62 protein-coding genes (2 of these 62 cut by a window edge) are annotated in these 53,697 nt (G+C 63.8%); 36 read left to right on the forward strand and 26 right to left on the reverse strand.

Annotation, left to right across the window (positions count from 1 at the left end):
- Positions 1 to 422, forward strand: partial view of a TonB-dependent siderophore receptor gene (locus ACZ1JM_RS14680; protein WP_465133111.1) — the 3' portion only. It extends 1,657 nt beyond the left edge of the window; 422 of the gene's 2,079 nt are visible here — the last part of the coding sequence; its start codon lies beyond the left edge, outside the window; the stop codon is at positions 420 to 422.
- 2 nt (positions 423 to 424) lie between these two features.
- Entirely contained in the window at positions 425 to 1,609 is a 1,185-nt protein-coding gene (locus ACZ1JM_RS14685; protein ID WP_465133112.1) for a PepSY-associated TM helix domain-containing protein, read from the forward strand.
- A 60-nt stretch (positions 1,610 to 1,669) separates the two neighbouring features.
- Here ACZ1JM_RS14685 and ACZ1JM_RS14690 read toward each other — a convergent pair whose 3' ends face one another.
- Positions 1,670 to 2,272: a TetR/AcrR family transcriptional regulator gene (locus tag ACZ1JM_RS14690; protein WP_465133113.1), complete on the reverse strand. Its 603-nt coding sequence runs from the start codon at positions 2,270 to 2,272 to the stop codon at positions 1,670 to 1,672.
- Between the two features lie 84 nt (positions 2,273 to 2,356).
- Between ACZ1JM_RS14690 and ACZ1JM_RS14695 the strand changes: the two genes are divergently transcribed.
- Positions 2,357 to 3,364: an NAD(P)-dependent oxidoreductase gene (locus ACZ1JM_RS14695; protein WP_465133114.1), complete on the forward strand. Its 1,008-nt coding sequence runs from the start codon at positions 2,357 to 2,359 to the stop codon at positions 3,362 to 3,364.
- A 74-nt stretch (positions 3,365 to 3,438) separates the two neighbouring features.
- Here ACZ1JM_RS14695 and ACZ1JM_RS14700 read toward each other — a convergent pair whose 3' ends face one another.
- Both ACZ1JM_RS14700 and ACZ1JM_RS14705 read right to left on the reverse strand, forming a co-directional pair.
- On the reverse strand, positions 3,439 to 4,275 hold the full coding sequence (locus ACZ1JM_RS14700; RefSeq protein ID WP_465133115.1) for an NmrA family NAD(P)-binding protein: 837 nt from the start codon (positions 4,273 to 4,275) through the stop codon (positions 3,439 to 3,441).
- Complete coding sequence (locus ACZ1JM_RS14705; RefSeq protein WP_465133116.1) at positions 4,268 to 4,723, reverse strand: nuclear transport factor 2 family protein; 456 nt, start codon at positions 4,721 to 4,723, stop codon at positions 4,268 to 4,270. Before ACZ1JM_RS14705 ends, ACZ1JM_RS14700 begins: the two co-directional genes overlap by 8 nt.
- 57 nt (positions 4,724 to 4,780) lie before the next feature.
- Between ACZ1JM_RS14705 and ACZ1JM_RS14710 the strand changes: the two genes are divergently transcribed.
- The 4 genes from ACZ1JM_RS14710 (at position 4,781) to ACZ1JM_RS14725 (ending at position 7,565) form a co-directional block, all read left to right on the forward strand.
- Positions 4,781 to 5,401 (forward strand): TetR/AcrR family transcriptional regulator, encoded by a 621-nt coding sequence (locus ACZ1JM_RS14710; RefSeq protein ID WP_465133117.1) that lies wholly within the window; start codon positions 4,781 to 4,783, stop codon positions 5,399 to 5,401.
- Between the two features lie 194 nt (positions 5,402 to 5,595).
- Positions 5,596 to 5,778, forward strand: coding sequence for a hypothetical protein (locus ACZ1JM_RS14715; protein ID WP_465133118.1), 183 nt, complete (start codon positions 5,596 to 5,598; stop codon positions 5,776 to 5,778).
- Between the two features lie 123 nt (positions 5,779 to 5,901).
- On the forward strand, positions 5,902 to 6,165 hold the full coding sequence (locus ACZ1JM_RS14720) for a DUF6894 family protein (protein WP_465133119.1): 264 nt from the start codon (positions 5,902 to 5,904) through the stop codon (positions 6,163 to 6,165).
- A 161-nt stretch (positions 6,166 to 6,326) separates the two neighbouring features.
- Positions 6,327 to 7,565: a cytochrome P450 gene (locus ACZ1JM_RS14725; protein ID WP_465133120.1), complete on the forward strand. Its 1,239-nt coding sequence runs from the start codon at positions 6,327 to 6,329 to the stop codon at positions 7,563 to 7,565.
- Between the two features lie 111 nt (positions 7,566 to 7,676).
- On the opposite strand, the gene ACZ1JM_RS14730 is transcribed toward ACZ1JM_RS14725, so the two are convergent.
- Positions 7,677 to 9,428 carry a chloride channel protein gene (locus ACZ1JM_RS14730; protein ID WP_465133121.1) on the reverse strand — a complete coding sequence of 584 codons (1,752 nt, stop codon included), beginning with the start codon at positions 9,426 to 9,428 and terminating at the stop codon, positions 7,677 to 7,679.
- A gap of 231 nt (positions 9,429 to 9,659) precedes the next feature.
- Between ACZ1JM_RS14730 and ACZ1JM_RS14735 the strand changes: the two genes are divergently transcribed.
- Positions 9,660 to 10,574: an SDR family oxidoreductase gene (locus ACZ1JM_RS14735; protein ID WP_465133122.1), complete on the forward strand. Its 915-nt coding sequence runs from the start codon at positions 9,660 to 9,662 to the stop codon at positions 10,572 to 10,574.
- 95 nt (positions 10,575 to 10,669) lie between these two features.
- Here the strand turns inward: ACZ1JM_RS14735 and ACZ1JM_RS14740 are convergent, their stop codons facing one another.
- Together ACZ1JM_RS14740 and ACZ1JM_RS14745 are read right to left on the reverse strand one after the other, a co-directional pair.
- Positions 10,670 to 11,176 (reverse strand): hypothetical protein, encoded by a 507-nt coding sequence (locus tag ACZ1JM_RS14740; protein WP_465133123.1) that lies wholly within the window; start codon positions 11,174 to 11,176, stop codon positions 10,670 to 10,672.
- 46 nt (positions 11,177 to 11,222) lie between these two features.
- Positions 11,223 to 14,147, reverse strand: coding sequence for a TonB-dependent receptor domain-containing protein (locus tag ACZ1JM_RS14745; protein ID WP_465133124.1), 2,925 nt, complete (start codon positions 14,145 to 14,147; stop codon positions 11,223 to 11,225).
- Positions 14,148 to 14,437: 290 nt separating this feature from the next.
- Here ACZ1JM_RS14745 and ACZ1JM_RS14750 point away from each other — a divergent pair, with 290 nt between their 5' ends.
- Positions 14,438 to 14,728 (forward strand): hypothetical protein, encoded by a 291-nt coding sequence (locus ACZ1JM_RS14750; RefSeq protein WP_465133125.1) that lies wholly within the window; start codon positions 14,438 to 14,440, stop codon positions 14,726 to 14,728.
- Between the two features lie 70 nt (positions 14,729 to 14,798).
- Here the strand turns inward: ACZ1JM_RS14750 and ACZ1JM_RS14755 are convergent, their stop codons facing one another.
- Together ACZ1JM_RS14755 and ACZ1JM_RS14760 are read right to left on the reverse strand one after the other, a co-directional pair.
- Positions 14,799 to 14,921 carry a hypothetical protein gene (locus ACZ1JM_RS14755; RefSeq protein ID WP_465133126.1) on the reverse strand — a complete coding sequence of 41 codons (123 nt, stop codon included), beginning with the start codon at positions 14,919 to 14,921 and terminating at the stop codon, positions 14,799 to 14,801.
- A 63-nt stretch (positions 14,922 to 14,984) separates the two neighbouring features.
- The gene (locus ACZ1JM_RS14760) at positions 14,985 to 15,299 is read right to left on the reverse strand and encodes a DUF4337 family protein (RefSeq protein ID WP_465133127.1); all 315 of its coding nucleotides are present in this window, start codon (positions 15,297 to 15,299) and stop codon (positions 14,985 to 14,987) included.
- Between the two features lie 91 nt (positions 15,300 to 15,390).
- Between ACZ1JM_RS14760 and ACZ1JM_RS14765 the strand changes: the two genes are divergently transcribed.
- Positions 15,391 to 15,555, forward strand: a complete 165-nt coding sequence (locus tag ACZ1JM_RS14765; protein ID WP_465133128.1) for a hypothetical protein — start codon at positions 15,391 to 15,393, stop codon at positions 15,553 to 15,555.
- Positions 15,556 to 15,559: 4 nt separating this feature from the next.
- Here the strand turns inward: ACZ1JM_RS14765 and ACZ1JM_RS14770 are convergent, their stop codons facing one another.
- The 5 genes from ACZ1JM_RS14770 to ACZ1JM_RS14790 all read right to left on the reverse strand — a co-directional run bounded on the left by ACZ1JM_RS14770 (position 15,560) and on the right by ACZ1JM_RS14790 (position 21,576).
- Positions 15,560 to 16,522 (reverse strand): glycoside hydrolase family protein, encoded by a 963-nt coding sequence (locus ACZ1JM_RS14770; RefSeq protein ID WP_465133129.1) that lies wholly within the window; start codon positions 16,520 to 16,522, stop codon positions 15,560 to 15,562.
- Complete coding sequence (locus ACZ1JM_RS14775) at positions 16,519 to 17,328, reverse strand: SDR family NAD(P)-dependent oxidoreductase (RefSeq protein WP_465133130.1); 810 nt, start codon at positions 17,326 to 17,328, stop codon at positions 16,519 to 16,521. The genes ACZ1JM_RS14770 and ACZ1JM_RS14775 overlap by 4 nt, the downstream gene beginning before the upstream one ends.
- Before the next feature lie 69 nt (positions 17,329 to 17,397).
- Positions 17,398 to 18,765 carry a PepSY-associated TM helix domain-containing protein gene (locus tag ACZ1JM_RS14780; RefSeq protein ID WP_465133131.1) on the reverse strand — a complete coding sequence of 456 codons (1,368 nt, stop codon included), beginning with the start codon at positions 18,763 to 18,765 and terminating at the stop codon, positions 17,398 to 17,400.
- A gap of 11 nt (positions 18,766 to 18,776) precedes the next feature.
- Complete coding sequence (locus ACZ1JM_RS14785) at positions 18,777 to 21,068, reverse strand: TonB-dependent receptor (RefSeq protein WP_465133132.1); 2,292 nt, start codon at positions 21,066 to 21,068, stop codon at positions 18,777 to 18,779.
- Positions 21,069 to 21,171: 103 nt separating this feature from the next.
- A complete protein-coding gene (locus ACZ1JM_RS14790) occupies positions 21,172 to 21,576 on the reverse strand; it encodes a hypothetical protein (RefSeq protein ID WP_465133133.1) in 405 nt (134 codons plus the stop codon).
- 183 nt (positions 21,577 to 21,759) lie between these two features.
- Between ACZ1JM_RS14790 and ACZ1JM_RS14795 the strand changes: the two genes are divergently transcribed.
- Positions 21,760 to 23,457, forward strand: a complete 1,698-nt coding sequence (locus ACZ1JM_RS14795) for a hypothetical protein (RefSeq protein WP_465133134.1) — start codon at positions 21,760 to 21,762, stop codon at positions 23,455 to 23,457.
- A gap of 3 nt (positions 23,458 to 23,460) precedes the next feature.
- Here ACZ1JM_RS14795 and ACZ1JM_RS14800 read toward each other — a convergent pair whose 3' ends face one another.
- The gene (locus tag ACZ1JM_RS14800; protein ID WP_465133135.1) at positions 23,461 to 25,164 is read right to left on the reverse strand and encodes a cytochrome c biogenesis protein DipZ; all 1,704 of its coding nucleotides are present in this window, start codon (positions 25,162 to 25,164) and stop codon (positions 23,461 to 23,463) included.
- Between the two features lie 145 nt (positions 25,165 to 25,309).
- Here ACZ1JM_RS14800 and ACZ1JM_RS14805 point away from each other — a divergent pair, with 145 nt between their 5' ends.
- From ACZ1JM_RS14805 to ACZ1JM_RS14815, 3 genes are all read left to right on the forward strand, one after another.
- Positions 25,310 to 26,200 carry an HpcH/HpaI aldolase/citrate lyase family protein gene (locus ACZ1JM_RS14805; RefSeq protein WP_465133136.1) on the forward strand — a complete coding sequence of 297 codons (891 nt, stop codon included), beginning with the start codon at positions 25,310 to 25,312 and terminating at the stop codon, positions 26,198 to 26,200.
- A gap of 117 nt (positions 26,201 to 26,317) precedes the next feature.
- Positions 26,318 to 26,593, forward strand: a complete 276-nt coding sequence (locus ACZ1JM_RS14810; protein WP_465133137.1) for a hypothetical protein — start codon at positions 26,318 to 26,320, stop codon at positions 26,591 to 26,593.
- Between the two features lie 55 nt (positions 26,594 to 26,648).
- Positions 26,649 to 27,371, forward strand: a complete 723-nt coding sequence (locus ACZ1JM_RS14815; RefSeq protein WP_465133138.1) for an SDR family NAD(P)-dependent oxidoreductase — start codon at positions 26,649 to 26,651, stop codon at positions 27,369 to 27,371.
- A gap of 4 nt (positions 27,372 to 27,375) precedes the next feature.
- Here the strand turns inward: ACZ1JM_RS14815 and ACZ1JM_RS14820 are convergent, their stop codons facing one another.
- Together ACZ1JM_RS14820 and ACZ1JM_RS14825 are read right to left on the reverse strand one after the other, a co-directional pair.
- On the reverse strand, positions 27,376 to 28,005 hold the full coding sequence (locus tag ACZ1JM_RS14820) for a LysE family translocator (RefSeq protein WP_465133139.1): 630 nt from the start codon (positions 28,003 to 28,005) through the stop codon (positions 27,376 to 27,378).
- Positions 28,006 to 28,169: 164 nt separating this feature from the next.
- Positions 28,170 to 28,778 (reverse strand): TlpA family protein disulfide reductase, encoded by a 609-nt coding sequence (locus ACZ1JM_RS14825; protein WP_465133140.1) that lies wholly within the window; start codon positions 28,776 to 28,778, stop codon positions 28,170 to 28,172.
- A 19-nt stretch (positions 28,779 to 28,797) separates the two neighbouring features.
- Here ACZ1JM_RS14825 and argH point away from each other — a divergent pair, with 19 nt between their 5' ends.
- Genes argH through ACZ1JM_RS14845 form a run of 4 tightly spaced genes read left to right on the forward strand, consistent with a single transcriptional unit; the run spans position 28,798 to position 32,511 of the window.
- Positions 28,798 to 30,171 carry an argininosuccinate lyase gene (gene argH, locus ACZ1JM_RS14830; RefSeq protein WP_465135089.1) on the forward strand — a complete coding sequence of 458 codons (1,374 nt, stop codon included), beginning with the start codon at positions 28,798 to 28,800 and terminating at the stop codon, positions 30,169 to 30,171.
- A 6-nt stretch (positions 30,172 to 30,177) separates the two neighbouring features.
- On the forward strand, positions 30,178 to 30,432 hold the full coding sequence (locus tag ACZ1JM_RS14835; RefSeq protein WP_465133141.1) for a hypothetical protein: 255 nt from the start codon (positions 30,178 to 30,180) through the stop codon (positions 30,430 to 30,432).
- A gap of 17 nt (positions 30,433 to 30,449) precedes the next feature.
- On the forward strand, positions 30,450 to 31,709 hold the full coding sequence (lysA, locus tag ACZ1JM_RS14840; protein ID WP_465133142.1) for a diaminopimelate decarboxylase: 1,260 nt from the start codon (positions 30,450 to 30,452) through the stop codon (positions 31,707 to 31,709).
- Positions 31,710 to 31,722: 13 nt separating this feature from the next.
- Positions 31,723 to 32,511 (forward strand): precorrin-2 dehydrogenase/sirohydrochlorin ferrochelatase family protein, encoded by a 789-nt coding sequence (locus tag ACZ1JM_RS14845; protein ID WP_465133143.1) that lies wholly within the window; start codon positions 31,723 to 31,725, stop codon positions 32,509 to 32,511.
- On the opposite strand, the gene ruvX is transcribed toward ACZ1JM_RS14845, so the two are convergent.
- Genes ruvX through pyrE form a run of 7 tightly spaced genes read right to left on the reverse strand, consistent with a single transcriptional unit; the run spans position 32,508 to position 38,011 of the window.
- Positions 32,508 to 33,002, reverse strand: coding sequence for a Holliday junction resolvase RuvX (gene ruvX / locus ACZ1JM_RS14850; protein ID WP_465133144.1), 495 nt, complete (start codon positions 33,000 to 33,002; stop codon positions 32,508 to 32,510). The two genes, ACZ1JM_RS14845 and ruvX, sit on opposite strands and share 4 nt — an antisense overlap.
- The gene (locus ACZ1JM_RS14855; protein ID WP_465133145.1) at positions 32,972 to 34,102 is read right to left on the reverse strand and encodes a DUF3089 domain-containing protein; all 1,131 of its coding nucleotides are present in this window, start codon (positions 34,100 to 34,102) and stop codon (positions 32,972 to 32,974) included. Before ACZ1JM_RS14855 ends, ruvX begins: the two co-directional genes overlap by 31 nt.
- Before the next feature lie 3 nt (positions 34,103 to 34,105).
- Entirely contained in the window at positions 34,106 to 35,218 is a 1,113-nt protein-coding gene (locus tag ACZ1JM_RS14860) for an AI-2E family transporter (protein ID WP_465133146.1), read from the reverse strand.
- Complete coding sequence (lepB, locus tag ACZ1JM_RS14865) at positions 35,208 to 36,173, reverse strand: signal peptidase I (RefSeq protein WP_465133147.1); 966 nt, start codon at positions 36,171 to 36,173, stop codon at positions 35,208 to 35,210. Before lepB ends, ACZ1JM_RS14860 begins: the two co-directional genes overlap by 11 nt.
- A 21-nt stretch (positions 36,174 to 36,194) precedes the next feature.
- The gene (gene acpS / locus ACZ1JM_RS14870) at positions 36,195 to 36,605 is read right to left on the reverse strand and encodes a holo-ACP synthase (RefSeq protein ID WP_465133148.1); all 411 of its coding nucleotides are present in this window, start codon (positions 36,603 to 36,605) and stop codon (positions 36,195 to 36,197) included.
- Positions 36,606 to 36,645: 40 nt separating this feature from the next.
- Positions 36,646 to 37,386 carry a pyridoxine 5'-phosphate synthase gene (locus tag ACZ1JM_RS14875; RefSeq protein ID WP_465133149.1) on the reverse strand — a complete coding sequence of 247 codons (741 nt, stop codon included), beginning with the start codon at positions 37,384 to 37,386 and terminating at the stop codon, positions 36,646 to 36,648.
- Positions 37,387 to 37,426: 40 nt separating this feature from the next.
- Positions 37,427 to 38,011, reverse strand: coding sequence for an orotate phosphoribosyltransferase (gene pyrE, locus ACZ1JM_RS14880; protein WP_465133150.1), 585 nt, complete (start codon positions 38,009 to 38,011; stop codon positions 37,427 to 37,429).
- Between the two features lie 208 nt (positions 38,012 to 38,219).
- Here pyrE and coxB point away from each other — a divergent pair, with 208 nt between their 5' ends.
- From coxB to ACZ1JM_RS14950, 14 genes are all read left to right on the forward strand, one after another.
- Positions 38,220 to 39,293 (forward strand): cytochrome c oxidase subunit II, encoded by a 1,074-nt coding sequence (coxB, locus tag ACZ1JM_RS14885; protein ID WP_465133151.1) that lies wholly within the window; start codon positions 38,220 to 38,222, stop codon positions 39,291 to 39,293.
- 29 nt (positions 39,294 to 39,322) lie between these two features.
- The gene (gene ctaD, locus ACZ1JM_RS14890; protein ID WP_465133152.1) at positions 39,323 to 41,011 is read left to right on the forward strand and encodes a cytochrome c oxidase subunit I; all 1,689 of its coding nucleotides are present in this window, start codon (positions 39,323 to 39,325) and stop codon (positions 41,009 to 41,011) included.
- Positions 41,012 to 41,162: 151 nt separating this feature from the next.
- Positions 41,163 to 42,092 carry a heme o synthase gene (locus ACZ1JM_RS14895; RefSeq protein WP_465133153.1) on the forward strand — a complete coding sequence of 310 codons (930 nt, stop codon included), beginning with the start codon at positions 41,163 to 41,165 and terminating at the stop codon, positions 42,090 to 42,092.
- A gap of 14 nt (positions 42,093 to 42,106) precedes the next feature.
- Positions 42,107 to 42,232 carry a hypothetical protein gene (locus ACZ1JM_RS14900; RefSeq protein ID WP_465133154.1) on the forward strand — a complete coding sequence of 42 codons (126 nt, stop codon included), beginning with the start codon at positions 42,107 to 42,109 and terminating at the stop codon, positions 42,230 to 42,232.
- A 4-nt stretch (positions 42,233 to 42,236) separates the two neighbouring features.
- A complete protein-coding gene (locus ACZ1JM_RS14905) occupies positions 42,237 to 42,842 on the forward strand; it encodes a cytochrome c oxidase assembly protein (RefSeq protein WP_465133155.1) in 606 nt (201 codons plus the stop codon).
- Between the two features lie 81 nt (positions 42,843 to 42,923).
- A complete protein-coding gene (locus tag ACZ1JM_RS14910; RefSeq protein ID WP_465133156.1) occupies positions 42,924 to 43,745 on the forward strand; it encodes a cytochrome c oxidase subunit 3 in 822 nt (273 codons plus the stop codon).
- 79 nt (positions 43,746 to 43,824) lie between these two features.
- Positions 43,825 to 44,382, forward strand: a complete 558-nt coding sequence (locus tag ACZ1JM_RS14915) for an SURF1 family cytochrome oxidase biogenesis protein (protein WP_465133157.1) — start codon at positions 43,825 to 43,827, stop codon at positions 44,380 to 44,382.
- 117 nt (positions 44,383 to 44,499) lie between these two features.
- Positions 44,500 to 45,903 (forward strand): threonine synthase, encoded by a 1,404-nt coding sequence (gene thrC / locus ACZ1JM_RS14920; protein ID WP_465133158.1) that lies wholly within the window; start codon positions 44,500 to 44,502, stop codon positions 45,901 to 45,903.
- Entirely contained in the window at positions 45,903 to 46,796 is an 894-nt protein-coding gene (locus ACZ1JM_RS14925; protein WP_465133159.1) for a class I SAM-dependent rRNA methyltransferase, read from the forward strand. Before thrC ends, ACZ1JM_RS14925 begins: the two co-directional genes overlap by 1 nt.
- 9 nt (positions 46,797 to 46,805) lie before the next feature.
- Positions 46,806 to 47,177 carry a dihydroneopterin aldolase gene (locus tag ACZ1JM_RS14930; protein ID WP_465133160.1) on the forward strand — a complete coding sequence of 124 codons (372 nt, stop codon included), beginning with the start codon at positions 46,806 to 46,808 and terminating at the stop codon, positions 47,175 to 47,177.
- 4 nt (positions 47,178 to 47,181) lie between these two features.
- Positions 47,182 to 47,529, forward strand: a complete 348-nt coding sequence (locus tag ACZ1JM_RS14935; protein WP_465133161.1) for a Rossmann fold domain-containing protein — start codon at positions 47,182 to 47,184, stop codon at positions 47,527 to 47,529.
- On the forward strand, positions 47,526 to 48,545 hold the full coding sequence (gene moaA, locus ACZ1JM_RS14940; RefSeq protein ID WP_465133162.1) for a GTP 3',8-cyclase MoaA: 1,020 nt from the start codon (positions 47,526 to 47,528) through the stop codon (positions 48,543 to 48,545). The genes ACZ1JM_RS14935 and moaA overlap by 4 nt, the downstream gene beginning before the upstream one ends.
- Before the next feature lie 2 nt (positions 48,546 to 48,547).
- Positions 48,548 to 48,808: a MoaD/ThiS family protein gene (locus ACZ1JM_RS14945; RefSeq protein ID WP_465133163.1), complete on the forward strand. Its 261-nt coding sequence runs from the start codon at positions 48,548 to 48,550 to the stop codon at positions 48,806 to 48,808.
- A gap of 1 nt (position 48,809) precedes the next feature.
- Positions 48,810 to 49,253 (forward strand): molybdenum cofactor biosynthesis protein MoaE, encoded by a 444-nt coding sequence (locus ACZ1JM_RS14950; RefSeq protein WP_465135090.1) that lies wholly within the window; start codon positions 48,810 to 48,812, stop codon positions 49,251 to 49,253.
- Between the two features lie 3 nt (positions 49,254 to 49,256).
- On the opposite strand, the gene ACZ1JM_RS14955 is transcribed toward ACZ1JM_RS14950, so the two are convergent.
- Positions 49,257 to 49,784 (reverse strand): hypothetical protein, encoded by a 528-nt coding sequence (locus tag ACZ1JM_RS14955; protein ID WP_465133164.1) that lies wholly within the window; start codon positions 49,782 to 49,784, stop codon positions 49,257 to 49,259.
- Positions 49,785 to 50,042: 258 nt separating this feature from the next.
- On the opposite strand from ACZ1JM_RS14955, the gene rplU reads away from it, so the two are divergent.
- From rplU to ACZ1JM_RS14975, 4 genes are all read left to right on the forward strand, one after another.
- Complete coding sequence (rplU, locus tag ACZ1JM_RS14960) at positions 50,043 to 50,339, forward strand: 50S ribosomal protein L21 (RefSeq protein ID WP_465133165.1); 297 nt, start codon at positions 50,043 to 50,045, stop codon at positions 50,337 to 50,339.
- A 24-nt stretch (positions 50,340 to 50,363) separates the two neighbouring features.
- On the forward strand, positions 50,364 to 50,636 hold the full coding sequence (rpmA, locus tag ACZ1JM_RS14965; protein ID WP_465133166.1) for a 50S ribosomal protein L27: 273 nt from the start codon (positions 50,364 to 50,366) through the stop codon (positions 50,634 to 50,636).
- Between the two features lie 252 nt (positions 50,637 to 50,888).
- A complete protein-coding gene (locus ACZ1JM_RS14970; RefSeq protein WP_465133167.1) occupies positions 50,889 to 51,296 on the forward strand; it encodes a GNAT family N-acetyltransferase in 408 nt (135 codons plus the stop codon).
- Positions 51,297 to 51,474: 178 nt separating this feature from the next.
- The gene (locus ACZ1JM_RS14975; protein ID WP_465133168.1) at positions 51,475 to 52,038 is read left to right on the forward strand and encodes a GNAT family N-acetyltransferase; all 564 of its coding nucleotides are present in this window, start codon (positions 51,475 to 51,477) and stop codon (positions 52,036 to 52,038) included.
- Here ACZ1JM_RS14975 and ygfZ read toward each other — a convergent pair.
- On the reverse strand, positions 52,035 to 52,796 hold the full coding sequence (ygfZ, locus tag ACZ1JM_RS14980; protein WP_465133169.1) for a CAF17-like 4Fe-4S cluster assembly/insertion protein YgfZ: 762 nt from the start codon (positions 52,794 to 52,796) through the stop codon (positions 52,035 to 52,037). The two genes, ACZ1JM_RS14975 and ygfZ, sit on opposite strands and share 4 nt — an antisense overlap.
- A 31-nt stretch (positions 52,797 to 52,827) precedes the next feature.
- Positions 52,828 to 53,697: the 3' portion of a LysR family transcriptional regulator gene (locus ACZ1JM_RS14985; protein ID WP_465133170.1), read on the reverse strand. It continues 45 nt past the right edge of the window; the window shows 870 of its 915 coding nt (coding positions 46-915); the start codon falls outside the window, past its right edge; it ends in the stop codon at positions 52,828 to 52,830.

Here is a 53,697-nt window from a genome sequence, read left to right on the forward strand (position 1 = left end):
TCGACCTGACCACTGACATCACGCCGGACTGGGTGCTGCTGGTGAACTACGGCTACAACGATACAAAGATCACCGGGACTGCGGTGGGGCAGGCGATCACCAATGCCGTTGGCAACCGCTTCGCCAATGCGCCCAAGCACAAGGTGGGCTTCTGGACTCGTTACCAGGTTCCGGCGATCGACACGGCGTTCGCTTTCGGCGGCGAGCATGTTTCGCGCCGTATCAGCCTTTCGGGCCAGACGGTGAAGCCATACACGATTTTCGATGCCTCGATCACCAAGGGCCTTGGCTTTGCCGAATTGCTCCTTCGGGTCGATAACATCTTCGACAAGGTCTACGCCGCATCGGGTTTCTCCGCGCAAAGCGGGCACTTTCCGGGTGAGCCACGCACGTTTCTGGCCGAATTGCGCTTCAAGTTCTGACCGTGGCGAAGACGCGTGAAAAGGGTCGCTCGCTCTGGTGGCGGGTCCATAGCTGGGCTGGGCTGAAACTGGCGATCTTCATGACGTTCGTGCTGGCGACAGGCACGCTTGCCGTCTTCGCTCACGAGATTGACTGGCTGGTGACACCGGCGATGCGCGCCTCGCCGCAGGACGGCCCGCGTGCGAGTTGGGGAACGCTTGCGGCGGCTGCCGCAAAAGCCGAGCCGAATGGCCGATTGCAGACGCTCTACGCACCGATCGACCCATGGTTCGCCGCCGAAGCATGGATCGAGAAGGGCAAGGGCGCACCCCTTCGCGTCTACATCGATCCCTGGAGCGGAGAGGTGACCGGGACACATGGCTGGGCGAACGTCCATCGTTTCCTGCGGCAGGTGCATCGCCATCTGATGCTGCCGACGAAAATAGGCATCCCGCTGGTGAGTTCGCTGGCCCTGCTGTTGCTCGCCTCGCTCGTTACCGGGATCGTCACGTACAAAAAATGGTGGCGCGGCTTCTTCCGACTACCCCGGGGCGGCGATTCGCGCCGTTTGATGGGTGACCTGCACAGGCTCGGTGGCTTATGGAGCCTCTGGTTCGTCACACTTATCGCACTCACCGGCCTTTGGTATCTGGTCGAGACCTTGGGCGGCAATGCGCCGGTTCCGAAGCTTGCGAAAACGGAGAAGGCTGTTCCCGCTCCAACGGGCCCTGCGCTCGACCGGATCGTTACGACTGCGCGGCGTTTGCGCCCAGAGCTGGACATTCGCGAGATCCGCTTCACGGAACACAACGGCGTAGTGCTGTTGGGGCAGGAACGGGCATGGCTGGTTCGCGACCGCGCCAACGGTATCGCGATCGATCCCGTCAACGGCCATGTGCTCAGCGCACTGGACGGTGTGAACTTGAACGTTCACCAGCGGATTTCCGAGATGGCCGATCCGCTGCATTTCGGTACGTTCGGCGGACTAGCCACCAAGGTCATCTGGTTTCTGTTCGGCACGGTGCTCACAGGAATGTCGGTGACCGGCGTGATCATCTACGCAAAACGCCTTGAAAAAGCCGGGCGATACGAGCGGACTGCAAGCCGGATCGCCTGGGCAGGCATGGGTGCTTGGGCCTACGTCTGCACCGCGCTGGTTATCCTGGCTCTCGTGCTAACGCCCGGCGCCATCGGCGGGGCGAGCTGACCTCAGCCGCCCGGCACTCTACCGTCGATCTGGAATGCCGGGGAAGTGTTAGCGGGACGGCTACGGCACGGCGTTGCTGATAATTTCCGTGAACGTCGCGATGGCATCCACTTCGGTCATCTTGCCGCGGACGATGGCCGCCGACAAGGCTTCTCCCGCGCCCACAAGCCCGACACATAACCGTATAGCGGCCGGTTCCGTCAGCCGATTGAAAGGGCGTAACACGGACGCGAACATGGCGACGGACTGGTCGAGCAGTTCAGCAAAAACTTTCGCCATCTCCGCGCTGCCAGCCAGGGCCTTACCGACAACGTGAAACTCGCCGGTCAGATCGGAGGCACACCGAATATAGGCATCAGCCAGCGATGCGATCGTCTCGTCCCGGTTCTTGTTGGCGGACGCCATCGTCAGAGAAAACGCTTCGATCCGTTCGGTATCAATCCAGCGATAAAGGTCGATCAGCAGCCCGGATCGAGTGCCGAAGTGATCGTACACAACCGGCTTGGACACGCCTGCGCGAACCGCAAGGTGACCCAGGGTCAGACTATCGGCGCCTTCCTTGCGGATCACGTCCAGCGCCGTCGCGAGTAACTGCTGGTGCCGATCGGCCTTTGCAAGTCGGACGCCTCGCGGTGCGGGAGCCACGTTCGAAACTGGTGCCATAAAAACCTGCTTGCCAAACCTACTAAAGGTAACTTAGGTACAACCTACGTTTAGTAGATTCGCTATTTGCACGGAAAGGCTATCATGTCCATCTCACCCATTCTTCTTCTGGGCGGCACCGGCCAGATCGGCCACTTCACCGCGAAGTCGCTGCGCAAGCAATATCCCGACCTGCCCCTGCTGATCGGCAGCCGAAACCGACAGAAGGCGGAGCAAGTCGCGAGTGCATTGGGCCATGCCGAGGCAGTCGTCATCGATCCGCTGGCGGATGACCTGGGTATTGGCGATCGCTCGATTGGCGCGATGGTCGTTTTGTATTCCGACGAACGACTGGCCAGCCTGCGCTACGCCAATGCCCGGGGTATTCCCCACCTCGGCATCTCGACAGGTCTCTATGAAGTCGCGCCGGAAATCGCGATCCATATGCAGCGCCCGGATGCAGCCGCAATCGTGCTTGGCTATGAGTGGCTCGTCGGCGCCACAACGATCGCGGCGCTGACGTCTGCGAAGGGCTATGCCCGTGTCGATAGCATCCGGATCGGCGCGCTGGTGGATGAGGAGGATTGGGGCGGTCCCGCTGTCGCCGAGGATTTCGAGCGTTTCGCGTCGGTCATCTCCTCGACGCTTGCCAGAAAAGAAGGTGCGTTCGTGTGGCGTAAGGGAGACGATGCAAAAACCGTGTTTCGAGCAATCGATGGCACGGAAATTCCGGCTTCCGGCTTTTCGACGATCGATATTGCCGGTCTGGCCGCTGTGACGGGCGCCAACGATATTGAGTTTGCCATCGGAACGGGCGTCAGCTCGAGCAGACGCGCGGGCGGCGCAAAGTCGACCGAGATCATCATTGAGCTGTCCGGGATGGATGCGACCGGGACCGCGCAGCGTAGCCGCCATGCCGTTTTCCACCCAGGCGGTGCGGCACCGTTGACGGGGCTGGGCATCAGCATGGTTTTGGAACGCCTTGCCGGGCTGGACGGCGAACCGGTGACGCCGGCCGGGCTGTTTTTCCCCTACCAGATCGTCGATCATGACGATTATCTGGACCGTCTCACCCAGGAGGGCGGGCAATTGATGACCCTTCCGCTGGCGTGACCTGAAGGGTGACGCCGCGCGACCAGCACGCTGGGGCGGGCCTTCAACCGCCCCAGTGTCGAGCGCATCAGAACCTACGCCCCTACCAAAGTAGCGCGCTGCGAGGTCAGAAAGTCCGTAAGAGTTCGTGCCGGTCGACCGGTTATCTGCTGGACTTCCGTGGTTGTTCCATCGCCGGCACCGTTTGCGATAGCCGCGTCCATGCTGGCGAGCATCGACGCGTAATCGCGTGGAAGACCAAGGCCGACATGGCGGGCAATCAGTTCCTCCGTCGTGAGACGGCAATGACGAACAGGACGACCAATCGTTTTGGTGATCGCATGAGCCACCTCGTCATAGGTCAGTGCTTCGGGTCCGGTCAGCACATGGTCGGAGGAAGCCATCTCCGGTGTGGACAGCGCCTTTACGGCCACGGCGGCAATATCGGCGGCGTCAATGAAGGGGACGCGCCCATCTTCCGTAGCCGAATAGATGCATCCGTCATCAAGGATCGACGGCAGGTGCTGGGTCGTGATGTTCTGCATGAACCAGCTTGGGCGCAGCACTGTCCAACGCGGCGCGTGAGCATGGAGCCAGGCGTGAACCGCGCCCATCATGGGATCGCCCTCCTGCAGAGATGATGCGCTTAGCAGCACGAGGCGCCCGGGAACCCGTGCCACTGCCTGTTCGAGGAAAGTCTGCATGACCGGCAGGTGTTCGATCCTATCCGTTGGCGCGACAAGGTATATGGAAGTCACACCATCAAGCGCCGGTCCGTGAGTCGTCGCATCATTCCAATCGAACCGCACCTGATTGGCTGAGGAAGGTTGCCGGGTCGCGATGCGCGCTTCGATCGCGCCATCGGCAAGCTGTTCTGCAACCAACTGACCTGTCTTGCCAGTGCCGCCCGTTACCAAAACTCGCTCACGCATGATCGGCTTCCCCGATTGCGAGCTTGTCGACGATCGCGGCGCCTTTGGTCGCCCGCAGCACGACAAGCGGGTTCCAGTAATCCCGGTACAGGGCAATGCGCCCCCCCGCTGTGTGTATCACCGATATATAGCGCTGGTCGTAAGGCTCCCCCGTCTCCACGCCGCGTCCGAAGCCTTCAAACTCGATGATTACCACGTCTGGATCAGCGGATGGATGCACGGTCGGCTCCCCCATGCGATCGAATGCGATCATCTCGCCCACCGATTCCAGATGTTCGGCTATGGCGACCCGGCCATTAAGGCGGGTAGGCATACCGGGGGCCGCATATGGAAACTCCATTACCCCGTCTTGCGCCATCATCTCCGGGAAAGTGCTGGCATCCGCATCGATGCGATTACCAAGCGCCTTGCGAAGCATGGAAGAGAAACTTTGAATATTCTCGCTCATTGACTATCTCCGATCTAATGGAACGGTAGCGTTCCGTTTAGATATAGGAGGCGAACGATGGAACGCAACCGTTCCGTTAAAAAGGCTGGGCCGGGACGATCTCCTGGCGGTGCGGCAATCATGCGCGTCGGCGTGACAGAGGCACTGACCCGGTCATTTTTTCAGGAATGGGCGCGTGTTGGATATTCAGGCTTGAGCCTGGAGCGCGTCGCGCGATCGGCGGGTGTCGGCAAAGCGGCCCTTTATCGGCGGTGGCCCGAAAAGGCGGCGATGGCCAGCGATCTGCTCTCTCGCGAGGGGCTGACGATCACCGACGTGAAAGACCAAGGATCGCTAGAAGCCGACCTGATCGCCGTGCTGTTTGCGGTTCGCCGCGTGCTTCGCCATCCTCTGGTAAAACGCATCATTATGGACCTTCATGCCGAGATCGAACGAACCCCCGCGCTGGAACGAGCGGTAAGGCCATTCCAGCATGCCCGGCGCGAAAGGATCAATGCGCTGATCGACCGCGCGATCAACCGGGGCGAATTACCGGCCTCGGTTGACCGTGAAACGGCAGCGGACCTAATCGCGGCGCCACTCTACTGGCGAATGGCGGTACTAGGCGGCCGATCAGATACGAAGCACATCGAGCGTCTTGGTCGAATGACCTCCGCCGCTCTTCAGGCAGACCGGTAAGCGGCCGTTCCATTGATGAAACTCCGACCGGCAAGCTGGACAGTTTCGCCCTTCCGATGCTGCGTCTTCAATGCCGCTGCTCTTTCGTCAGGGAGCCGCGCACCTGTCAGTTCTGCGGCAGTCCGATACGTTATGCGTTGAGCGGAAAAGCCGAGTGCCCTGCGGTGCGTTGTTCTGATTGAAGGAGATTGATCATGATCAGCCCACCCGAGAATGACGAACCCGGCTATGAAGAAGATACGGATGACCTTTCTGAAGATCAGGAAGACCAATCTGACGATGCGATCGATGATGAACAGCCCGATGACGAGGAAGCTGACATGATTGAGGCGCAGGAGGATGCTGCTGAAGACCGCAAGGAAGGCGGTTATCAATAACGCTCCCCGAGAAGCCTGAAAATCTGACCGTGCCAGCCGCCGTGCTGGCACGGTCAATCGTATGAGCGGACGCACGCACCAAGAGTAATCGCCGTAATTCTCGTGGAATGACTGGGTCGCAAAATGCCAAGATACTATTTTCATGTGCAGGATGGGGCCGACTTCCCGGATCTGCAAGGCACTGTGCTGGACAATATCGAAGCGGCCAAATTGGAGGCCATCCGCTTTAGCGGAGACTTGTTGAGCAATGCAGATGATTTCTGGAAGGGCGCCGAGTGGTCGATGCGGGTCGTGGATGCACAAGACAATACCGTCCTGACGCTCAGCTTTAGCGCCAACGCCCATGCAGATAGCAACGCGGAAATGAGGCAGGACGATAGCTTGTAAGGAGCAGGGGGGCGTCACCACCGCATTGCCATTTTTGGCCTCGATCGACCTGATCAAAGTGGCAGCTTATTCAATGGTGATCAGGGCTATAACCATGGTCTGAGTAAGGTCGCCGGTGTCAGAGCGATCCCTGTGCAAGCAGTTGTTCGGAGAGGTAGTCGATGGAGACCCAGTCTCGTGATGGGCCATCCGCGCCCGTTGGGCTTGCCCCTGAACGAATCGTCGACATCGATATCTATTCGCCGCCCGGGCGAGAGGACGATTTTTACGCCGCATGGAAGGCGCTGCAGGACAGCAGCCCGCCTATCGTCTGGACGCCCCAGAACGAAGGACATTGGATCGCGTTGTCGGGCAAAGTCAGTGCAGAGGTCCAGGGCGATCCAGAGCGTTTCTCAAACCGGATAATCGTCATTCCCCGCTCCGTCGGGGAAAAACACGCGTTGATCCCGACGACCATCGACCCGCCGGAGCATCGTCCTTATCGAAAGCTGCTCAACGAAGGGCTTGCGCTCTCCAAGATACGCCACCTGAACGAAGCGATCGCCACGGTCGCCGACGAGTTGATCGCCCACTTCGTAGATCGCGGCCACTGCGATTTCACCGCCGAGTTCGCCCGCCTTTTCCCGATCCGCATCTTCATGTCGCTTGTCGGCCTGCCGATGGCCGATGCGGAACACCTTTGCTTCCTGGCCGAATGCATGACCCGGCCGAACCCGCCGCTGCCATTCGAAGATGCCAAGCAGGCATTCTACGATTTTCTGACCCCGGTCGTCGCTGAAAGACGCGTTCAATCCGGAAACGACATCATCAGCGCCATCGTCAACGCGGACATAGACGGGCGGCGGTTGAACGATGAAGAGGCCCTGTCGCTGTGCACGCAGCTGCTGATCGCAGGCGTCGATACGGTGGTGAACGTGTTGGCATTCATCATGCTCAACCTTGCGCGCGACCCTGCGCTTCAAGAGCAAATGGCCGGCTTGAATCGTACCGGATTGCTGACCGCGACAAACGAGCTGTTCCGTCGCTTCGGCTTTGTGACGATCGCGCGAACGGTTCGCGCGGACATGGAGTTTCATGGCGTCCACCTGAAGGCTGGCGATCTGGTTTGCGTCCCGACGCAGGTCCACGGTCTTGATGAGCGTATCAACGCCTGTCCAATGTCGATCGATCTCGACCGGCGCGGCGCGCGTCATTCCGCTTTCGGTAGCGGGCCGCACATGTGCCCAGGTCAGGAACTGGCCCGTGCCGAGGTAGCGATCATGCTCGAACGCTGGTTTGCGGCCATCCCCAGCTTCCGGGTCGGACCGGATGCGGACCTTCGTAACCTGCCAGGCATCGTTCCACAGGTCGCCCGGCTTACACTTGCATGGGACGCTGCACGTGTGCCGACCAACAGGTAAGGCTAGTAAGGGAAAGGCCCAGGCCGCACAGGACAGTTAGCGCCTGCAAACCGCCCATCGGCACGTCGATCGCTTTTCTCGGTAGTGGCGTCCCTCCCAGAAGAATTGACGTCATGCCCGCGCTCGCTTCGTTTCAAGGCCGTGGTGCAGTTGGCGGACCTTCAGCAGATCGTGTCTGGTCAGGATGCCGACGACCTGTTTTGTCGCCGGGTCGACGATCGGAATGCGGCCGATGCCCGTCTCCACCATCAGGTCGGCGATCCGGCTGATAGGATCTTGCGGGTTGCCGCAGGGTTGCGATGCGTCGGAAAGGGTCTCTGCGAGCGTGGCATCCGCCGGAACGCTGTCCACTTGCCAGCGTAGTGCATCGGTCCGGGAAACGAGCCCTACCAGCGCGCCGTCGTTTGTTGTCACGGGATAGCTGCGGTGTTGCGCTTCGGTGCGGAAAAAGTCGAGTGCGTCAGCCACGGTCATGCTGCTGGAGAGCGTCGCCGGTTGAGGCGTCATTACCTGCGCGGACTGGAGGAAGTCGAACTGATCGACGGTGTATTCCTGCAGGATATGCCGACCGCGCCGGGCGATCTTTTCAGTCAGGATCGAACGACGCATAACCAGCACGCTGATCGCGTATGCCCCTGCCGACGCGGCCAGCGTAAGCGGGAGCATGGCGAAGTCGCCGGTCAACTCGACGGTGAACAACGTCGCGGTCAACGGTGCGCGCATCGCGCCGCTGAGGATGCCCGCCATCCCGGCCAGCGCCCACAGAGCGCCCCCGCCGGGCAGGTGCTGGCCAAGAACGAAGCCGAGCGCACCGCCCAGTAGGAGCAGCGGGGCGAGCACGCCGCCTGACGTGCCCGAACCCAGGGCGACCAGCCATACGACGGCTTTGACCACCAGTAGCGCCAGGACCACTTGCATGGCCAGCGAACCGTCCAGAAGGCCCCGGATGCTTTCGTAGCCCGCGCCCAGAACATGCGCGTCGATCAAGCCTCCCAGACCCACTGCCACGCCGCCGATGGCAGGCCACCACATCCAGTGAACCGGCAGTCGGGCGAACATATCCTCAATTTTATAGAGCGCATTGGACAGCAGCGATGCCTGCGCTCCGGCAATAGCGCCGACTGCCACGGCCAGGCCGATGTCCCCCACCGCGAGGGTGATTGCATGGTGTACGGGGAAGAGCGGCCCGGCCTCTATCAACAGCGGCCGCCAGATCCACGAGACAAGAACGGCGATGACCACGGGCACGAAGCTGCGCGGCTTCCATTCAAAGAGCAGCACCTCGATGGCCAGAAGGATCGAGGCCATTGGCGTTCCGAAGATCGCGGTCATGCCAGCCGCTGCGCCCGCCACAAGCAGGGTCTTGCGCTCGGCAGCGCTGAGGCGAAACGCCTGAGCGAACAATGATCCGATGGCCCCGCCGGTCATGATGATCGGCCCTTCCGCGCCGAAAGGACCGCCGCTTCCAATCGAGATCGCCGACGACAGTGGCTTCAGCAGGGCAACCTTGGGCGACATGCGGCTCTCGCCATAGAGGATCGCTTCGATCGCTTCGGGTATGCCATGCCCGCGAATCTTGTCGGACCCGTAGCGTGCCAGCAAGCCTACCAAGAGGCTTCCGATCACGGGCACGGCGATCAGCCAAAGGCCCAGGGTATTGTCGACGATCTGCGCGGGCGCGCCGGACAGGCGGCCAAACCAGAACAGGTTGGTGGCGATGGCGATCGCCTTGAGCAGAATCCATGCCCCCATCGCTCCGCCGCTCCCAATCACAAGAGACGCAGCCGCGAGTAGCAGCATGCGGCGATCAGCGCTGTGATCGGCAAGAGGGCGATGGGATGAGGACGACGCTGCAGGAATCATGGAATGGCTCGGCTGACGGGAAGGGTGTAATCAGCAATATATCGTAACACGATATATATCAACGAGTGACATAGCGTGGTACGGCTGGACTCGGCAAACAGGCACGACAAGAACGACTCAACATCATATGTGCCCCAGCCGAATTGCGTCTTCCGCTGAGGTGCTTTTGCGTGTTCAACGACGGCGTGCGACAGCATGCTGCGCGCTGCCACTTGCGGAGGACAACGCCGGATGAAAGTCATCGTATTCGGAGGCACGGGCGATCAGGGTGCCGCGCAAGTCCGCGCGCTCGCATCGACGCATCACGAGCTTGTGTGCATCAGCCGCTCGGCCCGCCCGTTGACGGTGGCGGGGCGGCAGGTGGAGACACGCGCCGCCGAATTGTCAGACCGTGCTTCTCTTCGAGTCGCGATGACGGGAGCCGATGCGATATTCCTCAACCTGCCGTCCACGTCTTTTCAGCAGGCGCAGCCTCTGGTTCAGGCGACGGCCTGGATCGCCGAGGAGGCCACGGCTGCCGGGATCGGCACCATCGTGTTCAACACCAGCTTGCCGGTCCCGACCGAGATACGCGGGTTTGCGGCGCAGGACGCCCGGCACGAGATGCGTCGGCTGCTGTTCGCATCAGGCGTGCCGACGGTCAGCATCCAGCCGGTGGTGTTTCTCGACAATCTGCTCAAGGGGTGGGCTTGGCCGCCGATCGCCGAGCGCGCCACCATCGTCTATCCGCATCGCCCCGACCTCGACGTTTCGTGGATATGCCACGACGATCTTGCCGCGCTGATGATGGCCGCACTGGAACGCCCCGGTTTGTCGGGACGCAGTTTCCCGGTGGGCGGGGCGGAAACGGTTCGCCTGCCTCAACTGGCGCAAAAGCTTTCCAATGCGTGGGAGCGCCCGTTGGGATGGGAGAGCCAGCCGATTGACGAGTTTTGCGAGCGTATGCGCCACGTCTTCGATGGTCGCGCGTCGCTTGAAGAGGATCGGCTGATCAGCGAACTGCGGCGCATCTACACCTGGTACAACACCTCGCCCGAGCACCCCTTTTGCGTCAATATGGCCGATGTTCTGAAGGAGCTTCCCGTCGCCCTCACCCCCATCGAGACCTGGGCGCGCCGACAGGTCCTGCCGGAGACTGTAGGATGATCAAACCGGTCGACATCTAGCCCACGGGTGATTTGATCAGGCGCCCGGCTGCATGAGACCGGGCGCCTGAACGATACCCTGCAGAGCCGCCCCGCTTACTTCGGCAGGATCGGATAGTAGACGCCCGGATGCTGGGCGGTCAGGTCCAGTTCCACGACATCCTGATCCCAGTGCGATTCCGTCAGCGCCCAGCGCGCGGTTTCACCGGCGGTATAGGCGTCGAGATCGGGGAACAGCTTCTGGATGACCTGGCCACGCGTCAGGTTCAGTTTTTTCGCTTTTGCGGGTGGCGGCGAGATATTGATGATCATGAAGTCCCACTGCGGGGCCAGCGAGTGGCCCGCATTGGCGTATACGGTCGAACTGGTCGTGACGCCCTGCTGGATCTGATAGTCCATGATCGGGCGATGCCACTTGAGGTAAAGCGCCAGCCATTCGTCCTGCTTGCCCGGGGGCGTCTTGTAGTAGCTTACCGACAGGCGCGGACGGTCTTCCAGAGTGCGACCGGCCATGGCTTGCGCGATTGCCGGCGAGGCACCGGCAGCGAGGGACGAAACGGCAAGGACGGCGCCGACGATACCGGCGCGCAGGGACTTTCGCATGTCTTCCATTCCTTTTGTGGTGGTGGGTTTGGGGCTTTTAGAAGGATCAGAACTTCGCGCCGACACCCACGAAGAAGGTGCGACCAAGAACGTCGTAGGTGCTGGCTTCGGTAGTGCCTATGCGGCCGTTGAGAACCGGCGGCTGCTTGTCGAACAGGTTGTTGATCCCGAAGCGCATCGTGTACCCCTCGTTCACCACGATCGATCCGAATAGATCGAACAGGTTGTAGCTTGGCACGCCGGGAGTGGTGGTTGCCGGGTTGGTCGCCTTGGCCGATGGGTCCATTTTGCTCAGGAAGCGCCAGCGCAGCCCCAGATTGAACGCCTCGCTGTTGTAGGCCACGCTGGAGACCGCTTTCCATTTTGGCAGCGATCCCGGCGCAAAACCCGAAGGGCTGCCGACGGTGCCGGCGTAGTGGTAGAACTGTTCGCCCGGCAGGGTCTGTACGTCGAACCTGTCCAGCCACCCCACCGCCGATGTGATGTCGAGCGAGCCCGAGTTCAGGCCCACCGCCGCAAGGTCGATCGACCAGTCCAGCTGAACATCGATCCCTGCCGTCTTGTACGCGCCAAGGTTGGTGGTTGGCTGGCGCATGTCGGCCAGCAGGCCGTCGGCATCGCGTGTAATGGTCTGGCAGAAGAAGTTGTCGTTGGAGTAGGTCGGGTTGGTGCCGTCGATATTGAAGCACTTCGCCAGGCTTGTCTGCACGCCGACGACGCCGATCGCGTCTTTCACCGTAATGTTATAATAATCGACGGTGATGTTGAAGCGCGACAGCCAGGGCGTGGCGAACTTCGGGCTGAACACCGCGCCGATGGTGAACGTATCGGCGGTTTCCGGCTTAAGGGCGGTGTTGCCCGAATTTGTGGCATTCGTATCATTCTGTAGGTTGATGAAATTGTCCACCACACCTGCCGGAACGCCCTGCGCCACGCACAAATCCCGGACAGAGGCACCGTTCGCGCCTCTGCGGGGGGCGCTGCGAATATCGCAGTAGTCGCCAAGCCCGTTATAGACTTCGCCGATGCCGGGTACCGCGCCGTTGTTGGGTACGAACAGTTCGCCCACGCTGGGCGCTCGCACCGCGCGTGCGTAACCGCCCCGGAAGGTGAGCGTATCGGTTGGTGCCCAGATCAGGTTTGCCTTGTAGGTATGCACCCCGCCTGACAGGTTGTAATCGGAGTAGCGGTATCCGGCGTCGGCCTCCAGCTTGTGGATGAAAGGCATGTCGCCCAGAAGCGGCAGCAGCAGCTCGACATAGGCCTCCTTCACGTTCGACGCGCCTTCGCTGTCGCTGGTGAAGGCCACGCCCACCACGTCCGCGTCCTTGAGGACCTGGTCGACTTGCGTCGAATAGGAATTGCGACGGTAGGCAAGGCCAGCCGCAAAGCGGGCTCCGCCGCCGGGCAGTTTGAACAGGCCGCCTTGTACGTTGGCTTCGACCACGTCCTGGGTAAGCTTGGTATCGCGCCAGGGCGAGGCCACGAGATAATTGTAGCAATCGCTGGAAAGCGTGGTGACGCCGAACGGGTTATAGCCGCCCGCGCAAATGCTCTGCCCGCCATCGGCGGCGTTCAACAACGTATTGAGCGCGGACGTCTTGACCGATCCGGGCTGTTCTTCGCGGATGAGGGTGGCTCCGTGTGAACCATAGACTTCCCAGGTGCCGTCGATTGCGGCGAAAGCACCGCGCAATCCGCCCAGGAACTGCGATATCTTGAACTCGCGATCGGTCACGCGCGGGCCTGCTTCGTAGAACCGTTTCTGTACGGTCACGTTACCCGTGGGATTGCGACGACTGCCAAGAATGCTGGCCAACGCATCGGGGATGAAGGGGTTGGTGATCGGAACGGAAAGTGCGGTATTGCCCGCTTCGACCAGGATTTGCGCGTCATACTTGACATATTGACCCTGCGCAAAAGCGGTGATGTCGTCCGTCAGGTCGTACTTGAACTTGCCGAAGGCGGAGTACCTCTCGATCGGCGCCTGGAGAGTCAGGAACACGTTGAGGTTGTTGACCGTGCTACCGCTATTGTAGAGCAGGCCACCCTGATCGCCACGATAGTTTGTAACGCCGTTGCTGGCGCTGAACACCGTTCCGTCGGCATTGAAGCTGAGGCCCGAGTTGGCCGCCACGGTGCCCGGAGCATAGCCGTACTGGGCGAACAGCGCATCGACCGATGCCTGCGTCGGCGCGTTGCCACTGGTGGTGACGGTGCCGGTCGGCAGACGCAGGTCGGTGCCGCCCTGGTTCTTGCGGAAGAACGCGCGTGACTGGTAATCGATCGTGTCTCGGCTCGTGTAGCCCAGCGAGACGACCGCGTTGCCGCGCCCGCCCGCAAAGTTGGTGCCGAACGTCGCGGCGAGATCCTTTACCGCGCCATCACCCTGCTCGGTGATGTTGTATTGGGCGTCGAGCGCCACGCCCTCGAAATCGTCCTTGAGGCGGAAGTTTACGACACCGGCGATGGCGTCCGATCCATAGACTGCCGATGCGCCGCCCGTGATCACCTCAACGCTTTCGACGAGCGCCCGGGGAACCGAGTTGACGTCTACCGACTGCTGCACGTTCGATGGCTGCATGCGCCGCCCGTCGAGCAGGACGAGGTTGCGATACGAACCAAGTCCGCGAAGGTTCAGCGTCGCCTGTCCGGTCGATCCATAGCCTGTCGAAGTCGCGTTTTCTCCGATGCCGAATTGCGGATTGATGGAGAGCGCCTTTTCCAGCGTCACGTCGCCCGTCGCCTCGATCGCGGCAGCGTTCAGCGTGGCGATGGGTGATGGAGAGCCATAATCGCGACGGGCGATGCGCGATCCGGTGACGACGATGTCATTGGCCTGGCTGTCTGCCTGTCCAGACGCGTCCTGCGCGTTTGCCATCAACGGAACGAACAAGCCGGAAGCGGCACAGCCAACGAGCAAGCCGGACCGCAAACGGTTCCACGCGGCAGACACAAGCAAATTTCTCATCGGGCCCCCAATTCGGCGGCCAACATCGCGCCGCCAACCGCGCGGACGCCTAGATGCACGTTGTCTACTAAGTCAATAGAGATTGGGTCGGCCTGAAGCGGAATAGGGCGCTCGTCGTGCTGGAGGCGGCAAACAGCCGACGGTTTCTCCGCCTGCCGGATCAAAATGGCGGCCGTTGCGTTGGCTCTCTTCAACCGAGGAGACATTGATGCGATTTTTGAGAATTGCGGCAACGCTCGCGCTGATCGCCAACAGCCTTGGGCTGTCGACGGCGGCTACGGCGCAGCCACATGGTGACCGGCATCACCGAGCTGAGCGGTCCGAGCATCGCGGCGATTATCGCCATCAATTGGCAAGGCGTGATGACCGCCGCGATCGTTATCGTGCCGACCGCCGTGGGCATTATCGTCGCGACGATCGTCGCGGCTACTATCGCGGGGATCGTTATCGTCGCGATGATCGCCGCAACTGGCGCCGCCATGACAACCGGCGGTACAACTCCTATCGCAACAATCGCCGCTGCCACACCGAATGGCGCCGTGATCGCCGCATCCGGGTTTGCCGCTAAGCTTACCCGGTAACCGGTCAGTACATAATCGCAAAAAGCCTGTCGCGGAGGTCGCGGCAGGCTTTTTGTCGTTGTCCGAAGCTTCAGCCGAACGTGCTGGGATCGAACAGAAGATGCAAAGGAAGCGGCCACATGCCCACTGTCAGCACTGCGATGGCCATCGCCGCAAACATCAACCAGGAGCGGAGCCGTTCAGTCAAAGTCATGTGCCTATGCCTTCCTCAATGCCGATCTGTGATCACTAGGCTCCACAATCTAGGGTCGGGTAGTTAACAACCCGTTTGATTCGACTGGTACTTGGCGATCTCGCCGTCGAGCCGGTGTTCGAACGCTTCCGCCTTCGCGCCGGTGGCGATCACCATCATCTGGTCCCGCGCGGTGTTGGCGATGTGCAGCTTGGTCTTGGTGGCCTGATACTCGTTCCAGCTATCGACCGAATCGGACTGCGCCTGCTGCATCGATTGCACCAGGTTGCCGTCCTTGATGTCGCACACCCCGGTGAACACAGACAGCATGACGACGGTGACCGCCACCATCCGGTTGAGGCGCTTGTCCTTGGCTTCGGCACTGACCTCGACTTCCATGAGGGCCTACCCTTGCCATTCGAATTTGCCGTCTAACCCCACCGGGGTAAACGCGGTATGAGAGAGTTGTCGCTGAGGAAGGGGAAGATCGGTGTTTCCAGTCTGGGTCTATATCGTCGCCGCGCTCTCGATCGCGCTGACCGCGTTCGGGCTGGGGCAGATCGTACCGGGATTGGGCATGGGGTTCGCCGCTCTCGCCTCGATGCTATGGACCATCTTCTCCGTCAGCCGCCAGCGCCGCCGTCGGGATACGTGACGGTCTAGCTGCGGCGGATCAGCGCGCGGGCCAGAAAGCGGTCCTCCAGCGAATAATACAGCCAGATCGCCGGTCCATCGATGACGACGGAAGCGGCGAAGGCAATGTCGGTGGCGGTGCGATCATCGACCGGCGGCGGGGTGATCAGCGGCTCGATGCCCCGCGCGAGCACTTGCGCATAATCGGCGTCGAACGCGATCCAGCCGATGCGCCAGCGCGCATCGCGGGTGGCGCCGTTGTAGAACATCACCGGCATGGCGGGATCGTCCGTCAGCAACGGCCCTGTGGACAGGTGCCAATCGTCCCAGCTGTAGTCGCGCGGCATGAAGGGGGTGGGCTGTTCGTCCCAAGGCCCCGCCACGTCCGCGCCCATCGCCAGCCCGACGCGCGATGCTTCGTCTGCGGCGTATTCGTAGAACAGCCGCCAGCGCCCGTCCGCCGTGCGATCGACCGTGGCTTCCTTGGTGTTGCCTTCCGACTTCGACGAGGCGAGGGCGACGCCGCTCTTGGTCAGCCGGTCCAGCGAGGGGCCTTGTGCATAGGACAGCTCCCCATGCGCGTGATCGGCCAGCACGCCGGAGTAATAGACGGTATAGCCTTCGTCGGTGCGAACGACGGTCGGATCCTCCACGCCGCCGGCATCGTGATCACCGGGCCCGGGGACGATGGAGGGCGCTTCCAGCATGGTGAAGTGGCGGCCGTCCTCGCTCCAGCCTGCCCAAATCACGCCGGTATCGGTCATCTCCTCTCCGGGGCGGACGACGGCGCGGACCATGATGCCCCACCGTCCTTCCCCCTCGCGCCAAATGTAGGGGCTCATCAGGTCGCGGACCATCAGGGCGGGCGGTCCGTCCAGCGTCACCCGCTCGATCCGCTTGACGTTGAAGTCGAGAGGGATGGCGTTTTCGGCGACCGGGTCCTTGCGATGCGGATCGGCCACCGCGACGGCGACGTCGTCCCGTGTCATGCGCCCAGCGCCTGCATCAGCGACAGGCCGCCGTCGATGACGATCCGCGCGCCGGTGATGTACCGCGCCTTGTCAGACGCGAGGAATACCGCAAGGTCCGCCACTTCCGCCGGATCGCCCGCGCGGCCCAGCGGGATGTTGTTTTCCAGCGTCTTGCGATAGGCTTCGTCGGCCTGGGCACGGGCGTTCATCGGGGTCAGGATCATGCCGGGTTCGATCGCGTTGACGCGGATGCCGCGTGGCGCTTCCTCGATCGCCAGCGTCTCCACCAGATTGGATAGGCCGCCTTTCGCCGCGCAATAGTCGGCGCCGCCGGCGCGCACGGCATAGGCGTGGATGGAGGAGATGTGGATGATCGCCGCGTCCGCGCGCTCGGTCGACGGCCTGGCAGTAAGGAAGCGGCGCGAAGTGAGGAACGCGCCGGTCAGGTCAGTGTCAATCAGGCGGTTCCATTGGGCCAGCGTCATGTCGCGCACGGTGACGCCGGACATGTTGAGACCGGCGGAATTGACCAGCACATCGGCAGGGGTGCCCCATCGCGCCTGCACTCTGGCAAAGGCGGCATCCACCGATGCTTCCTCATCGACGTCGGCCTGCACGGTGATGGCCTCTCCCCCGGCGGCGCGGATCGCGCTGGCAGACGCATCGGCGCCCACGGTATCGGAATGGAACAGCACCGCAATCCGCGCCCCGGTTGCGCCGAAAGCCCGGGCGCAGGCCGCCCCGATCCCGGATTCGCCACCGGTGACAATCACCACCCGTTCCGTCATGCGCGTGTCTCCGAAAGGCCGCTGCGGCGCCTTCATTCACACGCTTGAACGCGCGTTCGTCGCGGGCGCTCCACGACAAATTTGTAACGTGGCGGCAACATTGAATCAGGTCGAGGGGGCGGGACTCCTCCAGCCCATCCACTGGCGCAGGTGCGGGCTGGTGTACCGGACGATCCTTTCGACCAGCACCGCGAGGGCCAGCGAAATTCCGAACAGCGGCATCGCCAGTGCCAGCGCGATCACCAGCGTCACCAGCAGCCATGAATGGCGCAGCGGGGCGAGCGAGACCGGCGCGCCCAGCGTCTTTTCGGGGCGACGACGCCACCACAGCACCACGCTCGACACGCACAGCAGGACAAGGCCAAGCAGCACCAGCAGGTTCACCAGCTGGTTCAGCAGGCCCAGCCACGCACCTTCGTGAATGGCGACGCCGTAACCCACCGCCCGGTCGATCCAGTGACGCTGGACGAACCGCTGGACCCCGATCAGCGAGCCGTTGGAGGCGATCTCCGCGCTGTCGCGCAAAGGGCGGTTCTCCGCCTGGCTGCGCACTTGCCACGGGCCGTCGCGAGCGGTCGGCGGGCTGATCTCCACCGGCCCGGCAAAGCCCAGCGTGGCGGCGCGGGCCACCACGGCGTCGAGAGCGGCGGGGGGCGGGGCGGTGTGGACCATCGTCATGCCGTGATGCTCGGCATGTTCGGACATCATCGCCCGCATCCCGGCATCGGCGCGGCCGCGTTGCGCGGCGTCGGCCCCGGACCCGGCAGACCAGTCCTGCCGCCCCGCCGCCGTGCCGGTCACCGCCCGGATCTGCTTGAAATAGTCTCCCCAAGCATTCGCCCAGGGCAGGCCGGATATGATCAGGAACAGCGCACCGATGGAGATCCATAGCCCCGTCACGGCGTGGATGTCCCGCCAGAACATCGCCCTGCCCCGGCGCAGGCGAGGGTAGAGCACGCCGCCCAACCCGTTCGTGCTGCGCGGCCACCACAGGAACAGGCCGGTCAGCAGCATGACGATCGTCCAGCACGCCGCCGCCTCCACCAGCGCGGAGCCGCGCGCTCCCGCCAGCAGTTCGCCGTGCAGGCGGAAGACCACCCGCATCAGCCGGTCTTCTTCCGGCACCTGATGCAGCGCCACGCCGGTCTGCGGGTGAATCCAGAGGCGCACGTCCTTGGCGCCCTTGCCGACCAGCACCTGCACTGCGTCGCTCGGGCTTTGGGGCAGGACGTATTTGTGCAGCATTGATCCCGGCACCGTCGCCACTGCCTGCACGGCGATGGCCCCGGGAGTGAGCATCGGCGCTTCCCCGCTGACGACGCCGCGATAGGGTGCATAGAGCGCACTCTCGATCTGCGGCTTGAACAGATAGATCCCACCGGTGATCGACAGCCACAGCACGAAGGGCACGCAGAACAGCCCGGCGTAGAAATGCCAGCGCCACACTGCGCGATACCAGCGTTCGGTGCGCATCGTTGCCCCGCTCACAGCTTCCACCCCGCTTCCAGCAGGAAGCTGCGCTGCGGGTAGGGGTGATAGACCCAGGCGCGATCGTTGGTGATGTTGTCCACCCCGACGCTGACCCGCAACTGCGGGGTCACGTCCCAGCTCACACGGGCATCGAGCGCGAACAGTTCGGACGTGTAGCCATACGTATCCCCCCGCTGCGTGCCGAACAGGTCGGTGTTGGGGCGGCTGGCATAGCGCACCCCGATCGACACCAGCACCGGCTCCGCCACGCGATAGCGCAAGTTGCCGTTCAGCCGCCAGCGCGGGATGCGCGGGAACTGCACGCCTTCCGCAAGGGGAGCGGCATCGTTGCGCACGGTGATCGAATCGATCCACGCGGCGTTAGCGTCCAGATCGAGGCCCGGCACCAGCACGTCGCGCATTTCCGCGATGAGTTCGAGGCCGACCTGGCGCGTGACGTCGATATTCTTGAAGCTGGAGATCGATACCCCGTTCTGGTTGAAGCCATAGAACGAGAAGATCGTGTTGCGCACCCGCTGCCAGAACGCCGACCCGGTCAGCTTGAACGCACCGAAATCATGGGCGACGACTAGATTGGCGTCAGTCGAACGCTCAGGCTTCAGGTTCGGGTCGAAGCTGTCCTGGTTGAAGGTGCCATCGCCATTGAGGCTGCCCTGGAACAGCTCTCCCACGGTGGGAAAGCGTGTGGCTTTCGCCAAACTCAGCTGCACGCGTGTGTCGGGATCGAGCGCCCATTCCACCGAAGCCTTGGGCTGAAAACCGCTTGCGTGGCGGCTGGCGTAAAGCCCCGTCACCTGCTGTCCGGCGAGCGTGCCGCTGCCCAGCCGGGTCAGTCCGCCATCGAACGCGCGCCAATCCTCGTACCGAGCGCCCAGCGTGATCGTCACCGGATCCAGCGACACGCGCAGTTCAGCCCAGGCGGCAAGGTTGCGGGTCTTGCCGAAGGTGCGGGTGGAGAAGCCCTTGCCCGCGTCGCTGCGCCAGTTCGCCAGCGTGTAATTGGTCACATCGGTGCGATAGAGGTTGGCGCTGCCGCCTGCGGAAAGCTGCGCCTCGCCAAGCTGGGCCGTCAGCGAGAGATCGCCGGTCCACCACCCGGTCGGCCCCTGCCGCGCCAGCCGCCCGGCGCCATCGGTTGCGCCGGCATTGTAACCGCTGGACGTGAACCCGTCCGACCGCAGGATCTGATAGGTCGATACTTGCGCCTGCGCGGTCAGCGTGTCGGACAAGGGCGACGATACCTTCAGGCCCGCCAGCAACTCATCGCGCACGGTGCGGGACCAGTTGGCCCCGCTGGCGGTGTATTTCTGCCCGCCGATCGAAACGAGCCCGTCGCACACCGTGCCCCCCGCAGCGTTGCGCAGATAGCAGTCGGGCGCGGTCTGGCTGTCCAGATTGTGCCAATAGGCTACCAGCAGTTCGCCGCTGGTGCCCGACGCGCCATCATAGCCGATGCGCAGCTTGGCCTGATCCTGGGTGATGCGCGCCGGGCTTTGCGCGGCGAAGATCGGGCTGTCCGCCGTCCCAGGCGAGTTGGGTATGGCCTGCTGCGGATCGACCACCGCGCCTGTCACCGGGGTCGCGGCGCCGGGGCTGGTGGATTTGACGAGGCCGAAGAACATCTGGGGATGGCCGGTATTGCGAAAGTGGCGGCCAGAGATGCGCAGCGACCATGGTCCGTCCTTCTGTCGAAAACCGAACCCTGCCTCGCCGGAATAGCCCCGGTAGGTATTGTGGGTGGCGTACTGATCGTAAGGCTGGCCCATCGCCTGCACCGTGGCGAACGCTTCGGTCCGCTCGGGCGAGCGCGTGGTGATGTTGACCACGCCGCCCATGGAATTGCCCGCATAGCGCGCCGAATAGGGGCCATAGACGACGTCGAACTGCGCCACTTCGCCCGGGCCAACTACGCCCCACTTGGGCGCGAAGGCGAACGAGTTGCCGAGGAAGTTGGAGACGGTGAACCCGTCCACCATCACCAGCGCCCGCGCGCTTTGCGTGGAATGCGTGCCACGAAAGCCGGGGACTCCGTTCGAATCGCCCGCAAAGCGCGTGCGCACGAAAAAGTCCGGCGCGTATTTCATGAGGTCCTCGACGTTACGGGCGTTCACCCCGGCGAACTGTTCGTCCCCAAGACTGACGGCAAGGCCGCGCGCGTCGAGGCTGATGTCGCGGTCACGCTGGCCGACGACGAGGATGGGATCGGCCGGTGCCTCTTCGGCGGAGGCGAGGAAAGGACACAGGGCAAGCGGGGCCGCCCCGAGCGAGAGCAGAGTACGAAGCATGGAATACGTCACCTGAACCACCCGATCGGCGCGGCAAGGGCGCCCGATCAGGTATCAATCCGATCCGCCGGGACGCAGGTGCGCGGGCGGGATGGCAGAGGGGTCAGGCGGGAAGGGGCGGCGCGTGGCTGGGCGGGCGGATCCGTTCGGCGAGCGCGCGCAAGGTCAGTGGGCGACGGACGATGGCAGCAACGAAGACGAATGCCAGCGCCGCCAGCACCATGGGCACCAGATCGCCGCCGGTCATGGCCGCGCACAGCGGCGCGAAGGCGCAAGGATGATCCGCCATACTGGCCGAATGATCCTGATGCGTGCCCTTCCTGGGGATCGTGATCGTCACGGTGCTGCCAGCCGGAGCCGTACCCGAACACAGGGCGACGACGATCCCGTTATCGGCAGCGGTGGGCATGTACCCGGTGGGCACCAGCGCTTTCAGACACAGGGCGGCGGCCAGCAGCATTGCCGCCAGTGCCGGTCTATCCCGGAAAAAATGCCTGATTGTGCCCACGGCCGCGGGCTGTAGCGCGCAATGCCGCGCCTGTCATCAGCGAAGAGGGGGGACCGTGAGCCGGGCCGTGCGTTATGGTGATATACCCGCCCCGCCCGTTTCGTCCGAGAACTGCTGCTTGCCTGCCATCTCCGCCGCCCTCTCTGACTGTCGCGCCTTTGCGGTGACGCGGGTGTGTGCGCCATGAAGGCGGTCCTCGGCTGGCTGATGCGGCGTGGAGTCTTGTATCTGGCGCTGGTGCTGGCGATCGGGGTGGGGCCGATCATCCTGGCGCATCTACGCGAGTCAGCGCAGGAACGCTGGGATCAGGCCCAGCGCGACGAGGCGGACTATCGCGGCTATGACGCCGCTCTGGGCGAACTGAAAGCCGAGCCCGCCCGCCTGCAGCGCGCGTTCGAAGAGGAACGGCGCTCGCTTTCGGGCAAAAGCGTCGCCGAGCTGGACCGCCTCATCCTGGAGGCCCGACGCGATCGGGACGCCTTGGACCACGAACTGGGCCGTCAGGGCGCGGTTGGCCTCACGGCTTTGGTGCGGCGCGATCCGGGCCTGATCGTGGCGCGCAAACGCGATGAGATGCAGCTCCTGCTGCTGGACCAGCGCGTGTCGTTGCTGCGAAGCGTCAGGACCCTGGCGGATGCGCGCTCGCTGGAGGGGGCCGCATCCGCTGCGCAGGCACGACTGCCGCAGGCGCAAGCGGCCTGCCGGGCGGCGGGCACGCGATTGAAAGCGCTTGAAACCCGCTGGAGCTATCGCCTGCGCAGCTGGCTGGAAAGCACCGAGCATCGCCAGCTGCAGGCAAACCGCAAGGTCACCTGCGAGGAAGCCGTCCGCCTTGGCCAGGAAGCGGCACGGCTGCGGGAAGCGCAGGCCGGGGTCGCCACGGCGGAGGGTGCGCTTGGGCAGGTCGGCGATGATCTGGGCCGCCAGCTGGATGCCACGCTCTCCGATTTGTCGAGCGAGCGAAACCGCGCCTGGCGCGCACTCGACCGCTCGCTGCTGCAGAAATTCCGCCATGGCGCATTGGCGGCCACGCTGTGGAAGGCATTGGCGGCGCTGCTGCTGATCGTGGCCATGCCCTACCTGATCCGGCTGCTGTTCTGGTTCGTGCTGGCCCCGATTGCCGAGCGGCGGCCGTCGATCCGGCTGGCGGTACCGGGCGGCGCGGGTCAGGCGATCCCACCGGTCCCGCGCAGCACCACTTCGGTCGCGATCCGCCTCGACGCGCGCGAGGAGTTGCTCGTACGGCAGGACTATCTGCAGACGACATCGCACACCGGGGCCAAGGGCACGCGCTGGCTGCTCGACTGGAGCCATCCGATCGCCAGTATCGTAACCGGGATGACGTTCCTGACCGGAATTCGCGGCGAGGGGGAAGTGACCACCGTCTCGGCGGTGCGCGATCCGTTCGCGGAAGTGGCGGTGCTGGCCCTGCCGGACGGGGCTTCGTGCGTGCTGCAGCCGCGTGCGCTGGCGGCGGTCGCACAGCCACTGGCGCAGCCGCTGCGCATTACCTCGCACTGGCGGCTGTTCTCGCTCAACGCCTGGCTGACGATGCAGCTGCGCTACATGGTGTTCCACGGCCCCTGCCGCCTCGTCATCAAGGGCGGGCGCGGGGTGCGGGTCGAAAGGGCGGAGCGCGGCCGCGTGTTCGGGCAGGCGCAGTTGGTGGGCTTTTCCGCCGACCTTGCCTATTCGGTCACCCGCACCGAAACCTTCTGGCCCTATTTCCTGGGGCGCGAACAGTTGTTCAAGGACAAGGTGCAGGCCGGCGACGGCGTTTTGGTGATCGAGGAAGCGCCGATGGCCGGGCGGGGACGAGGGGAAGTCCGCCACGGACTGGAAGGCGTTTTCGATGTGATGACCAAAGCGCTGGGCATCTGATCCTCAGCCAAAGGTGAAGGCATAGGCCTGCGCGCCGGGATCGAGGAACTCGATCACGAAATCACGCTCCCTGACGGTTTTCTGGCGGACCAGCTGGTACATCCGGTTGTCACGCACCACGCCCTCGCCCCGGGCGTTGACGTCTACCCCATGGGCATCCCCGGGCGGTGCACCATCCAGCGTGACGCGGAACCGTACCGGCTTGTCGGCCGCGCCCAGCACCAGGTTCACGTCGCGGGCGCGGAAGCGATAGGTGATCCGGCTGCCGACTTTGCCGCCCACTGCCTGCTTTGGCTGCACCGTCCACTCACCACCCAGGCTCCATGCGTTGAGGGCCGAGGGGCCGGGCGCGTAGTCATGCGCCGTGTCGCGAACGAAACCGCCGGGGGAGGCAAAACCTTTCGCCTTGGTGTAGCCGACATAGGTCTCGCGCGAGGCGACGCCCTTGACCCCCGCCACTTGCGCACCGTCTGGCGTGATGGAGACGACGCCTTCGACCACCGTCTTGCCATGCGCTTCGGCCAGCAGGCGCTGGATGATACGCTCGGATTCGGCATAGTCGCCTTCCCCGAAATGGTGAGCGCGGATGCGGCCCTGCGCATCAATGAAGTAGTGCGCGGGCCAGTAGTTGTTCTTCAGCGCCCGCCAGATCGCGAAGTTGTTGTCCATGGCGACGGGATACGTGATGCCAAGGTCCTTCACCGCCTTGCGCACGTTCGCCGGGTCTTTCTCGAACGCGAATTCCGGCGAATGGACGCCGATCACCACCAGCCCCTGATCGCGGTATTTCTCCGCCCAGGCGCGCACGTAGGGCAGGGTGCGCAGGCAGTTGACGCAGCTGTACGTCCAGATGTCGATCAGGACGACTTTGCCTTTCAAGCCTTCACGCGTGAGCGGCGGGGAGTTGATCCATTGCGTCGCGCCGTCCAGCGGCGGCATGGTTCCTTCGACCGCCAGCGTTGCCGGGCCCTGCGCCTTTTCCGGCTGGCCCAGGCCGACGATCGAAAGCAGCCGCTGTTCGACGCGATTGGTGCTCGATTGCGAGAGGCGGCTGAGGAAGCCGGTGTCAGCGCCCAGTGCGATCGCGGCCACCGCGATCAGCACGAGAGCGCCCAGCGCCTGCCGGATGCGCTGCCCGACGCCGAGCGATCGCTTCATCGCCGCGAACACGCGCCCGCCAGCCAGCAGCGCCAGCGCCAGCGATGTCGCCGCGCCTGCCGCATAGGCAAGCAGCAGCAGGCTGGTCTGCAGGCTGGCGCCCTGCAACGCCGCGCCGGTCAGCACCAGGCCCAGGATAGGCCCGGCGCACGGAGCCCACAGCAGGCCGGTGGCGACACCGACCAGCAGCGAGGAGCCGACTTCGGAACTAACCGCCCCCGAACGTTGCGAAAGCCGCGCTCCCCAGTCCACCAGCGGACGGGTCAGCCGGTCCGATAGCGAGGGCAACAGCAGCGTCAGCCCGAACAGCGCCAGCAAGGCCAGCGCCAGCGCGCGGCCCACCTGGTTCGCCTGCACGGCCCAGCCGCCACCAACGGCGGCGAGCGTTGCCACCGCCATGAACATCGCCGCCATCCCGATCAGCAGCGGCAGGCCGTTGGTCAGGAAACGCCCTCCCGCCCGCGCGAAGACGAACGGCAGGACCGGCAGGATGCACGGGCTGATGATGGTCAGCGCGCCGCCGAGATAGCTGAGGAAATAGAGGAGCATGACCCGCTATAGTCCTTCCTGCTCGATGAGTCTGGAATGAATATCTCGCGATTTATTGCCATGACGGCCATTGCGCGGCAAACCGGCCGGCGCTCGCTCGGTTGCGGCGAGCGCATACGATGTAACGTTGAGGATGCCGCCGCCGATGCCGTTCGATCACCAGCCCATCGCCGCCCGATCCTGGCTGTTCGCGCCCGGTGACAGCGAGAAGAAGATGGCCAAGGCGATGGACGGCGATGCCGACATCGTGCTGATTGATCTGGAAGACGCCGTCGCCCCCGATGCCAAGGCCGCCGCGCGCCCGCTGGTGCATGATTTCATCAAGGCCAACCCGCAGCAACAACCGCGCCTGTGGGTTCGCATCAATCCGTTCGATGGGCCGCACACCCTTCTGGATCTGGCCGCCGTGATGCCCGCCCGGCCCGGCGGGATCATGCTGCCCAAGGTCTATGGCCGCGCCGATGTGGACAAGCTGGATCATTGCCTGTCCGCGCTGGAAGTGGCGAACGGGATCGAGGAAGGGTCCACCCCCGTCATCGTCCTGATCACCGAAACGGCGGAGGCGATGTTCCACACCGGCAGCTACAAGGGCGCGCCGCGCGTCGTCGCGCTGACCTGGGGCGCGGAGGATCTGGCCGATTCGATCGGTGCGTCGTCCAATCGGAATGAGGATGGATCGTACTCGTTCACGTACGAACTGGCGCGCAGCCTGACCGTGATCGGTGCGGCGACGGCTGGCGTCACCGCGATCGAGACGATCAGTGCCGACTACAAGGATCTCGATGCCCTGCGGGAACGCGCGGAGAAAGTTCGCCGTGACGGGTTTCGCGGGATGATGGCGATCCACCCTGCCCAAGTCCCGGTCATCAACGCGGCCTTCACGCCGACGGAGGCGGAAATCGCCGAAGCGCGCGAAATCGTGGAGGTGTTCGCCGCCAATCCCGGCGTCGGCGCGATCGGCTGGAAGGGCGGGATGCTGGACCGGCCATATCTCGCCCGCGCCGAGCGCCTGCTGCGTCAGGCCGGGGGGCTTTGAAACGGGGGTTTGCTTCGTCACGCTGAACGTGTTCCAGCATCCCTCGGGCTGTCTTGCCTGATACCCGCGTGAGGGTCCCTGATGGACGGGGCATCTCCTACCGAAAGCCACCGCCTGATGCCGCAAGATTCGATGGTCCAGCTTGCCCTGTTCACGCAGGCTGTCGAGGCGTTAGGCGGCCAGCGCGTCACGGCGCGGGTTCTGGGGTTGGAGGAGCGCGACTTGCGCAGTCGCCTGTCAGGGGAGGCAGCGCTGGACCCGGCGATGCTGCGCGATATTTCCCGCGCGCTGATCGAGCATGCGGACCGCTGCCGCAAGTTGGAGCGCAAGCTGTCCCCCGCGTTCTCGGAAAACCTTACCGAACATCAGGCCGAGCAATTCGGCGGTTCATGATGGCGGCGAACCAGCGCCGATCCCTGGCGTTCATCTTCATCAAGGAGCATGGACGATGGACGCAAGGCGAGCGGTGATCTGGGGGGCGTCCGGCGGGATCGGCGGCGCTCTGGTCGACGGGCTGAAAGCGCAGGGCTGGAGCCATATCCATGCCGGATCGCGGCGGGAGACAGCGCGCGCGGGCGATAGCGTGGTGCCCTTTCGCTTCGATCTGGAGGACGAGGATTCGATCGCCCGCGCCGCGCAGGACATCGCGGCAGAGGGGCCGGTCGACCTGGTGATCGTCGCCACCGGCACCCTGCACCATGAAAGCGCTTACCAGCCGGAAAAGAGCTTCGCCGCTGTTTCCGCCGATGCCATGGCGGCGCTTTATCGGCTCAATACCATCGGGCCGACGCTGATCGCCAAACACTCGATCGCGTTGCTGCCGCGCGATCGGCGCAGCGTGTTCGCGGCGCTGTCGGCACGGGTGGGGTCGATCGGGGACAACCGGCTTGGCGGGTGGCACAGCTATCGCGCATCCAAGGCGGCGCTGAACATGATCATCGCCAATCTCGCGATCGAGCTTAACCGCACGCGCCCTTCCGCGATCGCCGTGGGGCTGCATCCCGGCACCGTGGATACCGGGCTTTCGGCGCCGTTCCAGAAAGGCGTCCCCCCAGACAAGCTGTTCGCGCCCGCCGTCAGCGCCGATCACCTGCTGGGGGTGATCGCCGGACTGGAGCAGGGAGATTCGGGCAAAGTGCTGGCGTGGGACGGCCAGCGCATCGCGCCCTGACCGGTCAGGACTGCTTGATCTTCAGCAGCGCCAGCCCGAACCCGACGAAGACCACGCCGGTCATCCGGTTGAACGCCTGCTTGATCGTCGGGCGCGCCAGATAGCGCGAGAGCGAGCGCCCACCGGCGGCGTACACGCCGTACCAGAACGTCTCGATCACCGCGAACGTCGCCACCAGCGTGGCGAACTGCGGAGCCTGCGGCTGCGCGGGATTGACGAACTGCGGGAAGAAGGCGGCAGCGAACAGGATCAGCTTGGGATTGCTGATGCCGATGGCGAAACCGCCGCGAAACAGGGCCCTGGCGGAAACGGTGCGCGGCAGTGGTGCGTCGCCTACGTCGAGCGGTGACGCCTTGGTGCGCCATGCCTTGACGCCGAGGAACAGCAAGTACGCGACACCGGCGTAGCGCAGCACTTCGAACGCGCCGGGCAGGGCGAGCAGCAGCGTGGTCAGCCCCGCCGCCGATGCCGCCAGCACCAGCAGGATCGCGGCCAGGCAGCCCGCCATGGCGATGACGGTGCGGCGCATCCCCATCTCGACACTGCGCGACAGGATGTGGAGCATGTTCGGCCCCGGCGTTCCCGATAGCAGGAACACCGCGATCACGAACAGCCACCAGCTATGCAATGTCATGCGCGGGCCTCCTTTTTCAGGCGCGGCGATTTTCCTACAGCGGCGCGGGCTGCTATCATGCGGACGGCTCTTTCCATCGTCGATCCACCCTGGCCCCGCCCGTCCTTGCAAGGACGGCCACGCACATGTGTTTCATCAACTAAACCTGGTTCAAGTCCGGGTTCTCAGCTGGCCTTGCCCTCGGCGATCAGTTTCAGCGCTTCCGGGCTGGTCCAGTCGTTGCCGCCGGTATAGCGCCACACTTCCTTGCCCTTGGCGTCGAACAGCACCGTCACCGGCAGGTTGCCGCCATACTGGAAGCCAAGGTCGCCCTGTTCGTCCACCCACGGCTGGATCTGCTCCAGTTCGCGGCGGCGCAGGATTTCGACCACTTTGTCGGTCTGGCCCATGTCCTGCGAAATCGGCAGGACCGTAACGCCCAGTTCCGGCTCCCGCGCGATCAGCTTGGCCAGTGTCGGCATTTCCGCGATGCACGGTGCACACCAGGTGGCCCACAGATTGATTAGCAGCGGCTTGCCCTTGAACGACGACAGGTCAAGGCTTTCGCCGGTATTGTCGACCAGGCTGACGGTCGGCATCGGCTCGCCCTTGTGTGATCGGTCAAGCTTGGCGGACTTGTCGGCAGGCGGAGCACCGGCGGTCTGTTTGCCGGCCTGGGAAGCCTGCGGTTGCGCGTCCTTCCCACCTTTACTATCGCAGCCGGCAATCATCAGGGCACAGGCCCCGGCCAGCGAATACAGGACAATCGACTTGAGCGAACGGGAAGACAGCAAGGGGGCAGGCTCCAACCAGATGTGGGGCGGACGGTTCGCGCAGGGACCATCGGCAATCATGCGCGAGATAAACGCCTCGATTCCCTTCGACAAGGCATTGTGGCGCCAGGACATCGCCGCAAGCAAGGCGCACGTCGCGATGCTGGGCACCTGCGGCATCGTTTCGGGGGAGGACGCCGTGACCATCCGCAACGGTCTGGATGCCGTCGCCGCCGAGTACGAAGCCAGCGGAGTCCCCGAAGACTGGGACCTTGAAGACATTCACATGACCACCGAATCGCGGCTGGCACAGCTGATCGGGCCAGTGGCGGGGCGCCTGCACACCGCCCGTTCGCGCAACGATCAGGTGGCGACCGATTTCCGCCTCTGGGTGCGCGATGCGATGGATCAGGCCGATGCCGGCCTGGAAGCGCTGCAGGTGGCGCTGGTTACCCGCGCCGGGGAGCATTCCGGCTCGATCATGCCGGGGTTCACGCACCTTCAGACCGCGCAGCCGGTGACGTTGGGCCACCACCTGATGGCCTATTACGAGATGATCGGGCGTGACCGTTCCCGCTTCGCCGATGCACGGGTGCGCATGAACCGCAGCCCCCTTGGCGCCGCCGCGCTGGCCGGAACCGGGTTCCCGATCGACCGGGAAATGACCGCGCAGGCGCTTAGCTTCGATGCGCCGACGGCCAACAGCCTCGATTCGGTGTCCGACCGCGATTTCGCGCTGGATTATTTGATGGCCGCCAGTCAGTGCGCGCTGCATCTGTCGCGGCTGGCGGAAGAGTTCATCATCTGGGCCAGCCAGCCATTCGGGTTTGTCACCCTGCCCGATGCGCTGTCCACCGGCAGCTCGATCATGCCGCAGAAGAAGAACCCGGACGCGGCGGAACTGGTGCGTGGCCATGCCGGGCGCATCTCCGGCTGCCTGATGGCGCTGATGATGACGATGAAGGGCTTGCCGCTCGCCTATTCGAAGGACATGCAGGACGATAAGCCGCCGGTTTTCGAAGCCGCCAGCCTGCTCGCCCTTTCCATCGCGGCGATGACCGGCATGGTCGCGGAAACGAAATTCCGCACCGATCGCATGCGCGCCGCCGCCGAACTGGGCTTTGCCACCGCCACCGATCTGGCCGACTGGCTGGTGCGCGAAGGCGATATTCCGTTTCGCGAGGCGCACCATATCACCGGCGCTGCGGTCAAGTTGGCGGAAGGGCGCGGTGTCGCTCTTGATCAATTGCCGCTCGATGACCTGAAAGCCATCGACAGCCGCATCGACGAGCGCGTATTCAAGGCGCTCTCGGTCGAGGCTTCGGTCGCCGCGCGCAAGTCGCACGGCGGCACCGCGCCCGAACAGGTGCGCCTGCGCGTGGCGGAAGCCCGCTCTGCGCTGGGTCTGGAGTAAGTGTCGATGCGCCCACGATTGAAACACGGCGTTGCTGCCCTGGCCTTGATGGCGGTGCTTTCCGGCTGCGGTCAGCGCTCGGCATTGGCGCTAAAACCGGGTCAGCAGCTGCCGCCTGCGCCGTATGGCAGGGCCGACAAACCGGCAGCGCCCGAACTGCTTCAGACGCCGACCCAGGCCATTCCCGAGCGCAGTGTCGAACTGCGCACCCGATCCGAACAGCGGGACGACGATCCTTTCGATCTTCCCCCGCCGGAATAAGACGTAAACAGGACCCCATGGATCACTTCGCACATATCGACGGCGCGCTGCACGCCGAACAAGTGCCGCTGCGCGCGATCGCAGCGGAAGTCGGCACGCCGGTCTACGTCTATTCCCGCGCCACGCTGTCGCGCCATGCCCGCGTCTTCCGTGAAGCACTGTCGGCGCTGCCCAGAGTGCACATCGCGTTCGCGGTAAAATCCAACCCCAACCTTGCCGTCCTGCGTTTGCTGGCGCGGGAGGGGTATGGAGCAGACGTCGTCTCGGAAGGCGAGATGAACCGTGCGCTGGCCGCCGGAATGAAGCCAGAGGACGTGGTATTCTCGGGCGTGGGCAAGACGCGCGCCGAATTGACCGCTGCCGTGCGGGCAGGGATCGGCCAGTTCAATCTGGAGAGCGAGGAAGAGGGCATCGAACTGTCCGCCATCGCGGCGGAGCTCGGCACCACGGCCACCTGCACTCTGCGCGTCAACCCCGATGTCGACGCGCGAACCCATGCCAAGATTTCCACGGGCAAGGCAGAGAACAAGTTCGGCGTCGCTTACGATCGCGCTGCCGACATCTATCGCCGCCTTGCCGCGCTCCCGGGCCTGACCATGCGTGGGCTGGCGGTGCATATCGGCAGCCAGATCAGCGATCTTGAGCCATCGCGTCAGGCGTTCGTGAAGATGGGCGCGCTGATGCAGGTGCTGCGTGAAAGCGGCGAAACAGTCACGCACATGGATCTCGGCGGAGGCCTTGGCGTGCCGTACAAGGCGGGCGACGCACTGCCCACGCCAGACGACTATGGCCGCATGATCGCCGATGTGGCGAAGGACTGGGATGTTACGCTCATGTTCGAGCCGGGCCGCGTCATCACCGGAAACTCCGGCGTCCTCGTCACCGAAGTGGTGCGGGTGAAGCAGGGCACCACCAACCCATGGATCGTTGTCGACGCCGCAATGAACGATCTGGCGCGCCCGGCGATGTACGACGCGTGGCATGATTTCGCCGCCGTGGAGCCTTCGGGACAGACCATCGTCGCCAACATCGTTGGCCCGATCTGCGAAAGCTCGGACACGTTTGCCATGGCGCGCACGATCGACGCGGTGGAGGCAGGCGACCTTGCCATCTTCCGCACCGCCGGAGCTTATGGCGCGACAATGGCCAACACCTACAACAGCCGTCCGCTGGTGCCCGAAGTCATGGTCGATGGCGACAAGTGGGCGATCGTCGCCAACCGCATAGAGCCTGCCGCCATTCTTGCCGCCGAGCAGGTGCCGGCATGGCTGGATTGAAGGCGCGGCGCCGGTGATCGATGTGCTGCCTCTGTTTCACCGGGTGGACGGTCGTGCGATCGTCGTGCTGGGTGAAGGAGAGGCGGCGGAGGCCAAGCGGCGACTGGTGGAACGTGCCGGTGGACGAGTAGTAGCCGACCTCGACACAGGGGTAGCTCAAGGCGCACGCTTTGCCTTTATCGCTCATGAGGATGAGGCAGACGCCCAGGCCGACACAGCTCGGGCCAGGGCGGCCGGGCTGTTGGTGAACGCGGCAGATCGGCCTGCCTTGTGCGATTTCACGGTACCGTCGATCCTCGACCGGTCGCCGGTACTGGTCGCGATCGGAACGGGAGGAGCATCGGCGGGGCTTGCCAAGCAATTGCGGCTTCGCTTGGAAGCTTTGCTACCGCAATCGCTGGGCGCGCTTGCCTCGGCGCTCTTTGACGCCCGCGCCGCGTTGCGAAGCCGGTTTCCGAACGCCGGGGAACGCCGCCGCGCGCTCGATGCCGCGCTTGGCGCTGGCGGGCCGCTCGACCCTTTCGTCGAAGGAGGCGCAACGCACGTCGCCCCGTGGCTTGCCGGTGACATCAAGAGGGTAGGCGGGACAGTGGAAATCACGCTGCGAAGCGACGATCCCGAAGACCTCACTCTGCGCGAGGCGCGCCTGCTGGGCACCGCCGATCTGATCCTGCACGATGCGCATGTGCCCGGAGCGATACTTGACCGCGCGAGGGCGGATGCGGTGCGCCGGGTGATGGACGGTGCGGGCGGGAATGGTGCGGATGACGGGCTGACTGTTGTCCTGAGAATACTAGCCTAGAACACGCTTCCGGCCAGGGCATCCATCGCGCCCTGAAGGATCACGGCGGCCGCCGCCGAATCAATCCGCTCGGCGCGCTTGGCCCGGCTCATGTCCTGATCGATCAACCCGCGCTCCGCCCCGGTGGTGGACCATCGCTCGTCCCACAGCAGGATCGGGAGGCCGATTATTGACAGGTTGCGGGCATAGGCACGGCTGGATTGAGCGCGGGGGCCTTCCGATCCGTCCATGTTGAGGGGGAGGCCGATGACGATTCCCTTGATCGCCCGTTCGCGAATCAGCTCTTCCATCACGGCTTTGTCGAGGCCGAACTTTCCGCGTCGAATCGTTTTTCCCGGCGACGCGATGCGCCAGCCCGGATCGCCGAATGCCGTGCCGATGGTCTGCGTTCCGAGATCAAGCCCGAGCAATCCGCCGCGAACGGGCAGGGCATCACGGAATGAAAGCGCACTGGTGGTAATCAGCGCGCCGTCTGCTGTCTTGCCTGCCACGCCGCGGCCCGCCTTTCGAAATCTGCCCGGAGGTTGGCCCAGAACAGCGTCATGTCATAGAGGTGGTAGTTGTTTCCGGGAAGCACGTACGGTCCCAGATCCAGGCTTGGGGGCGGGCCGATGTGCAGGAAGTGGTCGGCGTCGCACGTAGCGGGAACCGCCTTCGCCACCAGCGTACCGCTGTTTGCGGCAAGGTCCGGCACCAGCGTTCCCAAATTGGCCTCCGCCTCGGCGCTGGCATTTTGCGTGCCGGTCAGCGGGTTGGTGCAAAGGAACGGGCTGCCCGCCACGGACGCGCCGTCCAGACCGGTGCGACGGCCATAAGCCTCGACCAGCATTTTCGTGTCGGCAGGATCGGCGACCGAAAGCCAGCTGACCACGCAGCCCGCCTGATCAGTTCGATCGCAGGCGGGCACGCCCATTCGCGGCAGATCATGTTGCAGCGATACTGGCCAACCGATGATCCACGCCCCGACAAGCCGTGAAACTAGATCGGTCCCCGCGATACGATCGCGCATCAGACGCCGAAGCAGGAAAGCGCCCTGGCTGTGCCCGGCAAGGGCGATCGGCTGTCCGGGTTTTAGGTTCTTCTCGAATACCTCGAACGCCGCCAGCACGTCCGCATAAGCCGCATCAATCGCCCGCGCCGCTTCCGGTTTCGACGTCAGGAAAGACCCGACTGCTGCCTGTCGGTAACGCGGCGCCCAGATCGCCTCGGCGGCGTTGAAGGGACTGGCCATGCCTTGCACGAAAAGGGCGGCGCGGCTGCGGCTAGTGGGATCCTCGATCGACCCGTTCCATGCATCGCGCGCGATGTAGCTGGTCGGGTGGAGGAAGAAGACGGCGACTGGCAGCTTGTTCGCAGGCTTCGCCACGCCCGGCGGCAACCACTGGGCGGGGTCATTTTCCAGCCGAGGATGGGCGATCCACATCGCCGGGTTATCCCATGCGTTGGATGGTAGCGGCTGCTGGGATGCAAACGACACGGTCGGGACGAACGCCAGTTCGGTCAGGTCCTCGAACCATACCCGAAGCGCCAGAAGACCAAGCAATAGCAGAACGATGACCGCAGCGATCAGATACAGGAACTTGCGCACCATGCGTCAGGCGCTCTCTAGCCGCTCGACATCGGAAGCCGTATCGCCACCGTTACGCGCGGCTTCCCGTTCAAGCCAGATCTTGATCATGGCGACCAAAGGATCGGCAAGCGCGAGACCAAGCAGCCCGAATAGGACGCCCATGATCAACTGTGCTGCCAGAACCAGCGCCGGGGGCAGATCAACCGTCTTGCGGGCGATGTAGGGGACGATCAGGTATCCGTCGATCAAGTGGATCAGGACGTAGACGAAGATCGTGTACAGCCCCATCTGACCGCTGACGGAAAAGCCGACCATGACCATGATCGCGCCGGAAATCGGCGCACCGATGTTCGGCAGGAAAGCCAGGATGCCAGTGATCAGACCGAGCAGTACGGCCATGGGGACCCCGTAGAACTGCAGCATGAACCAGGTAAACAGCCCTTCGACCGTCATGCCGATGACCCGTCCGAACAATAGGCGGCGCAGCGCGCGGCCCATTACTTCGGCGGTCGTCTCGAAATGGTCGCGCCGTTCCAGCGGCAGCATCCAGCCCACGCCGCGCCGGTAGAGGCGGGGTTCGAGCGCCATGTAGATGCCCAGCACCAGGATCAGGAACAGCGTGGTCAACGCGCCAAACAGCCCGCCGAGCGCTGCCGTTACCTGGCCGATCCCGCCCATTGCTTCCTGCGCGATCGACTTCACGTCGCCTACGCGGATGTCCATGCCGTGACGTTGCAGCCAGGCCATCGCCCGGTGGAACTGGCTTTCGATCGTCGTGGGCAGCTCAGCGGCCTGTTGGGTGATCTGGCTGCCGGCGAATTTCCCCAGCCAGAGCACGAACGCGATCGCCGCAAACAGGACGAGGGCGACCCGCCAACTGCGACCGATCGGCAGAACGCGACCGATCATGCGGGCACCACCGTCGATCAGCGCCGCGAACACGACCCCGCCGAAGATGACGAGCAGAGATTGCGACAGGAACACACCCAGCGCGAACAGTGCGGCCATCCCGATCCAGACGAAGGCCTTGCGGGCCTCATGCCGCACGAGAGGATCGGAGATATCGGTCGGCCCGGCACGACGCGTCAGGGCGGATTCTTCGGGTTCTTCGCCTTCGCTTCCGGCGTCACTGGCCATTGGGGGTGCTCCCCGTCGCTGCGAGCTGGGTGACGATTGGCGGGCGCAGGCTGGTAAAGGCCCGGCCTTTTCGCATCGATGTCCACCACGTCAGGGGATTCCAGCTTTGCGTCCCGTCGAGAGAAAACGTAATGAATTCTGCGCGTCCGCCAATGTCGGAAAGCGGAACGGGGCCACCAAGTCCCCCGTCGGGTTCGCCTCGGCTATTGGTATAGAAGGGGGCGCGACTGTCGGCCGATCGATCGCGATCGTCACCCATCAGGAAGACATGGCCTTCAGGCACGGTAATCTCCCCGTAGTTGTCGAGATCCTGATCGACGTAGTCGATGATCTGATAACTCGCGCCGTTGGGCAGGGTTTCACGGTAGGTCGGCAGCTCGTAAACTTCCTTTCCGCTCGGCAGGCGCACCCTGTACTGGCCGAAGCCGTCGTAACAATGGCCTGGCTCCTGCCCTTCACACGTCAGCGAATCGTCGGCGGCAATCTGCACCGGCGGTTCGATTTCGCGGGGGATGAACTTGCCGTTCAAACGGATTCGCCCATCGATAACCGCGATCCGGTCCCCCGGGCGGGCGACAACGCGCTTGATGAGATCGGCTTTGCGATTTCCGGGGACGACGATGACGATATCGCCGTATTCAGGCACCCCGCCCAATACCCGATGCGTCGACCGAGGCAGGACATGGAAACTGAGCGACGACCAGTTCCAGCCATACGGGTATTTGGACACGACCAGCCTGTCGCCCACCAGCAGCCCCGGCATCATCGAGATCGAAGGTATGTAGAACGGCTTGGCCACAAAGGAATGGAACGCCAGTACGCCCAAAAGCATGACCGCCAGCCCCCGCAGTTCATGCGCCCAGTTGGTCGTCCGCCGCCGGGTGCCCTCGGCCTCCGACGGAGAGACTGGGTCGTTGCCACCGGTAAGGGCGGACGGAGCCGGGCGTTCGATCATGATGGGAAATGATACTCTGGATCAGGGGGCAGAAATCGGGCGAGCTTCGATGATGACGAATGCCTGCGCCCAGGGATGATCGTCAGTCAGTGTCAGGTGAACAACGGCTTGGTGCCCGTCCGGGATCATCGTGTCGAGCCGCGCCTTTGCGCCTCCCGTCAATGCCAGGGTCGGAGCGCCGGACGGAGCGTTGACGACGCCGATGTCCTTCATGAACACACCGGCCTTGAATCCGGTGCCGACCGCTTTCGAAAAAGCCTCTTTCGCGGCGAATCGCTTTGCCAGCGTCCCGGCGATGGTGTGCGGGCGGCGAGCAGCCTTTGCCTTTTCGACATCGGTAAATACGCGATTGAGAAAGCGGTCGCCAAAGCGGTCCAGAGACTGCTGGATCCGCTCTATATTGCACAAGTCCGATCCGAGGCCGATGATCATCGGCGGGTTCTCGGCCCGGAAACGGTGGGCAACAGGTCCATCAGCGTACCTCGTCCATCAGCAGGCGCATCCGCTTCACGCTGGTTTCCAGCCCGCAGAAGATCGCTTCGCCGATGAGGTAGTGTCCGATGTTCAGTTCCGCCAGTTGCGGAATCGCGGCAATCGGCTGCACGTTCTCATACGTCAGCCCATGGCCAGCGTGCGGCTCGATGCCGTTTTTGGCCGCAAGCGCCGCCATATCGACGATTCGCCGCAGTTCGATGGCCACCTGCTCTCCATGAGCGTGCGCGTATTCGCCGGTATGGAATTCGACGACCGGCGCGCCCAGCTTCATCGCCGCTTCGATCTGACGCGGCTCCGGCGCGATGAACAGGCTGACCCTGATGCCCGCATCCGAGAGCCGGGCAACGATCGGAGCCAGGCGGTTGTGCTGTCCCGCCGCGTCCAGCCCACCTTCCGTCGTGCGTTCTTCCCGTCGTTCCGGGACGATGCACGCGGCATGCGGGAGGTGGCGCAGGGCGATCTCCAGCATTTCATCGGTGGCCGCCATCTCAAGATTGATTGGCAATCCAGTCGCATCCGCCACGCGCTGAAGATCTTCGTCGCGGATATGGCGGCGGTCTTCGCGCAAGTGCACCGTAATGCCGTCACCCCCCGCTTGCGCCACGATCTGCGCCGCGCGTGCCGGGTCCGGGTGCTCGCCCCCCCTCGCGTTGCGGATCGTCGCAACGTGGTCGATGTTGACGCCAAGGCGAAGGCGCGCGGGGCTGTGGACGTTCATCGGGCCATCCTGATCAGTGGCGTGTCATCAGTGCGAGAGTTCAAGCCTGAGCCCGGCTGCCGGGCTTCACGGCGGGGCTGGCGGCGAGATCGGGGGGCACGTCGTCCGGCGCATAGGTCGGGAAATTAAGCGCCAGCAGCGGGAAGAACGGCACGCCCAGATCGACCGATCCGGCTGAGCGATCGACAAGCGAGGCCGCCGCGATCACCTGGCCGCCCGCTTCCTCGATCGCGCGGATGGCTTCCCGGCTCGACAGGCCGGTCGTCACCACGTCCTCGACCATAAGCACCTTATCTCCGCGTTCGAGCGCGAATCCGCGCCGCAGTTCGAACGTACCGGTCGGCCGCTCTACGAACATTGCATCGACCTGCAGGGCGCGGCCCATTTCCTGACCAATGATGACGCCGCCCATCGCGGGGGATACAACCTTGGTGATCTGGCGACGGACGTCGTGCGGCAACCGGGCGGCCAGGGCCACTGCCAGTCGCGCGGCGCGGTCCGGGTTCATGAGCACGCGGGCGCATTGCAGGTAGTGGGCGCTGTGCCGTCCGGATGACAACAGAAAGTGCCCTTCCAGCAAAGCCTTGCTTGCACGGAACTCGGCCAGGACCTCTTCTTCGAGCATTACGGACGTACCTTCTGGTGTGAATTTTCAAGCCTTCCGCAGGGCTATGCCAGGCCTTGCGTCAAAAATTCCCCTAGAGGCGCTTGAGACACGCGGCAAGCGCGCGTATACGCCCCCGCAAAGGGGGGCAGATGCCTCCATAACAGGGGTGCGCGCGAGACGGACTTAACCGGCTGCGCGTTCGAAGGAAGTGGAAGCGCAAAGAACCATGACATTCGGCAAAACCATTCATGGCCTGGGGCGTATGGCAGGGGGCCTTGGGCTTTCCGCCGTTGCGGCCCTGGCCGCCGCTGTTCCGGCTTTTGCGCAAGACGCACCTGCCGCCCCGTCGCCGATCGCCACCGGCGCGGCGGAAGGAGCCGCCATGGCTTCCGGCGCGGGCAGCTACACCCCGATGAAGCCTGTGGAAGGCATCGGGATGCCGATTGACGGCGCCTATGGCCTCCAACAGCAATTCTCCAAGCTCGGCGAATACGGTGCATGGATCCATGACGGCATTCTGATGCCGATCATCACCCTGATCTGTATCCTGGTGCTGGTGCTGCTGGTGATTATCGCTGTCCGCTTCAATCGCCGCCGCAACCCGGTCGCGTCGAAGACCAGCCACAACACCCTGCTCGAAGTGGTGTGGACACTGGTGCCGGTGCTGATCCTGATCGGCATCGCGGTCCCGTCGATCGATCTCATCGCCAAGCAGTACAAGCCGGCTCCGGAAGGCGCGTTGACCATCAAGGTCACCGGCAACCAGTGGTTCTGGACTTACGGCTACCCGGACAACGGCGATTTCGAAGTCATTTCGAACATGCTGAACATCCCCGGCTCGCCGACGATCAACAACGGCGTGCGTGAAGTCGGCTCGCGCCCTTGGGATGGTCCTTCGCACCTTGAAGTGGATAACCGCATGGTGGTCCCGGTGGGAGAACCGATCCGCCTGCAGATCACGGCGGCTGACGTCATCCACTCGTTCGCCATTCCGTCGCTCTGGTTCAAGCTCGACGCCGTTCCCGGCCGCATCAACGAGAAGGTTCTCGTGATCGAAAAGCCGGGCGTTTACTACGGCCAGTGTTCGGAACTGTGCGGCGCCAAGCATGGCTACATGCCGATTGCGGTCGAAGCGCTGCCCCGCGCTCAATACAATGCCTGGGTCCTGACCCACGCCGGTGGCGAAATCGATACCGGCAAGAAGAAACCGGCGGCGGCTGCCGCAGAGCCTGCTGCTCCCGCAGCGGATGCTTCATCGGTGCCCGGCCCAGAGGCCGAAGCCACCGCCGAAGCTGAATAACAGAAAAATTCCAGGACAGGGTCCAGACCATGGCAACCACTGCTGATCACTTCCAGGCTCACGGCGATGGGCACGGACACGACCACGATCATGACCACAAGCCGGCTTTCTTTGCCCGCTGGTTCATGTCCACCAACCACAAGGACATCGGCACGATGTACCTGATCTTCGCGATCATCGCGGGGATTGTGGGTGGCGCGTTCTCGGGCATGATGCGTATCGAACTCAACGAGCCGGGCATCCAGTATCTGGACACGTTCGCTCGCTGGTTCGGCGCGGTGAATCCCGATTTCAACTCGACGCTCCACACCTGGAACGTCCTGATCACCGCCCATGGCCTGATCATGGTATTCTTCATGGTCATGCCCGCCATCATCGGTGGCTTCGGCAACTGGTTCGTGCCGCTCATGATCGGGGCGCCCGACATGGCGTTCCCGCGCATGAACAACATCTCGTTCTGGCTGACCGTGTTCGGCTTCATCTCGCTGCTCTGCTCGGCCTTCGTGCCAGGCGGCACGGGCAACGGTGCGGGTACGGGCTGGACCGTCTACGCCCCGCTCTCGACCAGCGGATCGCCTGGACCGGCTGTCGACTTCGGCATTTTCTCGCTTCACCTTGCGGGCGCCGGCTCGATCATGGGTGCGATCAACTTCATCACCACCATCCTGAACATGCGCGCGCCGGGCATGACCCTGCACAAGATGCCGCTGTTCGTCTGGTCGGTGCTGGTCACGGCATTCCTGCTGCTGCTGGCGCTGCCGGTTCTGGCCGCTGCGATCACCATGCTGCTGACCGACCGTAACTTCGGCACGACGTTCTTCGATGCGTCGGGCGGCGGCGATCCGATCCTGTACCAGCACTTGTTCTGGTTCTTCGGCCACCCCGAAGTGTACATCATGATTCTGCCGGGCTTCGGCATCATTTCGCAGATCGTGTCGACCTTCTCGCGCAAGCCCGTGTTCGGTTACCTCGGCATGGCCTACGCCATGGTCGCGATCGGCGTGGTCGGATTCATCGTGTGGGCTCACCACATGTATGCGACCGGCCTGTCGGTGAACACCAAGATGTACTTCACCGCCGCAACGATGGTGATCGCGGTGCCGACCGGCATCAAGATCTTCTCGTGGATCGCCACGATGTGGGGCGGTTCGGTCGAGTTCAAGTCGCCGATGGTATGGGCGCTCGGCTTCATCTTCCTGTTCACCGTGGGCGGCGTAACCGGTGTGGTTCTGGCCAACGGCGGCGTCGATGACGTGATGCACGACACCTACTACGTCGTGGCTCACTTCCACTACGTTCTGTCGCTGGGTGCGGTCACCGCGCTGTTTGCCGGGTTCTATTACTGGTTCCCCAAGATGAGCGGCAAGATGCATTCGGAACTGCTGGCGCATGTCCACTTCTGGGTGTTCTTCATCGGCGTGAACATGATCTTCTTCCCGATGCACTTCCTCGGCCTGCAGGGCATGCCGCGTCGTTATCCCGACTATGCGGAAGCCTATGCACACTGGAACCACGTCGCCACGATTGGCTACATGGTGATGGCCGCAAGCATGGTCGTGTGGTTCATCAACATCATCTACGCCTACGCTGCCGGCAAGAAGGCCGTAGACAACTACTGGGGCGAAGGCGCCACGACGCTGGAGTGGACGCTGTCCAGCCCGCCGCCGTTCCACCAGTTCGAGACGCTTCCGGTTATCGAGGAAACGGCTCACCACTGATCTGCTTCGGCCTTCGGGCCAGGCATCAAGCACCGATCCAGGGCCACTCCCTAAAGAGCAGCCCTGGATCGTTTGCATTCAGGGCCTTCGCCTGGACGTTTGCCCAAGCCCCTCGCTTTGAGGGCGCAGGCAGGTATATGATCGAATGACAATGACGATTCCCAACCCGGTGTCCGCAGGCACCGCCGCCCCGCTTCCGGCCGACTGGCGCGACTTGTTCGCCCTGACGAAGCCGCGCGTGATGAGCCTGGTCATCTTCACCGGGCTGTGCGGACTGCTGGCCGCGCCGGTGAGCATCCATCCCGTGCTCGGCTTCACTGCGATCCTGTGCATCGCCATGGGTGCGGGAGGGGCGGCCGCCCTGAACCAGTGGTGGGAAGCGGATCTGGACGCGGGAATGAAGCGCACCGCGCAGCGTCCGATCCCGCAAGGTCGTCTGGATCGAACCACGGCGCGCGATTTCGCCGGCGTCCTGTGCGCCGCGTCGGTATTCCTGATGGGGTTCGCCATAAGCTGGCTCGCCGCCGCGATCCTGGCGGTGTCGATCGTCTATTACGCGGTCGTCTATACGATGTGGCTGAAACCCCGGACGCCTCAGAACATCGTGATCGGCGGGGGAGCCGGGGCCTTTCCGCCGTTGATCGGCTGGGTCGCGGCCACGGGCGAGGTCTCGCTCATGCCGGTGGTCCTGTTCGCTATCATCTTCTTCTGGACCCCCCCTCATTTCTGGGCGCTCGCGCTGTTCGTGAAGACCGACTACGCGAAAGTCGGCATTCCGATGATGCCGGTGGTGGCTGGCGAACGCTCCACTCGCCGCCAGATCCTGGCCTACTCGGTGCTGCTGCTGCCGTTGAGCGCGCTGCCGTGGTGGCTGCCCGAACAGCACACCGGTGCGATTTACGGCGTATCCGCCCTGGTTCTTTCGTCGGCATTTCTCGCGCTCGCGGTGCGGGTCGGCTTGCGGGAGCGCAGCGGCCCCGATGATGCGATGAAGCCGGAAAAACAGCTGTTTGCGTATTCGGTAATTTATCTTTTCGCACTCTTCGCGGCGCTTGTTGCCGACCGTTTCATCGCCGTCTGATCGGAAACATGCAGATGACACAGCCTCGAGACCAGCAGACCGCCGCTCAGATTCGCCGCAGCCGCAATCGCGTGCTGGGGCTTGGTCTGGCAGCGTTCGTGATTCTGCTTTTCTTCATCTCGATCGCCAAGATGAGCTGAATTGATGGCAGGGACAGCTTCGGAACATCGGCCTGCACGGCTTAAGCGCAATCGCAAGACGGCGTTGATCGCGTCCGGTGCAGCGCTCGGCATGTTGGCGCTGGGCTTTGCATCTGTGCCGCTCTACCGCATCTTTTGTGCCGCCACCGGCTTCGGTGGAACGACAATGCGGGTGGACGAGGCGCAGGCAGCCACCGTTAAGGATAGTGGACGGACGATCTCCATCCGCTTCGATGCCAACCTCGAGCGCGGCATGCCGTGGCAGTTCAAGCCCCTGCAACGGACCGACACAGTCTCAATCGGTGCGCGAGACATGGCTGTGTTCTGGGCGAAAAATACGTCTGACAAGACAGTGGTCGGCACTGCAAGCTTTAACGTGGAGCCTGAGCAGGCCGCTCGGTATTTCAACAAGATCCAGTGTTTCTGTTTCACAGAGCAGACGTTGAAGCCGGGTGAGGAAGTGCGCATGCCAGTGCTTTACTACGTCGATCCGGAGATCCTGAACGATCCGGACAACAAGGACGTGGAACAGATCACTCTCAGCTACACTTTCCACGTGACCGCCACCAGCGACGCAAAGACACTGGACCGAACCCGAACTGGCGGTTAAGGCCGGCTCGGGAACCGTCCGCGGCAAAGGCATGCTGGTCGTGGGCGACAGACAAATTCGATAAACGGGGACGAAGGCACCATGGCCGGTACCAAGCACCATGACTACCACATCCTTCCGCCGGACATCGCGCCTCTCGCGACGACCGTCGGTGCCTTTACCTTCACCTCGGGCATGGTCCTGTTCATGCACGATATGCCGGGCGGCAAGTTCGTTCCATGGCTGGGCATGGCGCTGCTGCTCGCATCGATGTTCATGTGGTTCTCGAAGATCGTGAACGAAGCGCACGCGGGTGATCATACGCCGGTGGTGCAGCTGCATCAGCGTTACGGCATGATCCTGTTCATCGCTTCGGAAGTGATGTTCTTCGTCGGCTGGTTCTGGGCATTCTTCGACTTTTCGCTGTTCCCGTCCGAACTTGCGGAAACGGTCGGCGGACAATGGCCGCCCAAGGCGATCGAAGCGGTCATGGATCCGTTCGCGCTGCCGCTGCTGAACACGCTTATCCTGCTGTGTTCGGGCACGACGGTAACCTGGGCGCACCATGCGCTGATCCACGGCGACCGTGATGGGCTGAAGAAGGGTCTTTGGGCGACGATCGCGCTGGGTGTCCTCTTCTCGTTCATTCAGGCTTATGAGTACATCCACGCGCCGTTCGGCTTTGGTGGAAACACCTATGGCTCTGCGTTCTACATGGCGACCGGGTTCCACGGCTTCCACGTGATCGTCGGCACGATCATGCTGATCGTGTGTCAGGTCCGCGCCTACAAGGGTGACTTTACCCCTCGCCAGCACTTCGGTTTCGAAGCAGCTGCCTGGTACTGGCACTTCGTGGACGTCGTGTGGCTGTTCCTGTTCGTGGCCGTCTACATCTGGGGTGGCTGGGGCTATCCCACCCACTGATCCGGTTCATAGCTGATTTCAAAGGGGCAGTCGGCGCGTGTCGGCTGCCCCTTTGCATTCCACCCGCCAAGGATGATCGATGCGCCGCCTTCCTGTCTTTGCCACGATCGTTGTCCTCGCGGCGGTGGCCCTCATGATCGCGCTCGGGCTTTGGCAATTGGGCCGCCTTCACGAGAAAGAAGCGCTGATCGCGCATTATACCGCGGCCAAGGGAAACGGTGAGGTCATCCAGTGGACGTCGAAAGGTGTGGGAGAGGACATGCTGTACCGCCGCGCCGTGCTCGATTGCCAATCCGTCTCGAACCGTAGCGGCATGGCCGGGCGCAACGCGGCGGACCAGGCGGGAGTGGCGCAGACCGTCCAGTGCGGATTGGCAGGCGGTGGTTCTGCGCGTGTCGTGCTGGGCTGGTCACTGCAACCGCTGGTGAAGCCGGACTGGAATGGCGGGCTCGTCACAGGCGTGATTGCTCCCGGCCCTCGTCTGGTCGCCGATCCGCCGCTGGAAGGGTTGCAGGCCAACGCTCTGCCCGACCCGCAGGACCTCCCGAACAACCATCTGTCCTATGCGATTCAGTGGTTTCTGTTCGCATTGACTGCGCTCGTCATTTATCTTCTGGCGCTCCGGCGGCGGACTTAGGCGCTTAGCATTGGCCCCCGGAAGGCCATGATCACCCCGCCCCACACACCTGCCGCAGGCGGTGATTGCAACGACAGGCTTTTCATTTCGGCGTGCGGTCGCTAACCGCGCTTTCCCATGGACTATATCAGCACCCGTGGCAGCGCTCCGGCGCTCGATTTCGAAGGCGCAACGCTTGCCGGCCTGGCATCGGACGGCGGGCTGTACGTTCCGCGCGAATGGCCGCGCTTCTCAGAGGCCGAAATTGCGGAAATGGCGGGCCTGCCATACGCAGAATTGGCCGCTAGGATCATGGCCCCGTTCGTCGCCGGCAGCCTGACCGAAGAACGGCTGCTGGAACTGACGACGCAGGCCTATGGCCGCTTTGCGCATAGCGCGGTAACGCCGCTGAAGCAGCTGGACGGGCAGCAGTGGGTGCTGGAGCTTTTTCATGGTCCGACGCTGGCGTTCAAGGACGTGGCGCTGCAGCTTCTGGGCCTGCTGTTCGAGGAGTTCCTCGGCCGCTCCGATCGGAACCTGACCATTGTCGGCGCTACCTCGGGCGATACCGGATCGGCGGCGATCGATGCCGTGGCAGGCCGCGCCAAGGTCGACATCTTCATGCTGCATCCCAAGGGCCGGGTTTCGGACGTGCAGCGCCGCCAGATGACCACCGTACTGGCGCCCAACGTCCACAACATCGCGCTGGAAAACGCCAATTTCGACGACGCACAGGCCATCGTGAAGCGGGTGTTCAACGATCAGGGGATGACCGACCGCTTCGCCATCGGGGCGGTCAATTCGATCAACTGGGCGCGGTTGATGGCGCAGGTGGTCTATTACTTCGCCGCCGCGCTGCAACTGGGCGCTCCGCATCGCAAGGTCGCGTTCTCCGTGCCGACAGGCAATTTCGGCGACGTGTTCGCTGGCTATGTCGCGGCGCAGATGGGCTTGCCGATTGAGAAGCTGATCGTCGCCACCAACGTCAACGATATCCTGCATCGCGCACTGGCCGATGGCGACTATTCTCAGGGCGCGGTGACGCCAACCGCTGCGCCGTCGATGGACATTCAGGTATCGTCGAATTTCGAGCGCCTGCTGTTCGATCTGGGCGGACGCGATGGGGTCGCGCTGGCGCAGCAGATGGCCGGGTTCGAAGCGACCAGGGCGATGCAGCTGACCAATGCCCAGCGCGAAGGCGCCGCCGCTCTGTTTTCGTCGGCCCGCGCCGATGCCGACGCGATGGCATCGACCATCCGCTGGGCGTGGGAGCATACGGGTGAACTGGTCGATCCGCACACGGCATGCGGGCTGTATGCAGCGCGCACGGCGGGCATCGCCGCATCGGTTCCGGTCGTGACGCTGGCCACTGCCCATCCTGCCAAGTTCCCGGAAGCGGTCGAACGCGCAACCGGGCAGCGCCCCGTCCTGCCCAGCCGCGTGGGCGATCTGTTCGAGCGTGAGGAAAAGTGTGAGACGCTGCCCGGCACGTTCGAGGCAGTGACCCAGTTCGTGGCGCAACACGCCAGCCCGAAAGTCTGATGGCGACGCTGACCACTCAACCGCAGCTTCTCGTCGGCGACGGGTGGGCGGACTATGGCCTCGTCGATTCGGGGCACGGTCGCAAGCTGGAGCGATACGGCGATTATCGCTTCGTGCGCCCGGAACCGCAGGCGATGTGGAACCCGCGCCAGAACGACGGCGAGTGGGACGCCCATGGCGAGTTCGTCCCCGGTTCGGATGAGGACGGCGGCGGTCGCTGGCAGTTCGACAAGGCCGTACCGCGCGATGGCTGGCCGCTGGCGTGGAACGAGGTAAGCTTCACCGCGCAGTGCACGCCGTTTCGCCACCTCGGCTTTTTCCCCGACATGGCCCCCGTGTGGGACTGGATGCGCGGGATGCTCGATGGGCGGGACGATGCCAGCACGCTCAACCTGTTCGGATATACCGGGGTCGGCACGCTGGCGCTGTCCGCGCACGGTCCGGTCACGCATGTGGACGCATCCAAGAAGTCGGTTGCTCAGGCGCGGGAAAATGCCGCGCTCGCCGGCCTCGAATCGCGCCCGGTGCGCTGGATGATCGACGACGCCGCCAAATTCGCCGCGCGCGAGGTGCGCCGGGAAAAGCGCTATGACGGGATCATCCTCGATCCTCCCAAATTCGGGCGCGGTCCCAATGGCGAAACCTGGCGTTTGGAGGAGCATCTTCCGGCGCTTCTGGCCGATTGCCGGCGCTTGCTGGATGACCAGAGCCGGTTCCTGTTTCTGACGGTCTATGCGGTGCGCATGTCGTCGCTGGCGCTGGCCGGGCTGATGGATGGCCTGTTCGCCGACTTGCCGGGGGCGATCGAGCACGGTGACCTTGCCGTGCGCGAAGACGGGGAGGGCAGGCTGCTGCCCACCGCGATATTCGCGCGTTGGTCGAATCCCGGCTAAGGGCGCGCCATGGCCGATTCGCTCATCCTTGAAGTCGCCGATTTCGAACAGGACGTCCTGACGGGCATCTATTCGGAAGAGACCGGCAAACCCCAGCCTTTGCGGTTCACCATTATCGTGAGGCTGAAGCCTGCGGATCATTATTCGCCCGACACGCCATTGTCGGAGAGCAAGAACTACATGGACCTCAAGTTCGCCGCTTCCGATGGATTGCCGCGCGATGTTCATTTCAAGCTGATCGAAGCGGTGGCCGACCATGTCTGCGAAACGCTGTTCTTGCAGGACGATCGGGTGGAAGCGGTGTCCGTCAAGATCGTCAAGCTGGCCCTGACCGAAGTGAACGAGCGGATCGGCATGACGCTCACCCGCGAACGCCGCTGATGGCATGAGCGAACTCCTGCACATCGGCCCGTTGAGCGACGATGCGCTGGAAGCCGCCGCCGATTTCCACGCCCGAGTGCTGCCGTCCGTCGAAGCGACGCTGCTGGCGGGGGCGGACCCGTTGACGCTGGTGTTCCTGCCCGCAGACCATGCCCATCGGGGATGGCGCCTTGCCGCCGTACAGGCACTGGCGCGCCGTTTCGTCCCATCGCGAATCAACGCGGTCGAGAGCGACGACCCGCAGGCGACCAGCGCAACGGCGCGCTACCTTGCCCGGGCGGGGGGCGTGACCGGACAATTGCTGCCGCTGGATGGAACCGGCGCGGCGGAGATGCTATATCCCTCTGAATGACCGCTCCCGCGCCTCTCGTAGATAGTTTCCAGCGCAGGATTACATACCTGCGCCTGTCGGTGACGGATCGCTGCGATTTGCGCTGCGCCTATTGCATGCCGGAGCGGATGACTTTCCTGCCGCGCAAGGAAGTGCTCACGCTGGACGAGATGCATGACCTTGCATTGGGCTTCATCGCACGGGGCATCACGCGTATCCGGCTGACGGGGGGTGAACCGCTGGTTCGCCGCGACATGATTGATCTGGTCCGCGCCCTCGGGCGGCGGATCGGCGCGGACGATGGGCATGGGCGACTCGAGGAACTCACCCTCACCACCAATGGTACGCGCCTTGCGGAGTTTGCGCAGGACCTGCGCGACGCCGGGGTGCGGCGCATCAATGTCTCGCTCGACACCCTCGACAGGGAAAAGTTCGCCGCGCTGACACGCCGCGACTCGTTGCCACAGGTCATGGCAGGTCTGGCGGCGGCCAAGGCGGCGGGTCTGAAGGTAAAGCTCAACACCGTTGCGCTGAAGGGCATCAACGAGGGCGAAATCGGCGATCTGGTGGCCTGGGCGCACGGGCAGGGCTTTGACGCCACGTTGATCGAAGTAATGCCGTTGGGGGAGGTCGAAGGTGATCGGCTGGATCATTACCTTCCACTCAGCGCCGTTCAGGATGCTCTGGCGGCGCGGTGGACGCTGTCAGCCAGCGGCCATCGCACCGGCGGCCCGGCCCGATACTGGGACGTCGCGGAAACCGGCGGACGGCTTGGCCTCATCACCCCGCTCACCAACAACTTCTGCGAAGGGTGCAACCGCATCCGGGTGACCGCCACCGGACAGTTGTTCGCGTGCCTGGGCGGCACTGAAAACGTCGATCTGCGGGCGGCCATCCGTTCCGACGATCCCGCCACAGCGCTCCACGAGGCGCTGGACGTGGCCATGAAGATCAAGCCCGCCCGGCACCATTTCGCCATCGATACGCGAGGGGCCGCGCCCGCCTTGCCTCGTCATATGTCGATGACCGGGGGCTGAGGATGGCGGTCAAGCTGGTGTTTCTGGGCCGGCTCGCCGAGCTGGCGGGAACGAGCGAGTCTTCGATCACTGCTGCCGGACCGCTGGGCTGGAAAGCTTTGATGTCGCAACTGGCGAGAGGTGGATCGCCGGAACTCGCTCACGCCGTCGCGGAAGATCGCGTGCGAGTGGCAGTGAACGGTGCGCTCGTTACGGACAAAACCACCCTGACCGCGAACGAAGGCGATGAAGTCGCGTTCCTGCCGCCTGTGTCTGGTGGCTGACATGGCGGACGTGCGCCTCCTCACCGCCGCTTTCGATCCAGCGGCGGAACTGCGCGATTTCGTGGCTGTCCATCAGGCGGCAGGGGGGATTGTCAGCTTCCTCGGGCAGGTGCGCGATGGTGATGGCGTGGAGGCGCTGGAACTCACCCACTACGAACCGTTGACGTTGCCCGCCATGAAAGACCTCGCCACCAAGGTTGAGGCGCGCTGGAATCTGGAAGGATTGCTGATCATCCACCGGTCGGGCGTGATGCGGCCGGGCGAGCCGATCGTGTTCGTCGCGGCGGCATCGCGACACCGGCGCGATGCGTTCGCCGCCGCCGACTTCGCGATGGATCACCTCAAAAGCGAATCGTGGTTTTGGAAACGCGAGCAGGTGGGCGGTGAGTGGCGCTGGATCGAACCGCGCGAGCAGGACTTTCAGGATATCGGCCGCTGGGCCTGATCGTCAGTTCCGCAAGCGTGAGGACAGCTCGGTCAGAACCTTGTCCTGCGCATCCGTCATAGCCGATACCTTGGTTCGCGCGTCGGCAATGGCGTTGGCGCTCGGCGATTCCTGACCGGGCGCCGCATCGCGCGCATCGGCATACAGCACATCCAGTTCGGCCAGGGCGCCCATCCCGCTCGATCGCGCGGATTCCAGTCGTGCCAGTTCGACGGTGGCCGTGCTCCACGAATCGGAAGAGCGATCGCCCGCTGCGGAGACCGATCGGCGCGCGGTGGGAAGGATCGACTGGAACTGCCGGTCGGCCGCCTGCGCCACATCGACAATCCCGGCGAGCCTGGTCACCAGACTTGCGCTGGCGGGCGGCAGGGCGGGAATGACGGGTCCGGTATCGCCTGCCGTTGGCGCAGCCGATCCGCTGACCCTTTCCACATCGCGCAGGGCGAGCGAGGGATACGCGCCGGACGTGGAGCAGGCGGCGATGCCCAAGGGCAGGGCGATGGCGAGGAAACGGACTTTCGCGCGGGTCATGAGGCTGCCATAGCATGGTCGCGCCGCAGCGGGAGGGACTTTCGTCGCTTCCCGCCCGGTATCGAACCGTGGCCCGGCCAGTCATGGTTGACACGAATCGGTGCATACACTAACGGCACCCTCTCTTTCCGGCACCCCGCGCCAAGCGGGTCGGTCGGCGCGTCGCCCGAAAGGCTCACGATCCCCTCAGGATCAGGGCAGCCGGGACAAGTTCAGTTTCGGCTCGTTTCGGGCACATTGATATTAGGTAAGGGCACCATGTTCGCAGTTGTGCGCACGGGCGGCAAGCAATACCGGGTTGCCGCCGGAGACAAGATCGCGGTCGAGAAGCTGGCTGGTGAAGCCGGTGACAAGATCAACCTGGGTGACATTCTCCTTGCCGGCAAGGACGGCGAAGTCGCCGACGTCGCGAACGTGACGGTCGCTGCCGAGATCATCGCGCAGGCCAAGAGCGAGAAGGTCGTGGTGTTCAAGAAGCGCCGCCGTCACAACTATCGTCGCAAGAACGGCCACCGCCAGCAGATGACCCTGCTGCGCATCGTGTCCGTCGGCTGACCCAGATTTTCGGAGTAACCAGCAATGGCACATAAGAAAGCAGGCGGTTCGTCGCGTAACGGTCGCGACTCCGCTGGCCGCCGTCTCGGCGTAAAGAAGTTCGGCGGTCAGGAAGTGATCGGCGGCAACATCATTATCCGCCAGCGCGGCACCCGCGTATATCCCGGCGTGAACGTCGGTATCGGCAAGGATCACACCCTGTTCGCGCTGGCCGAAGGCCGTGTGCGTTTCCATGACGGCAAACAGGGCCGCAAGTACGTGTCGGTGGACGCGGCTCTCGCGGAAGCAGCCGAGTAATCGGATGACCGATACATGGGTCATCCTGACGGGATGGCCCCCGCCACGCCTCCAGAAGGCGCGGTAGAAAGAGGGAGAGGGCCATCAGCCCGTCTCCCTTTTTTCGTTTCTCCCTCGAAGCGCCCTGCCTGCCATGGTTCATGGTTTCGGCTGCATTGCGTCGCGCGATGCGAACCCGATCCTTCTTCCACGCAGGCGTAATTGCATTGTCACGCCCGCCGGTTACGCGGCGGCGGTGCTGGAGAGACGAAGATGTTCATTCGCAGCGAACGGCTGTTTCTGCGCCCGGCCTGGGCAGAAGATTGGCACGACCTTGTCGAGGCCATCGCCGAAGGAGCGATCCCGGGCGACGGCGGCAATTCGCCGCTGCTTCTCGCCGCCGAACACGCACGGCACTATCTGGCGCCCGAGCAGACGCCATTCCTGCCCCGCCTGTTGATCACGCTTCCCGGTCCGTCGGGAGCCCTAATCATTGGCGGCTGTGAACTGGTGCTTATCGACGGGGAGGCACACGCGTTCTGCTGCATCCGGCCAAGCTACCGGGGGCAGGGATTTGCGCGCGAGGCTGCGTACGCGATCAAGCAGATCGCCCGCTCCCTTGGCCATCCCCATGTCGGCGATTTTGGCGATGGCGAACCGGCTCTCCCACGCGCCGCGTGAGCACCGATTCGCGGCGTACCAGGGCCTAAGTATGGTTACCTTACGGCCGTTTACCGTTGGCTAACCCTAATCCTGCCAGAAACTTGACCGGTTAACGCCACCACACCATTTCAAAACGCGTGCATTTCTTCATCTCGGCGTGCATGCTTCCCCAAGATAATCGACGGAGAACCGCGCCATGTTCGTCCGCACGGAGAGATTGTTTCTGAGGCCCGCCTGGCCCGAAGACATTGACGACCTCGTCAGTGTGCTTCGTGATGGAGAGCGTCATGGGGAAAGCACGACCCCGCTCCTGCCCACGGCTGCTGAGGTCAGCGCCTGTTTGAGAAAGCCCCGCAATCCGCGTCTTCCCTATTTCTTCACGTATCTCAGGACACCGGGCGGCCCGCAACTGGTGGGCAGCATCGGGCTGACGGAACGTGATGGTGAGGTCGAAGTGGACTATTGGACTGCGGTTCGTCATCGCGGCAGGGGGTTTGCTGCCGAAGCGCTGAAGGCGGTTCTCGCCCAGGCCAGGATAATCGGCCATCGTCGGGTGATCGCCAACGATCCTGCGGACGGGACGCCTTCCCAGCACGCGCTGCAAGAGGCCGGCTTTCGCGACACGGGCGAGGTCCGGTCCCGCTACAGCGTAGCGCGGGCCATGGAGTACGCGGTCCGCGTTTATGTGGCTGAGTTCGAGCGTCGGACGGGGGTTCCCTCACGCTCGGATCGGGGATCGGCAGGAATGGCGACGAGCTAGGACTGGGTCGCCATTCGCGCGGTCAGCCAGGACGGGATAGCCTCGGGCGCTATGTCTTCCACGCGAAGATGGTCCACCGCGAAGCCGAGCTCCGGGTAGGCGATCCGCTGGCGCTGCGGGTTGGATTGTTCGAGCGGGCCGACGATCAGCCGCCGGTTGACTTTGGCTCGCCAGTTCATCCGCGCGGTGTTTTCTTGACCGACGTAGCAGCCCTTGTTGAAGCTTACGCCGTTTAACTCCGCGGCGTTCGCTTCGAGCCACAGGGTTTCGCCATCGCCCAACTCCGCGCGGCCCTCGGTCACGCCCAGCGACAGGCGGTGCTTGAGCCATGCGGCGTCCGCGCCCCGTTCGTCTTCGTCTGGATCGGTGGGATCGATGCTGGCGATCCAGCGCTCGCCCAGCGCCGGCAGGCGCGGGTCCGGCGCAGCGCCGTCACCCAGATGGGGCCGCCAATGAACCGCCATGTGTTCTTCGCGAACAATGTCGATCGCCTTGCGCAGGCGATACATCGACAGGCGTTTGATGAGCGCGTCGGCTGCCGACTCCTCGCAGTCCAGCAGCAATCCGTTGCCGGCGGGCCACACGATGAAATCGAACAGCGCCTTGCCTTGCGGCGTCAACAATCCGGCCCAGACCGGAAGCGTTCGGGCGACGTCGTTCGTCACCAGACCCTGCAGGAAATCAACGACGTTCTCGCCTGAATCGGCGCGGGGGGAAAGCCGGATAAGGGCGCGGTCGAACAGGCGGGTGGCGGTCATTCAACGTAGATGGCAGTTGACCGGCACCGGCTCAAGAGCCTGCCGGGCAATTCGCCAGTCGCTCGCGCATTTCATCAAGAACCCAGACGGCTGCGGGGCCGGGCGGGGTATCACGGCGCCACAGTGCGACGAGCGAATAGTCGATCACCGGACGCTCGGGCAGATGCAGTTCGACGAGCGCGCCAGACTGGAGGTCGGCGATCACGGCATGGCGCGGCATGGACCCCCAGCCGATCCCTTCCCGCAGCAAATCGTGCTTTGCGCCCAGATCGGCGAGGCGCCAGGAACGGGGGCTGAAGACGGAAAAGTCACGCCCCTCCGTCAACGGAGAGCGGTCGGTCAGCACCAGCTGCAGGTGTCGGCGGGCCTCACCGGGGGCGATTCGTTCGGCGCGTGCCAACGGGTGATCCGGCGCGGCGACGGCGACCAGCTTGACCGAGCCGATGATCTCCCGCTCGATCTCGGGCAGATCCATGATGTCGGGCCCGGCGATGGCAAGCGTCGCCCGGCCATCGAGCACCAGCGCTGCTACGGCGCCCAGCGCTTCGACATGGAGGCGGAGGGAAACGGTCGGAAACCGGCTCTGGAAATCGCGCAGGAGCGGGGCCAGTACGTTTCCCGGCACCATCACATCGACGGCAAACGACAGTTCGGCTTCGAGGCCCTGACGCAGGCTGCGCACTTTGGCAAGGAGCGCATCCACATCGTCCGAAATCGCATGAGCTTCCGACAGGAGCGCCCTGCCGGCTTCGGTCAATTGCGGGCGGCGCGATCCTTCCCGGTCGAACAGGCGCATGTCCAGCTGGCTTTCCAGCTGGGCGATCGCATAGCTGACCACCGAAATGGCGCGCCCCATCTTGCGCGCGGCGCCATTGAAGCTGCCTTCCTCCACGACGGCGAG

The sequence above is a fragment of the Novosphingobium sp. BL-S-24 genome, assembly GCF_055521575.1.

Coding starts and splice junctions, on each gene's coding strand:
- ACZ1JM_RS14690 (WP_465133113.1), bottom strand. CDS start 2,272: ATGGCACCAGTTTCGAACGTGGCTCCCGCACCGCGAGGCGTCCGACTT.
- ACZ1JM_RS14695 (WP_465133114.1), top strand. CDS start 2,357: ATGTCCATCTCACCCATTCTTCTTCTGGGCGGCACCGGCCAGATCGGC.
- ACZ1JM_RS14700 (WP_465133115.1), bottom strand. CDS start 4,275: ATGCGTGAGCGAGTTTTGGTAACGGGCGGCACTGGCAAGACAGGTCAG.
- ACZ1JM_RS14705 (WP_465133116.1), bottom strand. CDS start 4,723: ATGAGCGAGAATATTCAAAGTTTCTCTTCCATGCTTCGCAAGGCGCTT.
- ACZ1JM_RS14710 (WP_465133117.1), top strand. CDS start 4,781: ATGGAACGCAACCGTTCCGTTAAAAAGGCTGGGCCGGGACGATCTCCT.
- ACZ1JM_RS14715 (WP_465133118.1), top strand. CDS start 5,596: ATGATCAGCCCACCCGAGAATGACGAACCCGGCTATGAAGAAGATACG.
- ACZ1JM_RS14720 (WP_465133119.1), top strand. CDS start 5,902: ATGCCAAGATACTATTTTCATGTGCAGGATGGGGCCGACTTCCCGGAT.
- ACZ1JM_RS14725 (WP_465133120.1), top strand. CDS start 6,327: ATGGAGACCCAGTCTCGTGATGGGCCATCCGCGCCCGTTGGGCTTGCC.
- ACZ1JM_RS14730 (WP_465133121.1), bottom strand. CDS start 9,428: ATGATTCCTGCAGCGTCGTCCTCATCCCATCGCCCTCTTGCCGATCAC.
- ACZ1JM_RS14735 (WP_465133122.1), top strand. CDS start 9,660: ATGAAAGTCATCGTATTCGGAGGCACGGGCGATCAGGGTGCCGCGCAA.
- ACZ1JM_RS14740 (WP_465133123.1), bottom strand. CDS start 11,176: ATGCGAAAGTCCCTGCGCGCCGGTATCGTCGGCGCCGTCCTTGCCGTT.
- ACZ1JM_RS14745 (WP_465133124.1), bottom strand. CDS start 14,147: ATGAGAAATTTGCTTGTGTCTGCCGCGTGGAACCGTTTGCGGTCCGGC.
- ACZ1JM_RS14750 (WP_465133125.1), top strand. CDS start 14,438: ATGGTGACCGGCATCACCGAGCTGAGCGGTCCGAGCATCGCGGCGATT.
- ACZ1JM_RS14755 (WP_465133126.1), bottom strand. CDS start 14,921: ATGACTTTGACTGAACGGCTCCGCTCCTGGTTGATGTTTGCGGCGATG.
- ACZ1JM_RS14760 (WP_465133127.1), bottom strand. CDS start 15,299: ATGGAAGTCGAGGTCAGTGCCGAAGCCAAGGACAAGCGCCTCAACCGG.
- ACZ1JM_RS14770 (WP_465133129.1), bottom strand. CDS start 16,522: ATGACACGGGACGACGTCGCCGTCGCGGTGGCCGATCCGCATCGCAAG.
- ACZ1JM_RS14775 (WP_465133130.1), bottom strand. CDS start 17,328: ATGAAGGCGCCGCAGCGGCCTTTCGGAGACACGCGCATGACGGAACGG.
- ACZ1JM_RS14780 (WP_465133131.1), bottom strand. CDS start 18,765: ATGCGCACCGAACGCTGGTATCGCGCAGTGTGGCGCTGGCATTTCTAC.
- ACZ1JM_RS14785 (WP_465133132.1), bottom strand. CDS start 21,068: ATGCTTCGTACTCTGCTCTCGCTCGGGGCGGCCCCGCTTGCCCTGTGT.
- ACZ1JM_RS14795 (WP_465133134.1), top strand. CDS start 21,760: ATGAAGGCGGTCCTCGGCTGGCTGATGCGGCGTGGAGTCTTGTATCTG.
- ACZ1JM_RS14800 (WP_465133135.1), bottom strand. CDS start 25,164: ATGCTCCTCTATTTCCTCAGCTATCTCGGCGGCGCGCTGACCATCATC.
- ACZ1JM_RS14805 (WP_465133136.1), top strand. CDS start 25,310: ATGCCGTTCGATCACCAGCCCATCGCCGCCCGATCCTGGCTGTTCGCG.
- ACZ1JM_RS14810 (WP_465133137.1), top strand. CDS start 26,318: ATGCCGCAAGATTCGATGGTCCAGCTTGCCCTGTTCACGCAGGCTGTC.
- ACZ1JM_RS14815 (WP_465133138.1), top strand. CDS start 26,649: ATGGACGCAAGGCGAGCGGTGATCTGGGGGGCGTCCGGCGGGATCGGC.
- ACZ1JM_RS14820 (WP_465133139.1), bottom strand. CDS start 28,005: ATGACATTGCATAGCTGGTGGCTGTTCGTGATCGCGGTGTTCCTGCTA.
- argH (WP_465135089.1), top strand. CDS start 28,798: ATGTGGGGCGGACGGTTCGCGCAGGGACCATCGGCAATCATGCGCGAG.
- ACZ1JM_RS14835 (WP_465133141.1), top strand. CDS start 30,178: ATGCGCCCACGATTGAAACACGGCGTTGCTGCCCTGGCCTTGATGGCG.
- lysA (WP_465133142.1), top strand. CDS start 30,450: ATGGATCACTTCGCACATATCGACGGCGCGCTGCACGCCGAACAAGTG.
- ACZ1JM_RS14855 (WP_465133145.1), bottom strand. CDS start 34,102: ATGGTGCGCAAGTTCCTGTATCTGATCGCTGCGGTCATCGTTCTGCTA.
- ACZ1JM_RS14860 (WP_465133146.1), bottom strand. CDS start 35,218: ATGGCCAGTGACGCCGGAAGCGAAGGCGAAGAACCCGAAGAATCCGCC.
- lepB (WP_465133147.1), bottom strand. CDS start 36,173: ATGATCGAACGCCCGGCTCCGTCCGCCCTTACCGGTGGCAACGACCCA.
- acpS (WP_465133148.1), bottom strand. CDS start 36,605: ATGATCATCGGCCTCGGATCGGACTTGTGCAATATAGAGCGGATCCAG.
- ACZ1JM_RS14875 (WP_465133149.1), bottom strand. CDS start 37,386: ATGAACGTCCACAGCCCCGCGCGCCTTCGCCTTGGCGTCAACATCGAC.
- pyrE (WP_465133150.1), bottom strand. CDS start 38,011: ATGCTCGAAGAAGAGGTCCTGGCCGAGTTCCGTGCAAGCAAGGCTTTG.
- coxB (WP_465133151.1), top strand. CDS start 38,220: ATGACATTCGGCAAAACCATTCATGGCCTGGGGCGTATGGCAGGGGGC.
- ctaD (WP_465133152.1), top strand. CDS start 39,323: ATGGCAACCACTGCTGATCACTTCCAGGCTCACGGCGATGGGCACGGA.
- ACZ1JM_RS14895 (WP_465133153.1), top strand. CDS start 41,163: ATGACGATTCCCAACCCGGTGTCCGCAGGCACCGCCGCCCCGCTTCCG.
- ACZ1JM_RS14900 (WP_465133154.1), top strand. CDS start 42,107: ATGACACAGCCTCGAGACCAGCAGACCGCCGCTCAGATTCGCCGCAGC.
- ACZ1JM_RS14905 (WP_465133155.1), top strand. CDS start 42,237: ATGGCAGGGACAGCTTCGGAACATCGGCCTGCACGGCTTAAGCGCAAT.
- ACZ1JM_RS14910 (WP_465133156.1), top strand. CDS start 42,924: ATGGCCGGTACCAAGCACCATGACTACCACATCCTTCCGCCGGACATC.
- ACZ1JM_RS14915 (WP_465133157.1), top strand. CDS start 43,825: ATGCGCCGCCTTCCTGTCTTTGCCACGATCGTTGTCCTCGCGGCGGTG.
- thrC (WP_465133158.1), top strand. CDS start 44,500: ATGGACTATATCAGCACCCGTGGCAGCGCTCCGGCGCTCGATTTCGAA.
- ACZ1JM_RS14925 (WP_465133159.1), top strand. CDS start 45,903: ATGGCGACGCTGACCACTCAACCGCAGCTTCTCGTCGGCGACGGGTGG.
- ACZ1JM_RS14930 (WP_465133160.1), top strand. CDS start 46,806: ATGGCCGATTCGCTCATCCTTGAAGTCGCCGATTTCGAACAGGACGTC.
- ACZ1JM_RS14935 (WP_465133161.1), top strand. CDS start 47,182: ATGAGCGAACTCCTGCACATCGGCCCGTTGAGCGACGATGCGCTGGAA.
- moaA (WP_465133162.1), top strand. CDS start 47,526: ATGACCGCTCCCGCGCCTCTCGTAGATAGTTTCCAGCGCAGGATTACA.
- ACZ1JM_RS14945 (WP_465133163.1), top strand. CDS start 48,548: ATGGCGGTCAAGCTGGTGTTTCTGGGCCGGCTCGCCGAGCTGGCGGGA.
- ACZ1JM_RS14950 (WP_465135090.1), top strand. CDS start 48,810: ATGGCGGACGTGCGCCTCCTCACCGCCGCTTTCGATCCAGCGGCGGAA.
- ACZ1JM_RS14955 (WP_465133164.1), bottom strand. CDS start 49,784: ATGACCCGCGCGAAAGTCCGTTTCCTCGCCATCGCCCTGCCCTTGGGC.
- rplU (WP_465133165.1), top strand. CDS start 50,043: ATGTTCGCAGTTGTGCGCACGGGCGGCAAGCAATACCGGGTTGCCGCC.
- rpmA (WP_465133166.1), top strand. CDS start 50,364: ATGGCACATAAGAAAGCAGGCGGTTCGTCGCGTAACGGTCGCGACTCC.
- ACZ1JM_RS14970 (WP_465133167.1), top strand. CDS start 50,889: ATGTTCATTCGCAGCGAACGGCTGTTTCTGCGCCCGGCCTGGGCAGAA.
- ACZ1JM_RS14975 (WP_465133168.1), top strand. CDS start 51,475: ATGTTCGTCCGCACGGAGAGATTGTTTCTGAGGCCCGCCTGGCCCGAA.
- ygfZ (WP_465133169.1), bottom strand. CDS start 52,796: ATGACCGCCACCCGCCTGTTCGACCGCGCCCTTATCCGGCTTTCCCCC.